The following is a 57,671-nucleotide window of genomic DNA, read 5'->3' as shown; positions in this document are numbered from 1 at the left end:
GGCGGAGATGGAGCGCGTCGGGATCCGCCCGGCGTCCGCGCATTCCGACGCCGTCGGACTCGTGCGCTCTGGCGTCGAGGCCGTCCGCGTCGACGCCGTCGATCCCGCCGATCGGATCCTCGCGAGTCGAAGCCTCGGCGTCGGCGAGGACCTCGGCGACTTCGCCTCGATCCCCGACCACGCGGTTCTTCTCACCGAGGCGTTCCGGGCCCTCGCCGCGCGCCCCGCCGCCGCTGGCGCATGACCGCGCGAGAGCATCACCTTCGTCCGTCGAGAGCATTACCTTCGTCCGCCGAGGGGATGCGGCTCCGGGCCGCCGAGCCCCCGGTCGAGGCGCGCGATCGCTCGGGTTCGTCGAGAAGAGCCGCGATGTGCCGGGGCGCGCGCCACCTCCCCCGTCTCCCGCGTCGCGGCCCGTTATGCTCGTCGATGTACATCAGCCGTTCGCTGCATCCGCGAACGGCCGGGTTCGGACGATGACGAGGACGTGACATGACGACTCAGGATCCCTTCTCCCCCGTGGAGAACCTCCCCGAGGCCGCCGAGCCGGACGCACCGTCCGACGCGCCGATCGTCTGGTCGACGAGCGCGCGCGTCCTCTTCGCCCTCCTCACGATTCTCGCCCTCGTCGGAGGGGCCATCGCAGGCCTCCTCGTCGTGGCGCACTATCCCACCCTCGCCTCGACCGCGCGCTACAGGACGTTCGGCATCCTCGCGCTCGCGCCGCCCGCGCTCGTCGTCCTCCTCTTCACTCTCTTCTACCGGGGGAAGCGCTCGTGATTCGCCGTCGGCGCCGTGAGAGGAGGACGCGACGATGTTCGAGGGCCTGATCTCCGCCCGGGTCTCCACTCTGTGGTTCCCCTTCACCAGCTGGCCCGACCAGGCGACCTTCACACCCGGAGCCGTACTCCTCGCCATGGGGCCGCAGGGCTCCCCGTCGCCGCAGCGGTGGCCCGCACCCGCGAGCATCGGTGACCGCCGCTTCACGCGCATTCGCGTCCCCAGGGAAACGACCCACTTCATCGCCCTCACCACCGCCGTCGACGTTGACGGCACGTGGCTCTCCGCCCAGTTCCTCCCGCCCGACGGCTCCGGCAATCCCGGACGGCATCCGCTGTGGCGGGTGTGGCCCCTCGAGGAATGGGCCGGACCCTCCGCATCGATCCGTCCGCCCCGTGGGACGATCTTCGCCGCCGATGGTCCGATCTCCTCGCTCTGCTCGGCTACGCCGACCCGACGAGGGCGCGCGGACCGCTGCCCGAGGATCTGCGCCCCAACCCCGACTGGTGGCTCATCGGCTCCGGCAACGCGAACGACCCCCGACTCGGCAGTCTGCGCCTCGAGAACACCCGGGGCCTCGACCATCTGCCCGGCTGGAGCGACTGGTGCAAGGAATGGGACGGCAATCCCTACGAACGGCCGACGGAGCACCTCGACCGCGATCAGAAGGGACTCGTCAGGGCCTCCACCCTGTGGGTTCTCGACGAGGACGGAACCCTCCTGCCCTTGAGATCCTCCTTGACGTCGCCGCAGGCCGACGCGCCAAGAGGACTCAACGACCCCCGCTACCGGGCCGCGGCCTCCATTCACCTCGCCGTCGCACGCGGCGCCACCACTCTGTGCGCGCATGCGCTCCGTCCTCGTGAATACTCGGCGTCGGCCGTCCTCGACCTCGATCCCGAACGCCCCGAGGAGAGGCGGGCGCCGATCAGCCGGCTGAAGGAGGAAGGCTGGGGCTCCGCCGATCGATTCGGCGACATCGATCTCCCGCGCTCCTCCGTCGACTCCGTCCACGCGACCGTCGTCGGCGTCGGCCCCTTCCACGGGGGCACGACGATCCCGCTTCCCTCCGGATCCGACCTCTCGGCCCTCTTCGAGCGGCCCGAACTCATTATCGAGGCGATGAGGACGCTCCGCCGGGTCGGCTGAGCGCCTCGCCTACTCCCCAGCGGCCGGCGCCGCGACGACCGTGAAAACCTGCTCGCCGATGACGGGCAACCCGTCGAGGAGCAGCACCGCGCGGTAGGTCCCCTCGGAGGCGGGCTGGGCGCCGCCCTCGGGGGCGGAGCAGCCGTTGGTGAAGACGAGGCCGTCCCAGTCGATCGTGCCGGTCCACGGCTCGTTCGGCGCGAGGAGGAGCGGCGTCGCCGTTTCATCGCGCGACTCGCACTGCGCCGAGTCGTAGACGGTCTGGTCTCCGGTGAGGATCTGAAGCGAGAGTCGGCCGAGGGCGGTCGAGCACGCGACCTTCGAGCGGTTCTCGATCGAGGTCTCGAGTTTCTCCCCGGCTCCGACGGTCGTCTGGACGGCGGTCGCCGAGTAGTCGAGTTCGGCCTCGGCGCAGCGCGGGATGGTCACGGTCGTGTCGTTGGAGACGATGCCGTCTTCGGTGACGACGTCTCCACGGCCGAGGACGAGTTCGCCCCTGCCCGACTGGACGGTCTCCGCCTTCGAGCTCGTCGTCGACTGCGGGGTTTCCGCGTTCGACGCGCCTCCCGCGAACAGGCCGATGAGGGCGAAGACGCCCCAGACGATGAGGGCGATGACGAGGAGGAGCCCGGTGCCGGTGATGATGCGCCTCGGCCAGAGGTTCGGCGCCTGGCGGGCGGGACGGCGCTGCGCGGAGCTCATGGGGTCTCCTCTCGGGGCGGGCGTTCGGTTCTCATTTCTGGTTCGCCGGGATCGTCTCCGGTCGGCCGCGCGAGCGGAGCGCGCGAGTCGGGCGGCGGCTCGGTCTATGCCGGGCTCGCGGTCGTACGGCCCGCGTCCGGCCCCTCCTCGGAGTCGTCGTCGACGATGCACCACCGTTCGACGATGTACCCGATGACGCACCAGGCGAGCCCCGCGGCGACGCCGAGTCCGGCGGCGAGGGCGTTCGACGCCATCTGCGCCGCGGCGACGCGCGAGAGACTCGCAACGAGGACGCCGAGGAGCGCGCCGACGACGACGGAGGCGACGAGCGCCGAGGCCCGCGCGGCCACCGCGATTCGCATCGCGATGAGCGGGGTCGCCCAGGTGCGCTGATGAGCCTTGAGGCGCTTGACGTGGAGGCCCGCCCAGTCGAGCAGCGCGGCGAGCACGATGAGGAGGACGGAGAGGAGCGGGGTGATCTGGAGGGGCGCCCCTCCGAATCCGACGACGACGAGTCCCGCGGCGCCGACGACGAGAGCGGCGACGATCCCGTAGACGAGGAGGCGCCGCTTCGACACGGGCCTCATCGGCGGTCCCGATCCTTGACGATGGGGATCGCGCCGGTCGAGGAGGGGCGGACGACGATCTTGCGGAGCAGGCCGGTGCGCGTGAGCTCGGAGTCCGGGATCGGTCCGCGCAGCGCGCCCTCCGGCAGGTGGGGGTCGACGATGGAGCGGCGGACGGGCGCGGTGTCGGCGGCGGCGCTCACCTGGGCGGCGCCGGGCTCGTCGACGATGCGGACGTCGGCGCGAGAGAAATCCCAGCTCGGCAGGCGTCTCGGCGAGCGCGAGACGGTGACGACCGGCTCCGCGAAGGGGTCGCGGGGGACCTCCGCGGTCGCGTCGGCGGCGGACTCGGCGGGGGCGTCCTCCGCCGTGTCGGTCGCCGGCGCCGGTTGGGGATCGACGAGGTCGGAGCCCTCGACCGGCTCCGGGGAGACGATCGGCGCGGCATCGGACGCGGCGCTCTCCTGGGGCCGCGCGGGGCGCTCGGCGACGACGGGGGGCTCGGGGGTCGAGTTCGCCGAGTCGGCCCTCGTCGGAGCCGACGACGCGTCGGGGACTGCGGGAGCTCCGGAGGCTCCCACGGTTTCGGGCGCGATCGGCTGGGGCGCCGACCAGCGCGCCCACAGCCGCCTCCACACGACATCGTCCTCATCGTCCTTCGGCGCGAGGCCGAGGCGCGACGCCTCGGGAACGAGATCGAGGCGCGAGGGCCCGTAGACGACGGGGGCGGCGGTGTCGTCCTCGGCCGGGCCGACCGCGAACACGTCCTCGTCGGAGACGGGGGCTTCGAAGCCCGCCGGAGTCTCGGTCTCGTCGCCGGTCCCGGTCTCCGCGAGCGCCTCCGAGGGCTCAGGCGCCGCTTCGGGCTCGTCGCCCGCGGCGAGGACGGCGTCGGACTCGGCGATGACGGAGTCCGGATCGAGAAGCCAGTCGTCGACGGCGTCGCGGATCCCCGCGGCGTCGGGCGCTTCCTCGAGGAGTCGCGCCACGGGCTCGCCGCTCAGCGTCGCCGCAGGATCGACCATCAGCCAGGGCGCGAGGACGAAGGCGCGCTCACGGGCGCGCGGATGCGGAAGAACGAGGTCGGGCTCGTCGAGCGCGATCCCGTCGTAGTCGACGACATCGACGTCGAGGGTGCGCGGGCCCCAGTGCTCGACGCGGACGCGGCCGGCCGCCGATTCGAGCTCGTGGGCGAGGTCGAGGACCCCGTGCGGATCGAGGCGCGTCGACGCGAGGACGACGGCGTTCCAGTAGTCGGACTGTGGGGACTGCCCATCGGCGAGGACGGGGGCGGTGCGCAGGATCGGGGAGACGTCGAGGACGTCGACGCGCGCGTCGTCGACGAGCGCCTCGACGGCCGCGGCGAGGATCGAGGGCGAATCGCCGATGTTCCCGCCGAGCGCGAGGAGGACGCGCACGGGCTCGAGCGGCTCGAGGGCCTCGTCCTTTCCGGCGCTCGCGCCCTCGTCGATCGACGACGCTTCGGGGGAATCGGCCGACGTCGCAGCGGCGGAGCCCTCCTCGATGAGGACGGGCAGCGGGCCGCATTCGCCGCGGCGGACCGTGACGGAGACGTCGGAGAAGGTCTGGGCGATCGGGGCCTTCGGCTTGTGGACCGTCACCTCGACGCCGCGAACGAGCTCGTGGGCGAGGACCGCGTCGGCGATGCGATGGCCGAGGGTCTCGATGAGGCGGACGGAGGGGCCGTTGAGGATCGCCGCGACCTCGTCGGCGATGACCGCGTAGGAGACCGTGTCGGCGATGTCGTCCGTGCGGGCGGCCTCAGAGGCGTCGACCCACAGTGCCAGGTCGACGACGAAGGGCTGGCGGGCGCGATGCTCCTCGGGGAGGACTCCGTGAACCCCGTTCGCGGCGAGACCCCGCAGCGCGATGACGTCGAGTCGACGGCTCATGCCCGGTCCCCACTTCCTCCGCGCGCGGCGCGCGCGTTCCTCGCGATCTCGTGGACCCTCACGGCCCACATGCCCTCGGCCGCGCACAGCGCGGTGATCTCGGCGGTCCGTTCGTCGCGATCGCCGCCGCGGGCGGCGACGAAGCGCTTCCGGGACGCGCCGATGAGGACAGGGTACCCGAGGGCGGCGAGCGCCCGAAGATTCCGGAGGATCTCCTCGCACTGCTCGTTCGTCAAGGAGAAGCCGAGGCCCGGGTCGACGATGATCGCCTCGGGGGCGACGCCGGCCGCGAGCGCCTCGCCGACCTGCGCCTCGAGTCGGGCGGTGAGCGCGCCGAGCAGGTCGTCCCCGTAGTCGAAGGACTCCCCCGGCATCCCCGGCAGCGCCCGGTAGTGCTGAACGACGTACGCGCAGCCGGAGTCGGCGACCGCGCGATTCATGTCGGGGTCCCAGCGCCCGCCGGACACGTCGTTGATGATCGCCGCCCCGGCGCGCGCGGCGCGTCGGGCCGTCGCCGCGTGGAGCGTGTCGACCGAGCAGACGATCCCCTCCGCCGACAGCTCGCGGACGACCTCGCCGATGCGGGCCCACTCCTCATCGGCGCCGATCCGGGTCGAACCCGGGCGCGTCGACTCCCCGCCGATGTCGACGAGGTCGGCGCCCTGCGCGACCATCTCGCGGGCGCGGGCGAGCGCGGCGTCGATCCCGTCCCACCTCCCCCCGTCGGAGAAGGAGTCGGGCGTGACGTTGAGGATCCCCATGACGAGCGTGCGGTCCTCCGGGAGACGCGCTCCGCCCGGCAGGACCGGTCGGGCGAGGCTCATCCCTATCTGCGCCCCCCGAGGACGAGGGCCATCATCTCGGCGCGGGTCGCGCCGTCGTTCATGATGCCGCGCAGCGCGGACGTGACGGTAGAGGACCCCGGCTTGGAGACGCCGCGCATCGACATGCACATGTGCTCGGCCTCGAGGACGACGATGACGCCCTGCGGGTCGAGGACCTCGTCGATCGCGTCGGCGATCTGCGCGGTGAGGCGCTCCTGGACCTGCGGGCGGCAGGCGTAGCCCTCGACGACGCGCGCGAGCTTCGACAATCCGGTGACGCGCCCGCCGCGCGGGATGTAGCCGACGTGCGCGCGGCCGTAGAACGGGAGGAGGTGGTGCTCGCACACCGAGTGGAAGACGATGTCGCGGACGAGGACGAGCTCGTCCGTCCCGGCCTGGAACTGCGTGCGCAGGTACTCGCGGGGGTCCTCGTCGAGACCCCGCAGCATCTCGCGCCACGCGCGCGCCATCCGATCGGGCGTGTCGCGCAGACCCTCGCGGTCGGGGTCCTCGCCGATCGCGACGAGGAGGTCGCGCGACGCCTTCTCCACTCCGGCCTCGTCGTAGTTCATCGGCCCTCCTCGGTCTCAGTCGCGCCGGACTCGGTCGGCGCCGCGGGCGCGAACGCCGACTCCGGCTCATCGCCCTCCGTCGTCGAGGAGGCGGCCCCGTCCTCGTCCGCGGGAATCCCGACGGGATCGCCGAGGCGCGCCCCGGGGATCGCGGCGTCGGCCCCGTAGTTCCACACCGGGCGCTCGTCCTGCTTGACGACGTCGGAGAAGATCTCGGCGAGCTGGGCCTCGTCGAGGGTCTCCTCCTCGAGGAGCCGCTCGGCGAGCCGGTCGAGGATCGCGCGGTTCTTCGTGAGGATCTCCCACGCCTCGCGCATCGCGGCGTCGAGGAGCAGGCGCACCTCGTCGTCGATGATCGACGCCATCTCGTCGGAGAATCCGCGCTGCTCGGCGCCCGAGCCGTGCCCGAAGGCCTCGGTGTCGGTCGTCCCGAGCTTGACGAGGCCCACGCGGTCGGACATGCCGTAGTCGGTCACCATCGCCCGCGCCGTCTTCGTCGCCTGCTGGATGTCGTTCGCCGGGCCCGTCGACGGGTCGCGGAACACGATCTCCTCGGCGACGCGCCCGCCCATCGAGTAGACGAGGTCGTCGAGCAGCTGGTTGCGGGTCTTGTTGTAGCGGTCCTCGGTCGGCATCACCATCGTGTAGCCGAGCGCGCGACCGCGCGGGAGGATCGTCACCTTCGTCACCGGGTCGGTGTAGCGCAGGGCCGCGGCGCAGAGGGCGTGCCCGCCCTCGTGATAGGCGGTGACGGCCTTGTCGTGGTCGTTCATCACGCGCGTGCGCTTCTGCGGGCCCGCGATGACGCGGTCGATCGCCTCGTCGATCGCGCGATTGTCGATGAGGTCGGCGTTCGAACGCGCGGTGAGGAGGGCGGCCTCGTTGAGGACGTTCGCGAGGTCGGCGCCGGTGAAGCCCGGCGTCCGCTTCGCGATCTGGCGGAGGTCGACGTCCGTCGTCATCGGCTTGCCCGACGCGTGAACCTTGAGGATCGCCTCGCGGCCCTTGAGGTCGGGCGCCTCGACGGCGATCTGCCGGTCGAAGCGGCCCGGGCGCAGGAGCGCCGGGTCGAGGATGTCGGGGCGGTTCGTCGCGGCGATGAGGATGATGTTCGCGCGCTCGTCGAAGCCGTCCATCTCGACGAGGAGCTGATTGAGGGTCTGCTCGCGCTCGTCGTTGCCGCCGCCGATTCCGGAGCCGCGGTGGCGGCCGACCGCGTCGATCTCGTCGACGAAGATGATCGCGGGCGCCGCCTTCTTCGCGCGGTCGAAGAGGTCGCGGACGCGGGAGGCGCCGACGCCGACGTAGAGCTCCATGAACTCCGAGCCGGAGATCGAGAAGAAGGGCGCATGGGCCTCGCCGGCGACCGCCTTCGCGAGGAGCGTCTTACCGGTTCCCGGAGGGCCGTAGAGGAGGACGCCGCGCGGGATGCGCGCGCCGACGCGGTGGAACTTGTCGGGGGACGCGAGGAACTCGCGGATCTCCTCGAGCTCCTCGACGGCCTCATCCTCGCCCGCGACGTCGGCGAAGGTGATGTCGGGGCGCTCCTGGTTGAACTCCTTGGCGCGCGACTGGGCGAAGCCGCCCATCATCCGCGAGCCGGACATCCTCGATATGAGGAACCAGAAGGCGCCGAACAGGAGGATCAGCGGGATCACCATCTGGAGGATCGAGGACAGCGCCGAGGCCTGCGGGCGCAGGGCGTTCCACCCGCGGGTCGGGTCGGCCTTCTCGACCGACGCGAGGATGTCGGCGGTCTGCTCGTAGGCGTAGGTGAAGTAGACGCTCTTGCCGAGGTTCGCCGTCCGATCGCCGAGCCCGGTCGACTCGTGCGTGTAGTCCTTCGCGAGGACGACGTTGACCTGCTGGGTCGACTCGTTGACGACGACCCTCTCGATCCCGGTGCCCTTGAGGATCTCGAGCCCCTCGGAGGTGTCGACCGCGCGGGGCTGGAACGTCTGCCAGACGAACCATCCGCCGATCATGAGAACGAGGAGGGGGGCGATGATCCAGGCCCAGTTGATCCGCTTCTTCTTCGAGCTGTCCGCCATGAATGTCCTTCGATCAGTGGGCGTAGACGTGGGGCGCGAGGGTCCCGACGAAGGGGAGGTTCCGGTACTTCTCCGCGTAGTCGAGGCCGTAGCCGACGACGAACTCGTCGGGGATCTCGAACCCGACGTAGGCGACGTCGACGTCGACCTTCGCGGCCGTCGGCTTGCGCAGGGCGGTGGCGATGCGGACCGAGTTCGCACCGCGGGAGAGGAGGTTCGTCTGGAGCCACGAGAGCGTGAGGCCCGAGTCGATGATGTCCTCGACGATGAGGACGTCGCGCCCGGTGACGTCCTGGTCGAGGTCCTTGAGGATGCGGACGACGCCGGAGGACTTCGTGCCGGACCCGTAGGAGGAGACGGCCATCCAGTCCATCTGGACCGGCGTGTGGATCTTCCGCGAGAGGTCGGCCATCACCATGACCGCGCCGCGCAGGACGCCGACGAGGAGGATCTCCTTGCCGAGGTAGTCCCTGTCGATCTCCTCGGCCATCTCGGTGAGGCGCTGATCGAGCTGTTCGGCGGTGACCAGGACGTCCTTGAGATCCTCGCCCATGTCGGTGGTGTCCACGCGATCCTCTTTCCGTCGGTGCGCCCCGTCCGGGGGGCGCCCATGCGGTCAAGCGTGCCACATCCGCGCCCGGGGCGGCGACGCGGGGCGGCCGAACTCACTGAGAGCGGAAATCCCGTTCCGAGGGGCGGTCGTCGGCGACGAGGACGGGGCGCCCGGCGCGATCGCGGAGGCGCCGGATCGCCGCGCCGGGAAGGGGGATCGGCCCCTGTCCGCGCCAGGCGACGAGGAGGGCGTCGAGGGCGTCGAGGTGGGCGCTCGACAGGTCCCCGGGGCGCGCGCCGGCTTCGAGGGCGAAGCGGCGCAGGACGCGCGCGCGCACGGCGATCGGCAGATCGACGAGGGCGTCGACGGCGAGCGCGGGAACGGGAGGATCGGGTCGGGGAGTCTCATCGGGGCGCTCGGCCCCCGAGCGCGTCGCATGCTCCGCAGTGGCCGAGCTGCGCGCCGGGTCCGAGGGCTTCACGACGTCCGGGAGCCCGGCCGGATCCGGGAGTTCCGCCGGATCCGGAGGTCCGTCCGGATCCGGGAATTCCGCGGAGACGCGAGCGCTCGACCACACCGCCTCCGCCCACTCGCCGAGGGCGTCGTCGTCGCGGGCCGCGAGCTCCGCGGTGCGCGCGAGCGCGGGCACGGGATCGGCGCCGAGCGCCCGCGCGAGGGCGGGGAGCGCCGCGGCGCGGACCGCGGCGCGGCGCAGTGCCGCCCCGTCGGACGCCCGCCACGGCCCGTCCGGCAGATTCGAGGGGTCGCGGACCGGGTCGAGTCCCGCCTGCCGGCAGGCCTCCTCCGTGTCGGCGCGCGCCAAGTCGAGGAGGGGCCGGATCCAGCGGACGCCGCCCTCGTCGACCGAATCGGGGCTCATCGCCCGCAGGGACGCCGCGCCCGACCCGCGCGCGAGTCGCAGGAGCACGGTCTCGGCCTGATCGTCGCGGGTGTGCCCGAGAAGGACCGGTCCGCCGACCTCGCGGGCGATCCTCACGAGGGCCTCGCGGCGCGCGTCGCGCGCCGCGCCCTCCGGCCCCCCGTCCCCACCGACCTCGACCCGTTCGACGAGGGCCTCGGCCCCCAGACTCCGCGCGAGCGCCGCGACCGAGCGGGCCTCGAGGGCGCTCTCCGGGCGCACGCCGTGATCGATCGTCGCCGTGACGACGCGCCGCCCCGACCTCGTCCCCAGATCGACGGCCGCGAGCGCGAGAGCGAGGGAATCGGCGCCGCCCGACAGGCCGACGACGACCGGCGCGCCCGCCGGGAGTCCGGCGAGAGCGCGGCGGACCGCGAGGGAGACGCGGGAGAGCGCGCCGCGGGGATTCGGCCCGACGAGGCGGGTCGCCCCGCTCGGCTCAGCCGGCACGCCTCGCCCAGGCGAGCGGGTCGGCGAGCTCCTCGCGGGTCGGGAGGGCGGACGCGTCGGAGAGAAGCGCCTCGAGCCGCCCGTCGCGGACGACGGCGGAGGCGAAAGGGCCGATGAGGCGATGATCCTCGAGGAGCGCGGCGGCCGACGGGTCGAGGAACGGCGAGAGACGGGCGACAACGCGGATGAGAGAGGAGTCCGGACCGTGGTGGCGGAGCCACTCGACGGACGAGAGATCGGCGGGCGTGAGCGAGCGCATGAGCGCGTCGACGAGCCCCTCGACGAGGAGCAAACGGCCGAGCAGGGCCTCCGGGCCCGCCGAGGCGCCGGCGAGGAAGGGCGCCCGCTCGAGCAGAACCCCCTGGAGCCCCGCGCGCAGCGCCACCCACTTGCACCAATCCCCCTGGTCGAGGGAGAAGCGGTGAGCGTCCGCGAGGACGTTCGGAGCGACGAGGACGCGCGACCGGGTCGACGGATCCCACGCGCCGGTCGTCGTCGCGCCGAGCACCCGCAGGACCGCGAGGCGCGCGCGGGCTCCGCTCAGCGAGTCGAGGGGCGCGGCCTCGTCCATCGCGCGCGCGACGATCCGCGAGAGCCCGTGACGGTCGACGACGAGAACCGGGGAGGCGGCGACGGCCTCGGCCTCGGGCAGGCCGGTGAGCGCGGCGAGCCGCGGCCCCGACCATGCGGCGGCCCGGCCCAGGCGCGCGACGACGCCCGCGGCGGACGAGGGCGAGGTCTGAGGGCCGGCGTAGCTGAGGGCGTTGAGCGCCCGGGCGATCCCGGCCGCTCCGATCGGGCGCGACATGGGGTCAGTCTACGTGGGCGTCTGTCCGGGCGCGGGCGGGCGGACCGCTCAGAGGTCCGCGAGGCCCGTGACGAAATCGTCGAGGTAGGGGCGCGTGAGGGCCGCGGCGTCATCGGGAACGGCATCGTTGCCGATCGCGTAGACGAGGAGGCGACCCGACGTCGTCTGGACGACGCCCACGAGCGAGGAGACGCTCGCGAGCGACCCGGTCTTCGCCTGAGCGTTCGCGAGGGCGGAGCCGTCGGTCATGCGGTTCGTCATCGTCCCGTCGAGGCCCGCCCACGGAAGCGAGCGGACGAGGTCGGCGACGTCGCCCTTCGAAGCGATCGCCGCGCGCAGCGCGCCCGTGAGGGTCGCGGGGGCGATCCGGTCGTTCGAGGACAGCCCCGAGCAGTCGCCGAGCGACATGTCGGTCGTCGCGACGCCCGCCTCCTCCAGAGTCGAGCGGATGACCGAGACCGAGCCGCCGAAGGAGGACTGCACGCCCTTCGCCTTCGCGGCGAGGCGGCAGTACTGGTCGGCGACCGTGTTGTCGGAGTGATGCAGCATCCACCGGATCTGCTCCCCCATCGTCGCCGACTTGACGGAGGCGATCGTCTCGGCGCCGTCGATCGGATCGGACTCCCCCGCGAGCGTCGTCGCCACCCCCGCGTTCGTCAGGGCGTTCGCGACGACCTGCGCGACATTCCTCGCCGGGTCGTCGACGAAGGCGTAGGCGTCCTCGGAGACCCGGCCGGCGTCGATCGCCATCGCGGACACCGCGCCCTCGTAATTCGCGACGCTCTGATCGGTCCACGCCTGGAGGCGGGCCTCCCCGTCGAAGGGGTTCTTCGCCCAGTGAAGGGTCGCGGAGGTCGTGCCCGCCGCCTTGAGGGACTCCGCGGCCTTCGCCGCGAGATCGGCGAGGCCGGCGCGCCCATCGACCGCGTCCGGATTCGACGCTCCCGCGCCCAGAAGGAGGTCACCGTCGGAGCCGAGGTAGAGATCCGAGCCCGACGCACTGATCGAGGTCTTCAGAGTCGTCGAAGCGTCGAGGACCGACAGGGCGGTGAAGGCGGTGAGGACCTTCGTCGTCGAGGCGGGCGTGTGAACGGTCGAGGCCGAGGCGTCGAGGAGCACTTCCCCGGTCTGCGCGTCGACGACCGAGCCCCAGGTCGTCCACTTGCCATCCGATGCGGCCTTCGCGACGGAGGACCACAAAGCCTGGACGTCCGAAGCGGAGACGGCGTCGCCGGCCGGCTTCGTCCCGGAGGCGAGCGACTGGGCGGACTCGGCGGGGAACGAGGGTGGGTCGGCGGCGACGGCCTTCTGCGAGGCCGTGAGGAAGCCCGGGACCACGTCGGCGATATCGGCGGCGGCGTATCCGGCGAGCCCCAGAGTCGCGGCGCAAGCGCATACAATCCCAATAGCAGTCCCGCGCCGCATGGATCTCCCTCCGAGGTTCTCGAGCTCCACCCACAGTAGCGGCACGGGAGACGAGCAGTGGACCCGACACCCGCGGGCCGCGGGCGAATGAAGGAGTACACGGTGGAATTCGACGTCACGATCGAGATCCCCAAGGGGAACAGGAACAAGTACGAGATCGACCACGAGACCGGCCGGATCCGCCTCGACCGCATGCTCTTCACGTCGACGCGCTACCCGGACGACTACGGCTTCATCGACGACACCCTCGGCGAGGACGGCGATCCGCTCGACGCCCTCGTCCTCCTCGAGGAGCCGACCTTCCCCGGCTGCGTGATCCGCTGCCGCGCGCTCGGCATGTTCCGCATGGCCGACGAGAAGGGCGGCGACGACAAGGTGCTGTGCGTGCCCGCCTCCGACCAGCGCGCCTCGTGGCGCACGGAGATCGAGGACGTCTCGGAGTTCCACCGCCTCGAGATCCAGCACTTCTTCGAGGTCTACAAGGACCTCGAGCCCGGCAAATCCGTCGAGGGCGCCCACTGGGTCGGCCGCGAGGAGGCCGAGGCGGAGATCCGCCGCTCCTACGAGCGCCTCAAGGAGGCCGAGGGCCAGCACTGAGTCGGCGCGACGGCCCGAGCGGCCCGCCGAAGTCCGACCCGACCAAACAAGCAGACCGGTCCGACGAATCGAACGGGCTAACCGAACGNCTCTCCAGAACCCCGCGCTCCTCGCGCGCTCCCCCCCTCCCTGGCCGCGGGGGGCGAGGGAGATGAAGAAGCGAGGGCGCGCCGCCCACGGACGACGCGCGCGCGAAACCGGAGGGCGGGGGCGGCGAACGGGCGGGGCCGGGGGGGGGGGGGGGGGGGGGCCGCCCCCCCCGGGGTCCCCCCCCCCCGCCGTTTCAGTTCACGCCGATCCGGAAGCCCGCCCCGCGAAGTCATGAACCGCATCCCCTCGGCGCGCGAAGGTAATGCTCTCGGTGAGGGGAGCGGGGAGGCGAGGGTGCGGGGGACGGGGGCGGGGTCGGCGAATCAGAGGCGGACGGCGTAGGGCATGATCCCACCGTAATAGCGCATGCCGGTAATTCTCACCGTCAATCCGGGCACGGGCGCCTCAATCATCGTGTCGCCCCCGAGATACATCGCGACGTGGTAGATACCACCCGGAGTTCCGTTGCTGCTCCAAAAGACGAGATCACCAGGTTCGACCGCGCCGAGAGGCACCTGCGTCCCCTCCCAATATTGCGCCCGAGAGGAATGGCTGAGGGATACGCCCGCTTGCGCCCAAGCGAGCATGACGAGGCCCGAGCAGTCGACGCCGCCGTAGGACTCGCCCGCCCAGACGTAGGGGACGCCGAGGAAGCTCTTCGCCGCGCTGATCGCCGTCGAGGCCCCGCCCGAGGACTCGGGGGCGCTCGGCGCCGGAGCCGGAGCGGGCGCCGGGGTCGCCTCCTCGCGCGTTTCGGAACGCGAGGCCTGCTCGGCCGCGGCGGCCTCGGCCGCCTCCGCCGCAGCCTCCTCGGCCGCCCGACGCTGCGCCTCCCGGGCGGCGGCCTCCGCCGCGGCCTTGGCCGCGGCTTCGGCGGCGGCCTGTCGGGCCGCCTCGATCGCGGCCTCACGCTGCTGGATGAGCTCGACCGTCGTGTTCTGCTTCTTCGCGAGCTCGGCGACGTAGGCCTCCTTCTGGGCCGCCGTCGTCTGCTGAAGGGCGAGTGCCGACTGGGCGGACGCCTTCGCGGCGTCGGTTCGGGTCTCCACCTCCTGAGCTGCGGTGGTCTGCGCAGCGACGGCCTCGTCCGCGGCCTTCTGCATGACGGTCGCGACCTGCTCGAGGGCGGCGACGCGCTGCATCTTGGCGTCCGCGGAATTCGAGAAGGTGGAGATCGACGCCTGCTTCGTCTCGACGGTTCGCAGACCGTCGGAGCCGAGGTAGGGGGCGAGCGAGTCGAGGGAGGCGGCGCCCTCGCGGTACGCGGTCTGGGCGACGGAGGCGATCTCCTTCTTGCCCTCCTCGAAGTCGGCCTTCGCCTTGTCGGCGTCCTTCTGGGCCTGGGTGGCCGTCGACTTCGCCTCGTCGAGCTTCATGTTCGCGGCGTTGAGCTCCTCGGCGGCGGCCTGAGCGGCCTGCATGGCGGCGTCGGCCTGCGCCGACACGGAGGCGAGACGCACCTCGATCTGAGCGACCGACATCTTCGCGGCCTGCTCCTCCGCCTGAGCGCGGGCGATATCCGCCTCGGAGGGGGAGGCCTGCGCGATCTGCGGGGCGAGGAGGGCCGCGCTCGCAACGAGCGCGACGAGGCCGGTGCGGACGCGGAGCCTCCGCTGGCGGCTCATCGATGTGGACACTGCTTCACCTGTCGTCGGGGACGCGGGGGACGCGCGCCTCGGCGACACGCCTTCTCGGCGAGAGTAGATCACCCGACTCCACCATTGCAACAGGTTTCACTCCAATCACCAGGATTCACAGGTATTCACATTCGTCACAGACTCGTCAAGCGGCGAGGCCGGACCCCCATTCCCCTTCTCCGGCGCACCGCCCCGACCTCGTCGATCCGCGTCGACGACCGAACGGCGGACACGCGTGTTACACGCGTCCGCCCTCCGGCCCTCCCCTCGCCGCCGCGGAGGGCCGGTCGTAGCGTTGGCGCCATGAGCTTCCGAATGCAGAGCTGACTGCGCGTCAGCCCCGCGCAGCGCCACCCGGCGCGCACGGCCGCCGTGCAGTCGCGATCCCCGACCCATGCGGGGAGACGCCGCCGGCGCACCGCCGAAGAAGCCTACCAGGCAGGGCCCTCCCCGCTCCTTCCCACTCTCAAGGAGCACCCCCATGACCCAGACCCACGCCGCCGACTGGAAGTTCGAGACGAAGCAGATCCACGCCGCCTGGGATCGCGACCCCGCGACCGGCGCGACCTCCCTCCCGATCTACGCGACCTCCTCCTACGCCTTCGCGAACGCCGACCAGGCCGCCGCCCGCTTCGCCCTCAACGAGCTCGGCCCCATTTACACCCGCCTCACCAACCCGACGACCGACGCCGTCGCCGCCCGCATCGCCGCCCTCGAGGGCGGGGTCGGCGGTCTCCTCGTCTCCTCCGGCCAGTCGGCCTCCGCCCTCGCGATCCTCGCGCTCGGCACCGCCGGATCGAACGTCGTCGCCTCCCCGTCCCTCTACGGCGGATCCGTCACCCTCCTCAAGACCACACTCGGGCGCCTCGGCATCGAGGCCCGCTTCGTCGCCGACCCGCGCGACCCCGAGCAGTGGCGCGCCCTCACCGACGAGAGGACCGTCGCCTTCTACGGCGAGACGATTCCCAACCCGCAGGGCGACATCTTCGACATCGAGCCCATCGCCCACGTCGCCCACGAGGTCGGGGTCCCCCTCGTCATCGACAACACCGTCGCCACCCCCTACCTCGTCCGCCCGATCGAGTGGGGCGCCGACATCGTCGTCCACTCGGCGACGAAGTACCTCGGCGGGCACGGCGCCGCCATCGCCGGCGTCGTCGTCGACTCCGGCAACTTCGACTTCACCGCCCAGCCCGAGCGCTTCCCCCTCTACAACACCCCCGACGACTCCTACCACGGCCTCGTCTTCGGCCGGGACTTCGGCAAGGACGGGGCGCTCGGCGCGAACCTCGCGTTCCTCCTGCGCATCCAGACCCTCGTCAACCGCGACCTCGGCGCCGTCACCTCCCCGTTCAACGCTTTCCTCATCGAGCAGGGCCTCCAGACACTCTCACTGCGCATCGAACGGCACGTCGACAACGCCCTCGCCGTCGCCCGCTACCTCGAAGCCCACCCACAGGTCGAGTCCGTCTCCTACGCCAGCCTCGAGTCCTCGCCCTACCACGCGCTCCAGCTCAAGTACGCGCCGCGAGGCGCCGGCGGCCTCCTCTCCTTCGTCATCTCGGGCGGCGTCGCCGCGGGCAAGGCCTTCGCCGACTCCCTCGAGCTCCTCCCGACGGTCGCGAATATCGGCGACGCGAAGTCCCTCGTCATCCACCCCGCCTCGACGACGCACTCGCAGCTCACGCCCGAAGAGCTCGTCGCCGCCGGCATCGAAGGCGGCACCGTCCGCCTCTCGATCGGCATCGAGCACATCGACGACATCCTCGCCGACCTCGAGATCGGGTTCGCCGCGGCGGCCGCCGCCTCCGCGAACTGACTCCGCGGGTCGGGCGCCGCCCCCCAAGGCCCCGGCGCCCGACCCGCCACCCCGAACAGGCGCGCCGCCCCGACCTCGTACGCAATCGACGACCGCCCCACTCCGACCGCTCACCCCCGGAAGGCGAGGACCATGGCACGCATCGACACCACCTTCCCCGCCCCCGTCTCCGGCGGATGGCACGAGGGCGACCCCGTCGCCGACCGCCGCTTCGCCGATCTCGGGGCGCTGCGGCTCGAGAACGGGGAGATCCTCCCCTCGGTGCGCCTCGCCTACGAGACCTGGGGCGAACTCGACGACGCCAAGTCGAACGCCGTCCTCATCCTTCACGCGCTCACCGGCGATGCCCACGTCGTCGGCGAGCCCGGCCCCGGTCAGCCGACGCCCGGTTGGTGGCCGCAGATCGTCGGACCCGGCCGGATCATCGACACCGACCGGTACTACGTCGTCGCCGCGAACGTCCTCGGCGGATGCCAGGGCTCGACCGGCCCCTGCTCGCCCGCGCCGGACGGGCGCCCCTGGGGCTCGCGCTTCCCCGTCGTCTCCACCCGCGACCAGGTCCTCGCGGAGGCGCGACTCGCCGACCTCCTCGGGATCGACGTGTGGAACCTCGTCATCGGCGCCTCCCTCGGCGGGCACCGCGCCATCGAATGGGCCGCGACCTACCCCGACCGGGTCGCCCGCCTCATCGTCGTCGCCTCCGGCGCGCAGACCACCGCCGAGCAGGCCGCCTGGGCGCACACGCAGATCCGCGCGATCGAGCTCGACCCCGCATGGCGCGGCGGCGACTATCACGCCTTCGACGAGGGTCCGGTCCGCGGCCTCGCCCTCGCCCGCCAGATCGCGCACACGACCTACCGCTCCCCCTCCGAGCTCGATACACGCTTCGGGCGCCTCCCCCAGCGCGAGGAGGACCCGCTCCACGGGGGGCGGCTCGCCGTCGAGTCCTACCTCGACTACCACGGGGAGAAGATCGTCCGCCGATTCGACGCCGGCTCCTACGTCGCCCTCACGCGCTCGATGCTCTCCCACGACGTCGGGCGCGACCGCGGCGGCCAGAAGGAGGCCCTCAAGAGAGTGAGGGCCCAGACCCTCGTCGTCGCCGTCGACTCCGACCGTCTCTTCTACCCCGAGCAGGTCTGGCAGATGGCCGACGGCATCCGCGGCGCCTACTACCGCGAGATCCACTCCGACCACGGGCACGACGGCTTCCTCATCGAGGGCGACCAGCTCACCGCCCTCCTCGACGAGTTCCTCAACCAGCGCATCCCCTCGCGCGCCTCGGTCTTCGCGCGCTGAGGGCGGGCGGCCGAGGAGGAGGACGGCCGCCCGGGTGCTGAGGGCGGCCCGCGCGCCGAGTGCGGCCGATCGCAGAGGCGCCCGCGCGCTGAAGGCGGGCGGGCCCTCCTCACCGCCGAGGAGCGTTCGACATCGACGAGCGCGGGGCCGCACCCCCCACTGCAAATCCGCACACAGTTTCGTCCCACGTCGAGGGTCACCCTCAAGGCCCTCGGAAGAAAGTGCAGATCAGAGCCCAGCGCGATCGGAGCCGAAGGAGAAACTGTGTGCGTTTCTGCGGGTCAGTCGTCTGCGCGCATCCCCTCGACGACGCAAGGTAATGCTCTCGATGGAGGGCGGGTAATGCCATCGGCGGTGGGCCGGTAATGCTCTCGGCGAGGGGCGGGGGGTTGACGGCTCTACGGTTCGATGGTTTACTAGTCATGTAATGAACCAGAGAGGAGGTTCCCGTGGAGTTCGACTCCGTCACCCCGATCTACATCCAGATCGCCGACGACATCCGCCACCAGATCCTCATCCGCGCCCTCGACGAGGGCGATCAGGTGATGTCGACGACCCAGTACGCGACGACGTACCGGATCAACCCCGCAACCGCCGCCAAGGCCTTCGCCCAGCTCGTCGACGACGGGCTCATCGTCAAGCGCCGCGGCGTCGGGATGTTCGTCGCCGAAGGCGCCCGAGCCCGACTGATCGCAGCATCCTCCGAAGGATTCCTCGACGCGTCCTTCGATCCCGCCGTCCGCGACGCCCTCGCCCTCGGCCTCGCCCCCGAGGCCCTCATCGACCGCATCCGCGCCCTCGCCGCCGAGGGCCACGAGAATCGGAAGGACCAGCGATGATCCGCATCGACTCGCTCACCCACGTCTACCCCCGCACGAAGGCGAAGGCGCTCGACGGAGTCTCCCTCGACATCGTTCCGGGCTCCATCACCGGCGTCATCGGACCGAACGGCTCGGGCAAGACGACCCTCTTCAAGACCCTCTCCGGACGCCTGGCCCCGACCTCGGGAACCGTCGAGATCGGCGGGACGGCGCTCGACGCGGAGGAGCTCGCCGCCCACGCCGCCTACTCGGGCGACGAGAAGGACCTCCAGGGCGTCTCGGTTCGCAGCGCGCTCCTCTACTCGAGGCTCCGGCCCACCTGGCAGGAGACGACCTTCGCACGGCTCGCCGAGCGCTTCTCCTTCCCCCTCAAGGGATCGCTCGGGCGCCGCTCCCAGGGAGAGCGGTCCCTCTTCGCGACCGGCCTCGCGCTCGCCTCGGGCGCGCCGCTCACCCTCCTCGACGAGCCCTTCGGCAACCTCGACGTCCCCACGCGCCTCGCCCTCGCCGAGGAGATCATCCGTGTGAGCACCGAATCCGAGGGCGCCCGGACGATCCTCGTCTCCAGCCACCTCGTCTCCGAACTCGAGACGCTCATCGAGCGCGTCGCCGTCCTCGACTCCGGGCGTCTTCTCACCGAGTCGTCCGTCGACGAGATGCGGTGCTCCGTTCGCGCCCTCGTCGGCGATCCAGCGTCGATCCGACGGATCCTCGACGCCGATCCCGCGGCCCGGATCCTCTCGGAGCGCCCCCTCGGGCGCCTCGCCGAGATCCGCGTCGCCACCCCCTCCCCCGCCTCCCTCGACGCCCTCGACCGGGCCGGCGTCGAGATCGCCGGACTGACCTTCCAGGACGCCTTCGCGTCCCTCATCGCCAAGGAGCACTGACATGACCACCGCATCGACGCGCCCCACGTCCTCCGCCCTTCGCCCGAGCACGTCCGCCCTCGTCCGCGCGGAGCTCGCGGACTCGCGCTACTTCTGGTTCGTCGCCTTCGGCGTGCCGCTCGCGAACGTCGTCCTGTCCTCGATCATCGTCCTGTTCCTCTCCGAACCGGTGTCGTGGCGCGACGTCGCGCAGAGCGTCCCCGCGAACTGGGAGCTCACATGGTTCCTCCTCATCCTCATTTCGAGCATCCTCGCCGGGACGAATTACACGATGCCGCCCGCCCTCGCGGGGGCGGGGCTCCGCCTCCAACGCGCGGCCGGCTGGATCGGCGACCTCGCCCGCATCGGAGCGGCGGCGCTCATCTGGCTCGCCTACTCGATGGTTATGGCGACGACCGATGATCCGCTGCTCGCGATCGTTCGCCCCCTCGTCGGCTCCGGCCCGGCGGCCTACGCTCTCGGCGCCGTCTACTTCGCGCTCTTCCTCGTAGGGGTCGCCGGGATCGGACGAGTCATCGGGCACGCATTCCGCGTCGGATCGACCATTCCCGGGCTCTCCTCGATCGCCGTCGTCGTCGCGCTCATCATCGGCGGCGCGGCCCTCGCCGGGCGCCTCTCGGTCGTGGTTCCGGCGGGCGCCTGGGTGACGCCCTTCGCGCTCGGCGCTCTGATCGTCGCCCTTCTCGCTCTCCCGCTCGCGTGGGTCCTCGAGGGACGCGGCCCGATCCGCATGGTCGGCTGATCGGACGACGGGCGTCCCAGCGGCACGGGCCGGCGGAGCGCACGACTTCGCGGAGCAGCACCGGTCCGGGCGCCGAGGAGCAGCACGCTCACTAGGGTGGGGGCATGAACGAGGAGAACTCCGAGCTCGTGCCCCCGCCGTCGTCCATCGGCGAGTCCGTCGGGGACTCCGCCACGTCCGCGAGCGCCCGCCCCGCGACCCCCTCCGGCCCCGGGGACGCCGCGCAGACCGAGGCGCGCCCCGACTACGACGTCATGGCCCCCTGGGGGCAGGCCGGCCCGCCTCCCGCCGACGCGTGGCGCGAGGACCTCCTCGGCCCCGGCTACGAGTCCCGCACGATCCCGCTCCTGCCCGACGACGAGGGCGAGGCCGTCGCCGTCCTCGTCCGCCATCTCCCCCACCGCGACCCGGACGCCTCGCCCGAGGCGAAGGCGTTCCCCCGCTCGGTCGCCCTCTACCTGCACGGTCGCAACGACTACTTCTTCCAGACCGAGCTCGCCCGGACGATGGCCGAATCGGGCGCCGCGTTCTACGCACTCGACCTGCGCAAATTCGGCCGCTCCCTGCGTCCCTGGCAGTCGATCGGCTACACGGACGACCTCTCGGTCTACGACGAGGAGATCGGCGAGGCCCTTGACCTCATCCGCGCCGAGCACGGCTCACTTCCGCTCGTCCTCCTCGGCCATTCGACGGGCGGACTCATCGCGGCGCTCTGGGCACACCGCCATCCGGGCGCCGCGGCCGCACTCATCCTCAACTCCGCGTGGCTCGAGATGCAGACGCTCGCGAATCTGCGTTCCGCGGTCGCCCCCGTCCTCTCGCGCATCGCCTCGCGCAACCCCCGCTGGGAGATCCCGACGGGCACCGGCCCGGACTTCTACGGCCGCTCGCTCGTCGGCGGCCGCGCGGGCTCCGGCCTTCCGCTCCCCTCCCGCCTCGAGGACGAGGCCGCGGCGGCGGACCCTGCGATCAGGGGATGGGATTACGCCCTCGAATGGAAGCGCCCCGAGTCCTACCCGGTGCCGGCGGCCTGGCTCGACGCGGTGTTGGCGGGCCACGAGGTCATCGAGAAGGACGTGCGCCTCTCCTGCCCGGTGCTCTCGATGATGTCGACCTCGTCCTACTTCGAGTCGGAGTGGTCGGAACGGGTCTTCACCTCGGACGTCGTCCTCGACGTCGAGGTGATCGCCGAGCGATCGCAGACTCTGTCCGACCTTGTGACGATCGCCCGTTTCCCGGGCAAGCACGACCTGTTCCTCTCGGATCCGGACGTGCGGGCGGACGTGCGCGACACGATGCGCCGGTGGATCGCGGCCTTCGTCCGTTAGACGCCGTCAGGCGCGGCCGTGGCGGCCGGCGGAGCGGCGCTGCGGAGCGGCCGAGTACTCGCGGATCATCTCGCGGTTGACCTCGTCGATCGATTCGGCGAGGCTCGGCCCGGCGAGGTCCGCGATCCGCAGATGCTCCCACGCGTCGGCGAGCGCGGGCGCGACTTCCTCGAGCGCGGTCGGCGTGGTCCAGGTTCCGGAGTCGGCGCGGATCGCGCCGTCCTTCCCGAGGACGAGGCCGAGGGGCGCGTCGCAATCGGGGTGGGAGACGAGGGGGACCTCGTCGCCGATGATCATCGCAAGCGTGACGAGCGACTGCTCGTCGCGGCCGAGGACGGGAACGCCCGCGGCGCGCGCGGCGGCGACCTCCTCGGACTCCCAGGGCCGATCGGACGCGAGCGAAGGCCGTTCGTCCTCCTGCGCGTCGGGTTGCGCGGCGGACGGCTCCTCGGGGGACGTCTCCGCGACAGCGGGGCCTTCGACGGGCGGTTCGACTCCCGGAGCAGCCGAGAGTGCGCCATCGGCGGACTCGGCGGGCTCGATGGTCGCCGCCGAGGCGGACGGCGCGTCGACAAGAGCGTCCTCATCGGCGGATGCGCCACCGGTCGAACCGTCGCCACCTGAACGGGCCGGTTCATCAGCGGGCTCAACGGAAGAGGGGGCCTCGACATCCCCGGCCGGTCGGGCGCCGGCCCCGCCCTCGTCGATCGAACGCGGTCGGGCGGAGAGCTCGGGCACCTGCCCGGACTGGCCGAGGAGGACCTGGGGGGCGTGGCCGTAGAGGCGAGGGCCGACGGCGAGGACCTCGAGGAAGGTCCGGCCGTTCGACATGCGGCGCATGCTCACCTCGTGGACCTCGACGCCGGAGGTCGCGAGGACGTCGAGCGCGGGCCGCACCTGCGGGTCGATCGAGCCGACGACCATGACGAGGCGCGGGCCGGCGCCGGGCGAGGGCGGCATCGAGTCGCGGAAGACGAGCCAACCGGCCTTGAAGGCGTCGATCCCGCCCTCGTACTCGCGCGCGAGGTCGGTCCACGAGAGGGAGGCCGTGTCGGCGAGGCGCGAGAGCGAGGAGATCAGCGTGTCGGAGTCGAGACGGGCGACGACCTCGACGGAGACGATCTGGCCGGTCGCGTCGAGGCTCGTGAGGCGGGGGGAGTCGGCGGCGTCCTTCGGCCCGCGCGAGACGTCGCGCCAGGTGATGGGGAAGAGCGGGCGGGAGACGATTTCGAGGACCTGGCCGCAGATCGCGTCGACGAGTTCGGGCGTGAGACCGCCGGAGACGGGCCGCCCGAACTGCGCGGGGATCAGCCGTCCGTCCTCGAACTCGAAAAGGGCCACCGGCCATCCTTCCCTTCATGCGCCGCAAACGCCCCTATTGTCCCACAGACCTCGGCGGTCGGCGCCTTCTCACGAGGGCGGATGCGGGGCGTTCGCCCGGCCGGGGCCGACCGGAGTTCAGGCGCGGTCGAGCGGCCCCTCGTCGACGCCGTCGCGGTCGGGTTCGAGGGCGGCGAGCGCCTCGGCCCACTGCGCGCCGGTCTCGATGGGCTCGCCGCGGGTCGAGAAGATCTCGAGGGTGAGCGACTCGTCGGCGTCGAGCAGCCCGTGGAGGAGCACCTGCGCGATGTGGCGGACGTCGACTCCGCGCTGCCCGGTGACGAGGTCGCCCTGGCGCAGGTCGGCGCGGACGTCGGCGGCGCCCTGGTAGCCGAACCAGCCGGGACGAACGATGACGTGGCGCAGACGCGAGCGGCGCAGGAGGATCTCGCCCTTCTTCTTCCATTCGAGGACGGACGCGAAGGCGCCGTTCGGGTCGCTCGTCCCCATCGAGGTCATGAGGGCGATCGGGGTCGCGCCGGGCAGTGCGGCGTCGATGACCGCGGCGACGGTCGCGTAGGCGGCCTCGGGGTCGTGGTCGCCGCCGTGGGTGAGGACGACCGCGTCGACGTCGCGAAGAGCGTCCGCGAGCGCGTCGGCGTCCGCGGGATCGAGGACGAGGGCGGGGCCGGAACCCCTATGGGCGGAGGCGGATCGGGCGGTGCGATAGGCGCCGACCGCCTCGATGCCGAGCGCGTCGGCCTCCCGAAGGACCGCGCGGCCGATCGTGCCGGACGCGCCGATGACGAGGATCCTGCTGAGTGCGACCACTGGGGTCTCCCTTCTTCCACGACGTTCTCCGGCGCTCTCGACGAAGCCCATAAGAGAACGCCGTTCTCTTGAGTTGGCGCTACACTAACAGAACAACGTTCCGCTACACAACGGGACGGATCCGGTGAAGAAAGGGGACGCCCATGGGCCACGACTTCCAGCGCGCGCGCACCGACGCCCAGCGCGAGGAGCGCCGCGCGTCGATCCTCGCCGCCGCCCGAGCGCTCCTCGCCTCGCACCGCTCCAAGGACATCAGCCTCTCGATGATCGCCGCCGAGACCGGCCTCGCGAAGTCCGCGCTCCTCCGCTACTACGGCTCGCGAGAGGCGATCCTCCTCGCGATCCTCCTCGACGACTTCTCCGACTGGAACCGCGATGCCGCCCGCGCCCTCGAGGATCTTCCCGCGAAGGACCCCGAGGCCCTCGACCTGGCCGCCCGCGCCCTCGCGACGTCCACGCTCTCTCGGCCCATCATGAGCGAGCTCCTCGCCGACGTCGCCTCCGTCCTCGAGCACAACGTCCCCGTCGAGGACGTCCTCGCGTTCAAGCTCGCGATCGAGGACGCCTCGGCCGACCTGCGCGCGGCTCTCGCGCGCCTCCTCGGGGATCCGTCCGCCGAGGAGCTCGGCGCCGCGATCATCGGGATCCATTCGATCCTCATCCACATCCACGTCATGGCCCACCCCGCCCCCGCGCTCGCCGAGGCCCGCAGGCTCGACCCGCGCGTCCCGCGTCTGCCGGCCCCTCCGGTCGATACCTGCGCGATGCTCCTTTCGGCGCTGCTGCGGGGTTTCGCGCACATGTGAGCCGGGACCTGAACGTCCCGTCCGCGCCCGCGGCTCGCGTGCCAGAATCGGGCCATGAGCGTTGAATTCGACCGCGTTCCCCCCGCGTCGCGCAGCCGCGTTCCCGTCGATCCGTCCCCCGTCAACGGGACGACGACGCTCCAGGCCGGCGCCCCGGCGGACCCCTTCACCGACCCGCGCCACCGCGCCCTCCTCGACGCGATCGCCGAAGCGATCGACGGCGACCTCGACGCGACGACCGGGACGCGCGCCCGCTATTCGACGGATGCGGGCCTCTACCGGATCCCGCCGCTCGCCATCGTCTTCCCGAAGACGACCGCCGACGTCCTCGCGATCCTGAGCCTCGCGCGCGAGCACGACGTCCCCGTGACGAACCGCGGCGGCGGCACCTCCTGCTCGGGCAACGCGATCGGCCCGGGCCTCGTCCTCGAATTCACGCGCCACATGAACCGCGTCCTCGACCTCGATCCCGAGGCGCGCACCGCCGTCGTCGAGCCCGGCTGCATCGAGGCGACCCTCCAGGCCGCGGCCGCCCCCTTCGGGCTGCGCTTCGGCCCCGACCCCTCGAGCCAGAACCGCGCGACGATCGCCGGCATGGTGGGGAACAACGCGTGCGGTCCGCACGCGACCGCCTGGGGGCGCACCGCCGACAACATCGTCGCCCTCGACTGCGTCGACGGGACGGGCCGCCGCTTCACCGCGACGCGCGAGCACGCCGCCGACATCCCCGAGGTCCCGGGGCTCGCCGCCCTCATCGACGCGCACCTCGGGATCATCCGCACCGAGCTCGGCACCTTCGGCCGACAGGTCTCCGGCTACTCGCTCGAGCACCTCGCCCCCGAGAAGCACCGCAACCTCGCAGCCATGCTCGTCGGCACCGAGGGCACGCTCGTCACGATCCTCTCCGTCACCGTTCGACTCGTCCCGATCCCGGCCTCGCCGGTCCTCGTCGCCCTCGGCTACCCCGACATGATTCGCGCCGCCGACGACGTCCCGACCCTCCTCGAGCACCGACCGCTCGCCGTCGAGGGGCTCGACTCGCGCCTCGTCGAGGTCGTCCGCCGTCACAACGGCCCCGGAGCCGTCCCCGAGCTGCCCGCTGGCGAGGGATGGATGATGGTCGAGGTCGGGGGCGACGACCTCGAGGACTCCCTCGCGAAGGCCCGAGCGCTCGCCGCGTCCGCCCACACCGACGCGGTCGCCGTCTACCCGCCGGACGCCGACGCGCAGCGCCTCTGGCGGATCCGCGCCGACGGCGCGGGCCTCGGCGGACGCACCCCCTACGACCCGGCGACCGGGAAGGGCAACGAGCAGGGCTGGCCCGGCTTCGAGGACGCGGCCGTCCCGCCGGCCAACCTCGGCGCCTACCTCCGGGACTTCACCGCCCTCATGGACGAGTTCGGGATCGACGGCCTCCTCTACGGCCACTTCGGCGACGGCTGCGTCCACGTGCGCCTCGACATGCCGCTCGACACCGACGAGGGCGTCGCCCATTCGCGCCGCTTCCTCGAGCGCGCGGCCGCCTGCTGCGCGTCCCACGGCGGGTCGGTCTCCGGCGAGCACGGCGACGGCCGCGCCCGCACCGAGCTCCTCCGCTATATGTATTCGCCCGCGATGCTCGACCTCTTCGCGCGCGTCAAGGCCCTCTTCGATCCGGCGAACCTCCTCAACCCCGGCGTCCTCACCTCCCCGATGGACGAGGCCGAGGCGGCGCTGCGCGCCGATGCGGTCGCGCGGGCGGGCGCGCCCGCCCGCGGGTCCGAGGTCGACGTCGTCGACCCGCAGCCCGGCGTCGACCTCGTCGATCACTTCCTCCGGAGGCCCGCCTCCCGGCGCCTGCCCGCCGACGGCGGCTTCTCCTTCCGCGAGGACCACGGGGACTTCGCGACGGCGATCCACCGGTGCACGGGCGTCGGCAAGTGCCGCGCAGGGATCTCGGGGACCTTCATGTGCCCGAGCTGGAAGGCGACGAAGGACGAGAAGGACGTCACCCGCGGACGCGCCCGCACCCTGCAGGACGCGGCGAACGGGCAGCTCATCGCCCGCATCGACTCGCCCGAGGTCCTCGAGGCGCTCGACCTGTGCCTCGCGTGCAAGGCGTGCTCCTCCGACTGCCCGGCCGGCGTCGACATGGCGAAGTACCGCTCGGAGACCCTCTTCCGCCGCTACCGCGGAAAGGCGCGCCCCCTCTCCCACTACACGCTCGGCTGGCTGCCGCGCTGGACGCGACTCACGGCGTCCGTGCCCGGACTCGCGAAGCTCGGCAACGCCGTCCTCGGCGTCGACGCGCTGCGCCGACTCGCCTTCTCGATCATCGGTCTCGACGCCCGGCGCCCGATGCCGCCGCTCCAGTCGGGGACCTTCTCCGCGTGGGCGCGGAGGAAGGGCCTGGCGGCAGCTCTGCCCTCCGCCCGCGCGGCGACGGCGCCCGTCCCCTCCCCCGGATCCGACGCACCGGCCCCGACCTCGTCGATCGCCCAGGGAACGACGACCCCGACGGACCCGAGCGGGCGGCGCTACGTCGTCGTGTGGGCGGACTCGTTCTCGCAGACCCTCGACGACACGGGCGCGCGCGCCGTCGTCGAACTCCTCGAGGCGAACGGCTTCGCCGTCATGGTCGCGCCCAACGTGTGCTGCGGGCTCACGTGGATCACGACCGGGCAGCTTTCAGGGGCGAAGAAGAAGCTCACCGGGCTGCTCGACGCGCTCGCGCCCTTCGCCGTCAACGGGATCCCGATCGTCGGCGTCGAGCCCTCGTGCACGGCGGTCCTGCGCGACGACCTCCTCGACCTCCTGCCCGAGGACCCGCGCTCGGCCGCGGTCTCGCGCGACACCGTCACCCTCGCCGAGCTGCTCGCGACCGTTCCGGACGAGGAGCTCGCGCTCCCCGACCTCTCCGGCGTCGAGGTCGTCGCTCAGCCGCACTGCCACCACTACTCGGTGATGGGCTGGGACGCGGATCAGGCGCTCCTCGAACGACTCGGCGCCAAGGTGACGCGACTGTCGGGGTGCTGCGGGCTCGCGGGGAACTTCGGCATGGAGAAGGGCCACTACGAGGTGTCGGTCGCGGTCGCCGAGCAGGCGCTCCTGCCCGCGCTGCGCGAACATTCGGACGCCGTCTACCTCGCCGACGGGTTCTCCTGCCGGACGCAGGCCGCGCAGCTCGCCGACCGAGGCGGAATGCACCTCGCGACCCTGCTGACGCGCGGGGCCTGAGAGGTCACTGCGCGAGGCGTGCTCCCACTGCTTGCTTCACTGGGGTTTTCGGCACGCTCCGTTCAGAAGAGGCGCTCGAAGCAAGCAGTGGGAGCACTGGCCCGCCGGAACTCGGGACCACGGAGCACGTAAGCCCGCGCGGGCACCCCCCGCCGCGGGTCTCACTCCCTCCCAAGCACGCGCTCGAGCAGGTGCTCGGCGAAGGGCCGGTCGGTCTTCAGCACCATTCGGTTCGTCGCGTCCTCGACGTCGCGCGCCCCGAGGCGGTAGCCCCGCAAGTCCGCGATCGTCTGACCGCGTCCCGGGCCGCGCGTGTCGTCAACGACGACGTCGACCCACGGCGAGTCGACGGGAGCAATCATCCCGACGGCGATCGCTGCGGCGAGCGGATCGTGAAGCGCGCAGCAGCGCCGCCCGAACTCCTCGACGTGGTAGTCGAAGTAGACCTCGTGCATCCGCGCGACCGCGCGAACGGTCGGGGAGTCGGAGGCGGCGAGGCGCGCGAGGTCGGCCTCCTCGAGAAGGTTCTCCATCGTGACGTCGAGACCGACGAGGGTGACCGGCCAGGTGGCCTCGAGGACGCGGGCCGCGGCCTCGGGATCGTGGATGATGTTCGCCTCGGCGACCGCGGTGACGTTGCCGGGGACGAGGGCGGCGCCGCCCATGACGGTCACCGCCTTGACGCGCGAGGGCAGCGAGGGATCGGCCGCGAGCGCGAGCGCGAGGTTCGTGAAGGGGCCGACGGCGAGGATCTCGAGGTCGCCCTCGTACTCGTGGGAGAGGCGGAGGATCATGTCGGCCGGGCTCTCGCCCGTCGCGGCGAGAGCGGTCGCGGGCAATTCGACGTTCCCGATCCCGTTCTCGCCGTGGACCCAGGTCGGGCGCCGACCGTACTCAGCGGCGAGATAGCGGTCCTCGCCCGCGGCGACGGGGATATCGGGGCGGCCGGCGAGGTCGAGGAAGCGCAAAACGTTCTCCGTCACCTGCGCCGCGTCGGTGTTCCCGCAGATCGTCCCGATGCCGACGAGGTCGACCTCCGGCGAGGCGAGGAGATAGAGGAGCGCCATCGCGTCGTCGACGCCGAGGTCGCAGTCGAAGTAGAGGGGACGCGGGGCGGTCATGGGAACTCCTTCGTCGGGCCGGTGTTGGGCGGCGGGCTGATTTCGGGCGTCGGGCTAATTTCGGGCGTCGGGCCGGTATTGCGCATCGGGCTGCTATCGGGCCGACCGAACGATACCGCGCCGACGCCGAACCCGGTCGCACCCACTGCGTGCGTCTCCGCGGGGATTCCGCTGACCGCAAGCGGAGAAGGGCCCTCATACAAGCAGCGGGAGCGCTCGAACCCCGCCTATCGCACCGAGCGCACGGGCAGGATCGCGAGCGAGCCGACGAGGACGAGCGCGCCGGAGGCGAGGTAGAGCCCCGGGTATCCGCCGAGGTGGGCGAGGGCGAAGGCGGCGAACAGCGGCGAGGCGATGTTCGCGAGCGCGACGGCGACGGTCATGATGCCGACGTCGCGGGCGCGCTTGCCGGCCACCGGGAGGACCGAGTTGACGAGCGCCTGGTCGACCGCGGTGAAGAGCCCCCACACGAGTCCGAGAACGATCGCGCCGACGACGGCCATCGGGAAGGTCGTCGCGATGGCCATGAGGACGCACGCGACGCCGATGCCGATCGCGGCGGCGAGGTAGAAGGACTTGCGTCGTCCGACATGGTCGGACCAGGTGCCGCCGACGATCGTCGAAACGATGACGAAGAGCGCGTAGACGCCGGTGAGGATGAGGACGCCCGTCTCCGGGTCGGCGACCTTGATGCGGTCGCGGAGGAAGTAGAGCAGGTAGAAGAGGGCGACGTAGTTCCCGAGGTTGATGGAGAAGCGCGCGACGAACACCCACGCGAAGTCGGAGTAGCCCTCGGCCGTGGACTCGTTGTCCCCGGCGAGGAGCATGTCGGTGCTCGATCCGCCGCCGACGAGCCCGCGCCTCCACGCGCCCGACGCGGCGAAGATCCCGACGAAAAGGACGACGGCTCCCGCGGAGACGAGGTACCCGAGTCTCACGCCCGCGAGCGCCGCGATGAGCGTGCCGCCGACGACACCGAGCGTGTACGTGGCACCCTGAACGCCGGAGACAAGGCCGAACTGGCGCTGCGGGACGGCGTCGGGCGGCAGGGAGAGAGTGGAGGATCCTGCGATCGCGAGGAAGACCTGGAAGACCGCCCAGGTCGCGAAGAGGAGCGCGTACGAGGGCGCGAACGCCTGGACGACGAGGCACGCCGCCGCGACCCCGTTGCCGATGAGGATCCATGGGAGGCGCTTGCCCCAGCGCGAGCGCGTCCGGTCGGAGAGGTACCCGCCGAGCAGGGACCCGACGACCTGGAAGATCCCGCCGACGGTCATGAGGAGCGCGAAGGCGGTCTCCTTGTCGCCCGGGCGGAAGGCGAGGACCTGGAGCGCGATGAGGACCTGGACGGGCCCGGCCCACGCGAGGTTCTGCCCGGTGTAGAGGAGTCCGTAGGGGATAAGCCAGTTCCGCCCGACCGGTTCGCGTCCGCCGGGCTCGACGCCGTCGCCTCCCGGCCGAGTCTCCGCCGGCGCTCCCACCGCCGAATTCCACTGTTCGCCGCAGCCTCCCGATCCGGTTGTCGCGCGCGTCGATCCTTCGCTCATGAGGGTCCCTCCGAGTCAGCGGCGCGCGAGCCCCTTCGCCCGCGCGCCGATCGATGGTTGCAGTGTACGCACCGATCAGAGGGCATTCGGGCCGTTCACGGGACGAGCTTCACGGCCTCCCCTCCCCCGCGCGCGGCTCCGCCCTCGTCAACGGATCGACGAGGGCGGAGGGGGACCCCCGACGGGCGGGGCATCGAAGCGCGGGACGGGCCTTAGAGCGTGAGGCCGAAGACCGGCACCCCGATGAGGAGGACCGCGGCGGTGATGAGGACGATGCCGGCGAGGTTGAGCCACAGGCCCGTCTTCGCCATGTCGCCGATCCTGATGTACCCCGAGCCGTAGGCGACCGCGTTCGGCGGCGTCGCGACGGGGAGCATGAAGGCGAAGGTCGCGGCGAGGGCGACGGGGACGACGAGGAGCATGACGTTCATCGGGTTGTCCGAGGTGATGCCGATGCCGGTCGCGACGCCGCCCATGATCGGGAGGAACGCCGCGGCGGTCGCCGTGTTCGAGGTGAGCTCGGTGAGGAAGATGACGAGCGTCGAGACCGCCGCGACGATGACGACGATCGGGAGGGCGCCGAGGCCCTTCGCCTGCTCGCCGATCCACAGGGAGAGCCCGAGCTTGGAGAACATCGCCGAGAGGGAAAGGCCGCCGCCGAAGAGGAGGAGGACGTCCCAGGGGAGCTCGTTCGCGGTCTTCCAGTCGAGGAGGCGCCTGCCCGACGTGAGGTCCGCGGGCACGAGGAACAGGATCGCCGCGGCGACCATCGCGATGAGCGAGTCGGAGATGTTGAGCTCGGAGCCGGTGACGTCGAGGACGATCGGGACGAACACCCACGCGAGGGCGGCGGCGACGAAGACGATCGCGACGAGGATCTCGCCTCGCGACATGCGACCGAGCTCCTTCCACTGCTCGCCGATGAGCTCGCGACCGCCGGGGATCTCGCCGATCTCCGGCTTGAAGAGGACGAAGGCGATGAGCCACCAGGCGAAGCCCATGAAGACGACCGCGAGCGGCGCGCCGACGAGCATCCACTGGCCGAAGCCGATGTTGATCCCGTAGTTCTCGGAGAGGGTCGCGACGAGGAGCGCGTTCGGCGGGGTGCCGATGATCGTCGCGACCGAGCCGATCGAGGCCGCGTAGGCGATGGAGAGCATGAGCCCGGAGGAGAACTTCTTCACCTTGTCGATGCCGCCGACGAGTCCGGCGACGAGGTTGAGGACGGAGAGGCCGATCGGGAGCATGACGACGGCGGTGGCGGTGTTCGACACCCACATCGAGACGAAGCCGGTCGCGATCATGAACCCGAGGATGAGGCGGCGCGGCTGGACGCCGACGAGGAGGACGACGCCGAGGGCGATGCGCCGGTGGAGGTTCCACTTCTGCATGGCGAGGGCGAGCATGAAGCCGCCCATGAAGAGGAAGATCGTGTCGGACGCGTAGGGCGCGGCGACCTCCTTGAAGGAGGCGACCTGGAACGCGGGGAAGATGACGAGCGGGAGCAGGGCGGTCGCGGCGAGCGGGATCGCCTCGGTCATCCACCAGGTCCCGAGGAGGACGGCGGCGAAGAAGACGACGCGCAGGCCGAGATCGGTGAAGGGGACGAACTCCTCCCCCTTGGCGGCGGCCGCGGCGCTCGCGACCTCGTTCACCTGGTCGACGCCGCTGGACGGGAAGAGGAAGAAGGCGAGGATGGCGAGGGCGAGGCCGGCGACGATACCGATCGCCTGGCGGCGCCACGCGGAGGGTTCGGGCGCCTTCTCCTTCGAGGCGCGCGGGACGGACGTGGATTCGTGCGTGATGGGAACGCTCAAAGCTGTACTCCTTCGGACAGGATGAGACGGTCCGCACACCATATGCGGGACTTCAGTCCCATGTCCAGCCCTCCGGGGTGGCGATGTCGAATCGTTATCGATCGCGGGAAAGGCACGCGCAGGTGGAGCGCTCACACCGCGCGAGCGACGATTTCACGAGGCCACGGGCCGTTTGAGCGGGATGATCGGGCAGCCGGCGCAGTGGATCCGCACTTCGTCCGAGTCCCCTCCCCCGCAGGCGCCGAGCCCCGAGGCGCACAGCGTCTCGGCCCGATCGAGGAGGCCCTGCCGCTGGAATTCGTCGACCATGACCTCCGCGAGCGCCGGATTCACCCCCGCCTCGGTCGCCGCGGCGTTCACCGTCGCCCCCCGACGCAGCGCGACGTAGAGGCGCTGGCGCGCCCCCGGGACGCCGCGGCTCGTGCCCTCCCCGCCCCGACGCGCGGCCGCGCCCTCGTCGATCGACGAGGACGGGGCGGGCAGCCGGAGGAAGGTCACAGGAAGAGCCTGCCGATCTGGAAGATCGCGACCGCCAGGATCCAGGCGGCGACGAGCTGGACGCCGACGGCCGCCGCGGTCATCCGTCCGCCGATCTGGCGCGCCTGCTCGGCGACCGTCGCGAGGCACGGCGTGTACGCGAGGACGAAGACCATGAACGCGAAGGCGGCGAGCGGCGCGGCGTCCCCGGCGGTCTTCGCGAACGTCGAGGTGATGAGCGCCGGGAGGTCGCCGAGGTCGGAGCCGCCGTCCTCCGCGTCGCCGCCCGCGGTCTTCGGATCGAGGTTGTACGAGGTGACGATCGAGGAGATCACGGTCTCCTTCGCGACGAAGCCCGTCATGAGCGCGCCCGTCATGTGCCAGTCGCCGAAGCCGGCGGGCTCGAAGGCGGGGACGATCGCCTGGGCGGTCGCGCCGTAGAGCGAGTCCTCCATCGGGAGGTTCTCGTCGGCGAAGGAGTAGCCGCCGGCGACCGGGATCGCCGACATGAACCAGACGACGAGCGTCATGAGGACGATGATCTTGCCCGCGCCCTTGACGAACGCCCAGGCGCGCATCCACGTGTTCTTCACCGTGACGAGGATCCGCGGCATCTGATAGGCCGGGAGGACGAGCATGAGCGGAGCGTCGGCGGCGTCCTTGTTGAGGAAGGGCTTGAGGACGAGGGCCGCGACGACGACGAGGACGAGGGAGAACACGTACATCGCGAAGATCACCGTGCCCGCATTGTCGGGGAAGAAGATCCTCGCGATCATGAGGTAGATCGTGAGGCGCGCGGCGCACGAGGTGTAGGGCGTGATGAGCGCGGTGATGAGTCGCTGGCGCGCGTTCGGGAGCGTCCGGATCGCGGCGAGCGACGGGAGGTTGCAGCCGAAGCCCATGATGAGCGGCATGATGACGCGCCCGTCGAGGCCGATCGCCCGCATGACGCGGTCGCCGAGGAACGCGGCCCTCGCCATGTAGCCGGAGTCCTCGAGGATCGAGATCATGAGGAAGATGACGAACATCAGCGGGAGGAACGAGGCGACGACGCCGAGCCCCGTGCAGATGCCGCCGACGAGGATCCCGTGGAGCCACGTGTGCTCCCACCCGAGGGCGCCCAGGCCCGCGTTGACGAGGTTCGCGAGCGAGACGGCGCCCGCGTCCTCCGAGGTGAAGAGCGAATCGAAGAAGTCCTGGACCGGACCGACCCATTCGCCGGCAACCTTGAAGAGGAGCCACATGAGGCCGAAGAAGACGGGGATCCCGACGACCGGATGGAGGAGGAGGCGGTCGATCTTGTCCGAGCGCGACATCCTCGCCTGATCGGCGCGGGCGCCGAAGGCGCCGGACTCGACGCCCTCGACCCAGGTGAAGAGGTCGTCGGCCTCGGCGAGGGCGTCCCTGCGCTTGACCGACGCGGCGACGGCGGCCGCGGAGGAGTCGGGTGCGGGCTCGCGCATCTGGCAGTCGTATCCACGACCGCACCCGCAGTCGCCGGCCGGATCGAGCAGGTCGGCGTTCGTCCGCGGGTCAGCGGCGCGCTCGGCGGCGCCTAGGGCGGCGGTCGGGTTGTAGCCGGGGGCCGAGGGGTCGGGCTCGATCCCCTGGACGCGCGGGCGGGTCCGCAGGGCGGCGCGCACCATGTCGTCGAGCCCCTCGACGCCCTTGTGCGAGCGCGGATCGATCGCCATCACCGGGATGCCGAGCGTCTTCGCCAGGGCCGCGACGTCGAGGGCCTCGCCCTCGTGGGCGGTGACGTCGGAGAGCGTCACGACCGCGGCGACCGGACGGCCCGTGCGGGCGACCTGGCCGAGGAGGTAGAGGGAGCGAGTGAGCGCCGTCGCGTCGAGGACGACGAGGGCGAGGTCGATGCTCCGACCGCGGGTCGGATCCGTGAAGGACCCGGGGGCTCCGGCGAGGGTGTCGACGACGACCTGCTCGTCGAGGGAGTTCGCGATGAGCGAGTAGGTGCCCGGAAGGTCGAGGACGCGCGCGCCGATCGACGCCCAGGCGCCGCTCATCACCTCGACGGTGGTGCCCGGCGCGTTGACGACGGCCTGGCGGGCGCCGGTGACAAGGTTGAAGAGCGTCGACTTCCCGACGTTGGGGTTGCCGACGAGGACGATCGTCGGGGCGACGGCGAGGCGGGCGGAGTGCTCGATCGGGCGCGGATCGGCGAGGGCGGTGGCGCCGGAGCGGAACGGGCCGGAGGAGGAGGGGACGGAGGGGGCGCACTTCGGGCAGCTCATGCGGCCACCTCCACGTCGATGCGCTTGGCCGACTTCGCGTCGACGGCGACGCGCGTGCCCGCGATGTTGAGGACGACCCCTCCGAAGGCGGCGCGGTTGGCGACGTAGAACTCCGTGCCCGGCCTCAGGCCAAGTTCCTGGAGGCGGAGCCGGAATGCGGGCTCGACGTCGATTCGGGTGAGTCTTCCCCGACTGTTCCTCGGGCACTTCGAAAGCAGCACGCAGGGGAGCCTACCCTAATGGGAACGAGAAAGCCCTTCGGACGAATCGCAGGATCCGCGCACGAATCCGGCCGCTCGTCACACCTCTTTCGCCGCCCACCCCGCCCCATTGGAGAACGCGATCCCGTCCCCGCGCACGACGACGTGCTCCCACCGGGTCGAGATCCCCCTCGTTCTCCCCCAGGCGTCCAAGCGAACAGCGTCGACGCAGCCCTCACCGGCGACAAGAAGGGCCGTCGAAAGGACCTCCGCCATGACTCCCGACGCGCAGATCACACTCGCCTGAAGAACGCCCGATTCGCTCGGCCGCCCCGTCCTCGGATCGAAAGTCTCATGAGCGAGCGCCTCCGGGAGCGACCGACCAGCGTCGAACGATACGGGCGCGTAGTCACCCGACGTCGACAGAGACGATGAGGAGGCGAGCTCGACGCTGCCCGCCCACTCGTTCTCCGCCGCGCCCGGCTCCCGCAGGCCGACCGTCCACGGTCTCCCGTCCCAACGACGCCCGAAAGCGGCGATGGACGATGTGCCGAGAGAGACGAGAACCCCTTCAGCCCCCACCTCCACGACCGCGTCGCGCACCGCGTCGGCAGTCGCCCCCTTCGCGATGGCGCCGAGGTCGAGCGCCGGCCCCCTCGACGGTACAATTCCCTCGTTCGCGGCCCGCACAAGACGCCAGCGAGCGGCCTCGTCGCGTTCCAGGAGCGCCGGATCGCACGAGCGAACCGCCCCGTCGATCTCCTCCTGGGAGGGGGCCGCGGGCACGCGCCCGTTCGCGAGGAAGGACCTTCGAGCGCCCTTGACGTCCCACAGTCGCACAGGCGCCCCCGCCAGCGGGGTGAAGGCCCCGCTGGTCGCCTCCGACAGCACAACGGAATCGAGGAGCAACGAATCCGTACGCGGATCGACTTCGCACCACCCCTCGCCGGAGTTGATCCGTGAGACGTCCGAGTCCGAGCGGAAGACGGACCACAGCGCTTCGCATTCGGCGACCAGTCGGCACGCTCTGCGCGTGATGCGCGAGAGATCCCCGCCTACTCCGATGAGGTCAACACGCGTGCCCATCGCGGGAAAGGACACTCGCCAGGAACGCGCGCCCCCGCCCTCGCCGACCTCGAATTCGACGAGCGGACGCTCCCCCACCGCTAGCGGTCCGTCCCGCCGAGGTCCTTGTCGAGATCCGTGTCCCCGAGGTGGGTCGACTCCTCCAGCCCCGGGATCTCCACGCCGTTCGCCGCCGAGTCGTCGACCCCCTGGGCCGCGGAGATCGCCCGGATCGCGGCCTGGATGAACTGGCGGTGCGCGACGGTCGCGCCCGACACGACATCGACCTTCGCGGGATCGTCCTTCTCGGTGAGCTCCTGCGAGTAGCGCGCAAAGGATTCGACGGCCCTCTGCGCCTTCTCGTAGTAGTCCTCGTTGAAGACCTCCCCGGAGGAGCTCTTCCCGTAGTCGGCGTCCTTGTCCGCTCCGTTCGCCTGGAGGGTCTCGTAGCTCGTGCTCGTGATGTCGCCGCCCTCGACCGTGATCGTGATGACCCCGATCGCCCCCTGATCGTCCGCGTTCGAACGGCCCTTCCACTCCCCGTCCTTCATCGGCACGCTCATGTCAACGCCCGGCGAGGAGGCGCATGCGGCGAGCATCATCGCGCCGAGTCCCACGATCCCGGCCCTCAGGGCCCCGCGCTTCGCGTTCATCGCAGATCCACCTTGCTCTTCCCCGTTCCCGACTCGGGCCCCTCGTCGTGCGCATCGAAATCGTGCCACGTCTCCTTGAAGATGCGCCCGTGATCGAGGGCGATCTCGCGCTGGCCCCGGCCGGCGACCAGGGCGTCGTGCGTGACGACCATGAGGGTCGTCCCCTCCTCGTGGAGTCGCCCGAACAGGTCGAGGACGATCCTCTCGTTCGTCTCATCGAGGTTGCCGGTCGGCTCATCGGCGAGGATGAGCTTCGGGTAGTTGATGAGCGCGCGCGCCACACACACCCTCTGCTGCTCGCCGCCGGAGAGCTGACGGGGCAAATGGGTGGCGCGATCGGCGAGGCCCACCCTGTCGAGGGCCTCCATCGCCTCCTTCTCATCGGGCATCGAGTGGTAGTACTGGGCGACCATGATGTTCTCCAGCGCAGTGAGATGCCCGATGAGGTGGAACTGCTGGAAGACGAGCCCGATCGTGGAGCGGCGGATCTCCGTGAGCTCGTCCCCCGTGAGATCCGAGATGTCCTGGCCGTCGAGACGGACCCGCCCCTTGGACGCGGTGTCCATGCACCCGACGATGTTCATCAGGGTCGTCTTGCCCGATCCGGAGGGCCCGACGATGGAGACCCATTCCCCGCGCCCGATGGTCAAGGAAACGTCGTCGAGCGCGTGGAGGTCGCCGTAGATCTTCGAGACCCCCTCCAGATCGAGGAGGGGCGTCGGCATCGTGTCGGTCATGGTTCTTCCTTCATTCTCCGCGTAGGACGAGGGCGGGGTCGACGGCGGCGGCTCGGCGCACCGGGGGCAGGCAGGCGAGGACGGCGACGGCCACGGATGCGAGGACCGTAATGAGAGCGATCAACGGAGGAAGGGCGATGCTCCGGTGGAACACGTTGTAGCTGATCCCCGAGGCGAGACCGTACCCGAGGACGACGCCGATCAGACCACCGATCAGACCGAGGAGCACGCCTTCGCCGATGAATTCGAGGGCGATGGAGCGCGAAGTCGCGCCCAGGGCCTTGCGCAGGCCGATCTCGTTGCGCCTCTCGGCGACGATGGCGACCATCGTCGTGGACACCCCGATCAGGGTGAGGACGAGGACGATGCCGGCGATGATGACGAGCAGGGAGCGCAGCATCGAGATGACGCCGGAGTCGGATTGCGCGAGGCGCTTGACGGCCTGCGCCGACACTCCGGGCACGGAGTCGTTGATGGCCGCGACGACGCTCTCCAGGACCGGGCCCTCGACAGCGATCGAGTACTCCGCGACCGTCGCGCGCGCCTCGACGCCGGTCAGGGCGGAGATCGCCTGCGAGGTCATGTACATGTAGGAGTCCTGCGTACCCCCGGTCTTGAGGACCCCGGATACGGTGAAGTCGACGCTCGTCTTCGCCTCGACCCCGCCGGACTGGGCGTGCTCGTCCGCCTCCTCGAGGCGGACGACGGAGATCCTCTTCCCGGCCGAAGCGCCGATCGTGTCCGCGATCTCCTCGCCGATCAGCACTTCGTCGGGTCCTTGCGGCCACTCCCCCTCGACGTACCAGTACGGGTTCATCGCGCGCACCGACTCCAGATCGGCTCCCGCGGCGACATAGGGCCGATCGTTGACGGTGACCGCCTCGTAGTCGAAGGCCGCCGAACCGACGAGGGCGCCCTTCGGCACGAACCCCGGGATCTTCTTGAGGGACTCACCGCTCATGGAATCGTTCCCCGAAACCGGGGAGACCACGAGGTTCGCTCCGTAGGAGCGGACCTCTCGGGCGAGCTGAGCGGGGACTTCCAGAGCAATGGTCGCCAGGCCCGACAGGGTCGTGGCACCGATGGCGACGGCCAGAACGGCGATGAGGACGCGAGAGCGCCTCCTCAGGATTGACGAGGAGACCATCCGCCAGAACATCGTGCGGCGCTTCATCTCTCTCACCTTCCGTGAAGGACTTCTGCGGCATTGAGCCGCAGAAGGTAGCGGATGGCCGGGATCGAGGCACTGAGGACGACGAGCAGGACGAGGAGCGACACGAGCACCAGGACGACCGGAGTGAAGGAGATCGAGGCGCCGAACACGATCTGCCCGATGACCTGCGCGAGTCCGATCCCGCCCCCGTAGCCGAGGGCCCCTCCGACGAGGCCGACCAGAGCGATCTCGCTGAGGTGCAGAGCGATGATCGAATGGTTCTTCGCTCCGATCGCCTTCATCAGACCGATCTCCCCGGAGCGCTCCATGACGTTCGCGGTGACGAGATTCGCGATGGCCAGCGCGGAGGCGACGAGGGCGAGGACGGTGACAAGGAGCATGAGGAGCTGAGTCTTCTCCAAAATGGTCCCTTCCGACTCGGCGACCTGCCGCACGGGCCTGGCCACGGAGTCGGTCATGACCTCTTCGATCTGGTAGGCGATGGAGGAGACGTAGGCGGTGCAGTACCAGGTCTCGCGCTCGGACACGGACAGGGACTCCGGGTTCTTCGCCGCCTTCCGCGCCAGGTCGTTATCCGGGGTCGTCAGGGCGGACACCTCGACCGAGCCGACGGCTCCGGGCTCTCCGAGAAGCTCCTGGGCGATGGCCAGGTTCGTGTAGACCCCGGAATCGGCCTCGTCGCCCGATTCGAAGATCCCGCGGATCGTCACCTCGACGGAGCGCCCGTCTCTGCTCAGGGTCACAGGATCGCCGATCGCAAGTCCGTGAGCCTCGGCGTAGCCTTCACCGACCATCGCGCCCTCCGGGTCCTCGTCTCCGATCCACTGCCCGGTGACCGTCCACCAGGCCCGCAACTTGTCGAGGCCGGTATTGAGCGTCTCTTCGGTCTCCAGGTCGAGGTGGTGATCGAACCAGGTTCCGGTGACCTCGACGGGCTCCCCCGAGGGGCCGACGGCGTCGACGGAGAGCAGCGGGGCGAAGTCGAGGATGTTGTACGTCCAGAAGATCGTCTTGATCCGGCCGAGCTCGTCCTCGCGGAGGAAGGACTGCGAGGGGGGCTGAGCGCCGTAGAGATCCTGGAGGACCGCCGCGCCTCGGGGCCTCACGACGATGTTCGCGCCGTAGGACTTCAATTCCTGATTGACCTTGTCCCCGACGTCGAACATCACCGAGAGCATCGACGTGGCCACGGCGGCGCCGAGGGCGACCGTCACAGCGATGAGGAGGTGTCGGTCGCCCCTGCGCGCCAGAGCCCCCGCCAGCATTCTCAGGAACATGCGATCAGATCCTCTCCCTCGTGGGGTCGGAGATGAGAAGGCTCATGCGAAGACGCTCGCATTCGCCTCGAGGACCGACAGCGGGACCGTCAGCGTCCCGTTGGAAACCTCGTACTCGATCGGGATGGGATTGCAGCCGCCCTTGAATCCGATCGTTGCGATGTTCATTGCGACTTCGCAGAGCTTGCAGATGATCTTCCCGTCCTTCTCGTAGTAGCCGGTCGGCCCACAGATCTCACAGGCATCGAGGCCGACGCCGAACGAGGCGCCTGCCTTCTGAATGACGATGAAGCGGACTTCGACCCCCGAAGACGTCGTGTACGCGTAGCGGTGGAGATGGCCGTCGGAGATGTCCGCGATGTTGATGACCGCGCGCTCCTCGACGACGGAGTAGGACTCCGGTTCGGAGAGTTCGACCTCGGCGGAGCCGACGACGACGCCGAGGGTGATCAGCAGCGCGCCGCACAGGTAGCCGCCCGCCGCCGCCCCGGCCATCGTCTTCCAGACGCGTGCGCGGGCGCGGTAGAGGCGCCCCTCGGCGGGGTTGGAGCCCTCTCGGGGCAAGGATCGTCCTTCGCGGACGACGAGGGCGGCGACGAGGAGGAGAACGCACATCGCGCCGATCGGGAAGACGGACTCGTGGTTGATGAGCCAGGAGAGCACGGTGAAAGCCTCGTTCGACATCGAAATAACCCTTTGCGCCTGAAGGATGCGCACGACGAGCATGATGTGAGTAAGGGCGAGGACGGTCACAACGAGGGCGGTCGGCCAGATCCTGCGTCGACCGAGGGAGACGATCTTCCAAGAGAGGGCGCCGAGGACGAAGGGGAGGAGCCAACCGAGAACGTAGCCGACGAGAGCGAGCATCGTACTCGTCGCGAAGACCTCGATTCCCCGGGGGAACATCATGACCACCTGAGCCATCGCCGTGGGCGCGGCGCGGAAGACGATGAGCGCCAGATAGGCGCTCATCGCGAGGAGAATGGCGGAATCGAGGCGCGCGGTCGGCGGGCGTCTCGCCCGAACGGCCAAGAGCGAGACGAAAGCGATCGCGAGAAGGACGGCGATGGGAAGCGTCCACAAGGCGACCGTTTGACGATTGACCGCGCGCGGCGCGAGGGTGTTGACGAGGGTGAGGACGAAGGCGGAGAAGAGCCCGGCGCCGATGCCGATGCCGATCGCCCATCTCCGAGCGGCTCTGCCGGATCTGCCGCGTTCGCACGCCGGCAACGCGCCAATGGCCGCTCCCGCGGCGAGGGCGGCGAGGAGCAGCGCGAGGCTCGCCTGGCTCATCTGTTCGATCATCGTTCATCCTCATTCTCGTCATCGCGGCGCGGAGGCGCCGGCGTCATCACGAGGGCACGACGACGGGCCGGAGTGCGCCTCCGGCCCGTCGTCACAGGGTCACCATTCGACAGCGGAGGGATCCCACTTCCAATCCTTGAACTCCGCGACGATCGGCTCGGTCCAGAACCGCCCCTTGACGCCCGTGGTCTCGTCGGTGTGGAGGAGCCAGCCGTTCTCCTCAGGGGAATGGACGATGAACTGAACCGTGTAGGTGCCGGCGTCGAGCTTCGGGAGGTTGAGGCCGTAGTGCGGGCCGTCGGAGGCGTTCATCGGCATGAAGGTCCCCTCGAGTACGGCGTTACCGTCGGCGCCGAGAATCTTGTAGTCGACCTTGAGGCCCGGGATGAAGTCGCCGACGCCGTAGCCGAGCTCGTTGCCTTCGACGGCGGAGATGTCGGCCTCGATGTGCATCGAGGAGTCCTTGGCGGGGGTCTGGACCTGGGGCTCCATGTCGACCGGCTGGAAGTAGACTCCGGAGATCTTCAGGGGGCCGGAGAAGACGTCGTCGCCGAGGGGGAATTCGTCGAAACCGGCGCCCTCGCCGGGCGCGGCGGCTTCGCTGGACTGAGCGGCCATTTCTGCGGGCTTCGCGGTCTGTCCGCTCTGGGAGGAGCATGCCGAGAGGCCGGTCATCAGGGCGACGGCCGCGACGGCCGCGCCGATGGTGCTGAGTGAGCGCTTCATGAATCAAACTCCATGTCGGTGTGGGATGGTTCGACGGTTCGTCACTTCTCGGGGAGCGCGCGGCGCATGCGGCGCCTCCCCCAGAGGTACAGGCCGACGATGATGATGAGAACCACTGCCTGTGCGGAGAGGTTCTCCACTCGGGGGTAGATCCCCAAGAGGTCGATGGTCGGGAGGCCGCTGAGGGGCGTCAGGGGCAGGACGTCTGCCTCCTGGAGCTCCTTGATGCCCGATCCGGTGAAGGTGACGGCCATGACCGCCAACAGGAGCGATGTGACCGCGAAGAAGGGGCGCAGTGGAATCCTCAGGGCGGCGAATTGGATGAGGAAGTAGACCACGGCGAGGATGGCGAGGCCGACGCCCATGCCGATCCACACGTATCCGACAGCCGCGCCCGCATGGGAGATGACCGGCACGTAGAAAAGGATCGTCTCTGCCCCCTCACGAAGGACCGCGAGGAATGCGATGGCGGCCAGGCCGAGGAGGGAGCCGTGGTTGAGAGAGGCGTCCGTCTGATCCTTGATGTAGCGGTCCCAGGCTTCGTTGGAGGACTTGGAGACCATCCAGTTCGAGACCCAGATGAGCATGGCGACCGCGAAGAGGGCGGCGACCCCTTCGAGGAGTTCCTGATTGGCGCCCGCGAGATTCGCGAACGCAGAGAAGAGGACGGCGAGGACCGCGGAGGCGACGAGGGCGAGGGCGACTCCAATCCATACGACCTTCGACTTGTCCTTGTGCCCGGCCTTGGCGAGATAGGCGAGGATCGCGGCGACGACGAGGATCGCCTCCATGCCCTCCCGGAGGATGACGAGGAGCGAGGGGAGGAAGCCCGACAGCCAGGGGCTCGTGGGGGCAGTCGCTTCGCCGACGTAGCCGTCGAGGGTGTTGGCGTCCTCGCGCAGGTAGTTCTTGAGATCGGCGATGTGCTGGGCGACGGCGGCGTCATCGCGATCACTCATCGCCTTCTTGACGAGGGAGAACTCCATCTCGACAGTGGAAACCCGATTCCCCGAGATGCGGGCCATGACCTGCTTCTCGAAACCAAGGGTCTCATAGCGCCGGTAGTAGGCGGTGTTCACCCCGTCCTTGCCCACCTCGATGTCTCCGCCCAGATAGGCCTTCTCGGCCTCATCGAGGATCTCACCCATCTCCTTCGCGACGCGCCCCCAGGCTCCTGGGCTGTAATCGCTCGAAGCGGCGGCCGCTCGAACACCGTCGAGGGTGTTGGCGTCCTCGCGCAGGTAGTTCTTGAGATCGGCGATGTGCTGGGCGACGGCGGCGTCATCGCGATCACTCATCGCCTTCTTGACGAGGGAGAACTCCATCTCGACGGTGGAAACCCGATTCCCCGAGATGCGGGCCATGACCTGCTTCTCGAAACCAAGGGTCTCATAGCGCCGGTAGTAGGCGGTGTTCACCCCGTCCTTGCCCGCCTCGATGTCTCCGCCCAGATAGGCCTTCTCGGCCTCATCGAGGATCTCACCCATCTCCTTCGCGACCGCGCCCCAGCCGGAGTCAGCGCCCTCGGCTCGTGCAGCGGCCGGCGCGAGGACCCCGATGAGAAGGGCGAGGATGAAGGGGGCGAGGAGGATCCAGGGGCGCCTCGTCAGTGCTGTCGTCGAGGATATCGATGCGCTCACCCGCGTTCCTCCAAAGTTCCGCTCGTCGGTGTTGTGTTGATAAGGGCGAACGGGAAGTTGACTCACCCGAAAGCGCCGACGTTAGCTTAGTCTAACCTCAATAAATTCAGAATAGCCTATGAAAGAGTTATCAAATTGAGATCTTCGCAGGCGGGAGCGCCTCGGCTCGGGGAGCCCCGACGCAGAGGACCCCACTGTCCATCGTCATCACACGATCGGCGAAACGGACCGCCTCGTCCTCGTGCGTCACCACGAGCACCGCCGCGCCCTCGTCCGCCGCCCGCCGGAGCATCCTCAGCACCACCTGGGCGTTCCCCGCATCCAGCCCCGCAGTCGGTTCGTCGGCGAGAACCGTCTCCGGTCGCATCACTAGCGCTCGCGCCACCGCCATCCGACGCAGTTCCCCTCCCGAAAGCTCATTGGGACGAGCATCGGCCAGAGCCACCAGATCAACGCCCTCCAGCAGCGCCTCCGCCCGCTCACGGATTCCCTCTCCCTCGACTCGTGACCGGATGATTGACGGGAGGAGAACGTTCTCCACCACCGATAGGCTGCGCAGCGCGGTATGCCCCTGAGGGATCACGCCGATCCTCTCGTTGCGCAGCGATGCGGCCTCGGCATCCGGAAGGGCGTAAAGATCCTCGCCGTCGATCAGGACGACTCCCTCCGTCGGCGCGAGGATCCCCGCCAACATCGACAACAGCGTGCTCTTACCACTTCCCGAACGCCCGCGAATCACCAGCAGCTCGCCGGGGACCAGGCGAAGATCCACGGGCTCGACCGCCGTAAACATCGCTCCTCCCCGCGCACGCGGGAAGTCCTTCCTCACGCCCTTCGTTTCAAGAGTCATGTCATTCCCCTTCCCTGAGGACGAGACCCGCGTCCATCGCGCCGATACGACGAATCGAGATCCACCCCGCGACCCCCGCTGCGGCCAGGGCGACGAGGAGCGCGGCGAGGGCGACGAGCGCCGACTCCAACGGCCCTGGCATGAGGAACCCGATGCCGAGCAGTTGACCGACCAGCACCCGGAAGGCCGAGAGCAGAACCCCCGACACGACGACGCCCGCGAGCGCACCGGTCAGATCGACAGACGCGGACTCTGCGAGGACGAGGAGCCTGAGCCGTGAACGACTCATTCCCATCGCCCTGAGGAGGGCGAACTCACGAGCCCGTTCATGAATCATCATCGTGAACACGAGGACGCTCATCCCCGATCCGACCGCCCATACGACCCCCACGAGCAGCGCGACCGCGCGCGACGTCCGCACGAGCGTCTCCGAGATCCCTGAGACCATGCTCTTCGCCGTCGAAACGGAGACCCCGTCCACGCTCTCACGGATCCGCTGGGCGACCGCCTCCGCATTCTCGCCGTCGGCGACGCGGACGAGGACCGACGACACGACGCTCCCCGGATCGGCGTCCCGATACTTGTTCAGCCCCTTCTCCAACGAGGCCGCCATGAGGCTCCTCCCCGTGTCGAAGTTCGCGTACACGGCATTGTCGAGGGTCGAGCCCGTCGGATCGAACTGACCGACGACTCTGAGAGTCCGACCGTAGATCTTGAAGGATCCGTCAACCGGTACGGCGACGTTCGCTCCCACGAGAACGTCCATCTCGCCGATCTCCACGCTGCCCGTCGTGTCGGCGATCCACGGTTGAATGGCGAAGTCCGTGTCCGGATCGAAGGCGATGACCTGATACCTCCCCGAGCAGCAGCTCGCCCTCGCGGATGCGAGAAAGATCTGGGGGGACGCCTTCTCCACGCCGGCGACCTCCCGGACCCGCGCAACGACCCCCGCATCCATGTAGAAATATCCCGGCTCGGCCTCGAGGAGGAAGGTCCGGGCGTCGAAGTCCCCACCGGCATCGCTCGGCGTGACGAGCACATCGGCTCCGAGACGCGCCTCCACCGTCGCCAGGCCTCCGCGGATCCCCTGCACGAGGACGGTTCCCCCGAAGACGGCCGAGGCCATGAGCGCCGCGAAGACGAACAGCGCGAAGGTGCGCATCGGACACGCGCGCAGATTGCGAAGGGGCAGCGCCCTCATCGAAAGCATGGTCCCGTCTCTTTCCTATGTCGTCAGCAGCATCGAGTCGTCCGCGGCGCGCAACAGCCTCGGAAGAGCGACCTTCGCTCCGAGCCAGGCGACGAGAAGGCTCATCGCGATCGCCGCTGCGGCGAGCGCGGCAAGGTTGCCCGGAGCGACGAGTTCGCCCTTCATGGGCGCGACGCCGATGAGGGCCGCCATCCCTGCCGCCACGAGCGCCCCGAGCAGAGCCCCCGAGGCGTGGACCAGGAGCGTCTCCCACAACAGGACGCGCTCGACGAGGACCCTCGAGGCCCCGAGGATCCTCCATACGTTCGCCTCGCGGCGCCTCTCGTTGAACAGGGCCGACTGGGCGACGACGAGCGCCCCGAGCAGGATCAGCCACGTCAGTGCCGCGGCCCCGGCGAGAATCGACGAATGCGCGGACATCGACGAGGCGGTTCCGGCGAGCGCCTCCTCCGAATGGACGGCCGTCACGCGTCGGACGTAGAGGTTGATCCAGTTCGTCACCGACTCCGCGTCCGAGCGCTCCTTGAGTCGCAGAAGCGCGACCGAGTAGTCCGCATGCGGGTCGACAGAGGCGAAGGACTCGTCACCCGCCGCGACCGCGGCCGAGATCACCCGCTCGAGGGAGTCAATCGGCACGAACACCGCCTTGTCCAACTCGGTGCCGGTCCTCTCGAGATGAGAGTCGACCGGCCACTCCTCGCCGAAGAGGGTCACAGCTCCCGCCTCCGACACCGCAGCATCGGCGCCCACCGCGACGGTCCCCTCCGGCACCGTGTGATCGGCCCCCTCGCGCAGCCAAGGCGCGACGACGAAGTCGGAGAGCGGATCAAAACCGATGATCCAGACGGGTTCTCCCCCACCGCTCGTGTCCGACAGGTAGAGCTGATAGGCGATGCGATCGATGTCCTCGTTGGAACTCAGACGCGACAGACTCGAGCGCTCCTTGTGGAAAAGGACGGGGCTGCCGACCATCTGGACGCAGGACTTGTCGAGCTGCAGGAAACCCGCCGAGGGGTAGACGACGACGTCCGCGCCCAATCTGTCTCGAGCGAGGGAGAGCTCCGCCCTCGTCGACTGCACGAGGAGCAGACCCGTCAGAGCGCAGGCGGCCTGCGCGAACACGAGTACCACGAGGATCATCGTCCGCAGCGGGTGCGCCCTCGCGCTCTTCAGCGGGAGGGCGCTCAGCGAAAGACGGCCGCGCCTCATCGGTCGGCGCCTCCCGCCCTCGTATCGAGCCACAGAGCCGGGCGAACCCCGTAGGTCGCATCGGCGGCGGCGCCAGACCCATGACGGACGCCCTCACGGTCGATGTACTGCGCCGTGAAGTCGTAGGTGCCCGGGGAGCGCAACCACCAGTCAGCGTACCCCTCTTCGTTAGCGGGCAAATCGTCGGCCACGACCGCCGCAGACAGGGCGGCCGAACCGAGGCTGGCGCGCTCAACGGCGTCGGAGATGTAGATCGAGGCCTCGGTCTCACTCAGTGCGAAGACCCGGTCCCTCGTCGTGGGACCCGCGGCGGTGCCGGTCGCGGACTGCGGGGTGTTGGGGATCTCGACCGTCGGAACGAGGCAGAGTTCCTTCTCGCTGAAGGCCGTTGCGAGGAAGTCCGAGTTCATCCATCTCCTGAGGTCGGAGTGCTCCCAGGTGACGGGCTCGAAGGGGACGCGATGGTAGGGGGCGGCGTCGAGGGAGTCGCGGCTGAGCAGCAGTAGTCTCTCATCGATCCTGTCGAGGACGATCCAGTGGATCGGCTCCGGCCCGTTCGCGGCATCGCCGTCCTGTTCAAAGGCGCCGAACTCGATGAGCTCCCCCTTCTTCACCGAACGATAGGGAAGAGCGGGGTCGGCTTCGATCATCGCGCGAAGGCGCTCGGCCGAGTCGGCATATCCGCCGAGGTGCGAATAGGCGTCGTAGGCGCCCTCGTGCTCACCGGCCTTCTCAAGGCGGAGGGCCTCCCGATAGGCGGCCCCCATCCGAAGGGAGTGGATCCAGAAGAGGGCGAGCACGAGGGCGAGCAGCGCGGCACCGACGACGATCACACACCGTTTCCCCCTCGTGAGAGAGGCGGGAAGCGCGATGGCACGCGCCCTCACCTCAGGCGACGACCTGCTTGCCGCGCTTCGCCGAGATGGTGAGCGCCCCGGCGCCGGACAGGGCGATAAGAACCGTCATCACCCTGGTGAAGGGCTGGAAGACGGTGTAGCAGCGCATATTCTTCATCATGCACATAGGGCAGATTCCGCCGGGGACGAAGAAGAGGACAACGCTCGCGATGACGGCGAGGAACTGAAGACCAATTCTCATGCCCTTGTTCTTCACGAAAGCGGCAGAACCGAAGAGGGCGACGAGGCCGACCCCTCCCGCAGCGACCGTGTTCTGACACTGGTGACAGTGCATCCAGGTGCCGTCCTCGCGGCGGTGACAGGCGGTGAAGACCGTCGTGACCCCAAGAGCGAGGAGGAGGCTCAAGGCTGCTGGGGCGACGGCGAGCGCCAGATTCTTCTTCGACACGGGTTCGCTCCTCTGTTCTTTGGCGGGCGCACATATCTGATGAGGTTGGACAGATATAGTTAAGGACACCCTTATCTAAATTGTCAATCCGCGCGCACGTCCGGACCACGGATCTCCGATCGTGAGACTCCGGAAGCCGGAAGCATCCCAGAGCGCCCGCCATGCGCGATAATCGAGCGGAAACAGACAGGAGGGCGACGCCGCCCGATCCCGCACGCCCCCGCCCGATCCCGCACGCCGATGCCGCCCCCGAGGAGTTCTCAGTCCTCGCAGCCGCCTTCACACCATCGACCACCGCAGTCGCAGGTTCGCTCCCCCTCTCGGCCCTCTTCGACCTCCTCCCGCTCGCCCTCTTCTTCGTCATGCTCGGAGTCTTCAAGATCGCGACGCACTGGCGCGCACTCGGCTCCCTCGCCGTCGCCCTCCTCATCGCGGCCTTCGGATTCAAGATGCCTCTCGGCCTCGCGGCCCTCGCCCCGACTCAGGGCCTCACCTTCGGCTTACTCGTCATCTGCTACATCGTCGTGGCGGCGGTCTGGCTCTATAACCTCCCCGCAGCCCTCAAGGCGACCGACCTCAAGATCCCCTGGCCCGGACTCGACGGCCGACTCCTCACCCCTGCCGGCGAAGTCTCGGGCGACACGGTCCTGTCGATCTCAACCCTCGCCTCGCCCGGGACCATGCTCATCCTCGCCTCCCTCGTCGTCACGATCGTCTACTCGGTGAATCCCTCCGGCGGACGCTTCCCCTTCAGCATGTCCAAGGGCATCGCGACCCTTGGACGCACGGTGATCGGGCTGCGCATGGCGATCCTCACGATCAGCGCCGTCATGGCGCTCGCCTACACGATGAACTTCTCCGGGCAGACCGTGGCCATCGGCACCGCACTGGCCGCGACCGGCACCACCTTCGCCTTCTTCGCCCCCGTACTCGGATGGATCGGCACCGCGGTCACGGGTTCAGCGACCTCCGCGGGAGCCCGTTTCGCCTCGCTCCATTCCGCGGTCGCCGCGCAGACGGGCCTCAGCCCCCAGCTCCTCCTCTCGGTCAACGAGATCGGCGGCGGCATCGGGAAGATCGTGAGCCCGCAGAACCTCGCCATCGCGGCGACCGCGGTGAAACGAGAGGGCCTGGAACCCGAGCTTCTGCGTCGCGCGGCCCCCTATTCGATCGGTCTGCTGCTCCTCCTGTCGATCATCACGACGCTCGCCTCCGTCGGAGTGCTCGGCTTCATCATCGCAGGCTGAATCACACCGCCCCCGCCGAGGGGATCACCCGGCGGGCGTGCGCAGCGCGCCCCTCTTCTGCGCCGATCGCGGGAACGCCCTCAGGTTGAGGAGGCATTCGCGCTCAAGCGAAGCCCTCGACGCCGAGCGGGTGCGCCCCGGGCCTTGGCCCGGGGCGCACCCGCTCTCTATGCGGCGTCAGAGTCGCCCGATCACATCGTGATCAGGCCTCCTGAGATTCGGCCAGCACCGCGGCGCGGCCGGCCTCAAGGCGGGCGACCGGGACGCGGAACGGCGAGCAGGACACGTAGTCGAGCCCGACCTCGTGGAAGAAGTGGATCGACGCGGGGTCGCCGCCGTGTTCGCCGCAGACGCCGAGCTTGATGTCCGGCTTCGTCGAGCGCGCCCGAGTGACGCCCTCGCGCACGACCATGCCGACGCCGTGGACGTCGATCGACTCGAACGGCGAGACGCCGAAGATGCCCGCCTCGATGTACTGCGGGAAGAAGACGCCCTCGACGTCGTCGCGCGAGAAGCCCCACACGGTCTGCGTGAGGTCGTTCGTGCCGAACGAGAAGAAGTCCGCCTCCTCGGCGAGATCCTCGGCCGTCATGGCGGCGCGGGGGAGCTCGATCATGGCGCCGATGGTGACGCCGGAGAGGTCGACGCCGTGCTCGGCCGCGACCTCGGCGATGATGCCCTCGCCCTCCTCGCGGATGAGCTGGAGCTCGCGGACGGAGCCGACGAGCGGAACCATGATCTCCGGCTTCGGATCCAAGCCCTTGGCGACGAGCTCGGCCGCCGCCTCGCAGAGCGCGCGCATCTGGAGGGCGAAGAGGCCGGGCAGGTAGATGCCGAGGCGAACGCCGCGCAGGCCGAGCATCGGGTTCTGCTCGTGGAAGCGACGAACCTCGACGAGCATGCGCTCATCGGCCGGATCGACGGTGCCGGTCGCCTTGGCAACCGCGACCTTGATCTCGAGCTCGCCGAGAGCCGGCATGAACTCGTGGAGCGGCGGGTCGATGAGGCGAACGGTCATCGACTTGCCGTCCATGACCTCGAGCATCTCGAGGAAGTCCTGCTTCTGGAGCTTCTCGAGCTCGGCGAAGGCCGCGAGGCGCTCCTCCGACTCGGGGGCCGAGAGGATCGCGCGCTCGACGAGCGGGCGGCGGGCGCCGAGGAACATGTGCTCGGTGCGGCACAGGCCGATGCCCTCCGCGCCGAACTCGATGGAGCGGCGCGAGTCGGTCGGGGTGTCGGCGTTCGCGCGAACGTGGAGGCGACGGACTGAATCGGCGTGCGTGAGGATCTTGTCGACGGCCTTGACGAGCTCCTGCGTGCCCTCGTCGTCGCCGGCCGCGATGAGGCCGGCCTCGAGGCCGTGGGAGAGGTAGGTCGTGACGGGCGAGTCGGTGACGGGGACGTCGCCGATGAAGATCTCGCCGGTCTGGCCGTCGATGGCGATCGTGTCGTCGGCGGTGAGGACGCGGCCGCCGATGGTGACGGTGCCGGCCTCGGCGTCGATCTCGAGTGCCTCGGCGCCGCAGACGCAGGTCTTGCCCATGCCGCGGGCCACGACGGCGGCGTGCGAGGTCTTGCCGCCGCGGGCGGTGAGGACGCCCTCGGCGACGACCATGCCGGGCAGGTCGTCGGGGTTGGTCTCGCGGCGGACGAGGACGCACTTGACGCCCTTGGCGGCGAGGTCCTCGGCCTGCGCGTTGTCGAAGGCGATCTTGCCGACGGCGGCGCCCGGGGAGGCCGCCATGCCGCGGGCGACGAGTTCCTTCGAGGCCTTCGCGTCGAACTGCGGGAACATCAGCTGGGTGAGCTGATCGCCGGTGACGCGAGTGAGGGCCTCGTCGCGCGTGATGAGCTTCTCCTCGACGAGCTGGGTCGCGATGCGGAAGGCCGCGGCCGCGGTGCGCTTGCCGACGCGGGTCTGGAGCATCCAGAGCTTGCCGCGCTCGATGGTGAACTCGATGTCGCACATGTCGCGGTAGTGCGTCTCGAGCTTGCGCATGATGCCGCGGAGCTGGTCGTAGGACGCCTTGTCGATCTTCTCGAGATCGGCGAGGGAGAGGGTGTTGCGGATGCCGGCGACGACGTCCTCGCCCTGAGCGTTCTCGAGGTAGTCGCCGTAGACGCCGGAGTGGCCCGAAGAGGGGTCGCGGGTGAAGCAGACGCCCGTGCCGGAGCCGTCGCCCATGTTGCCGAAGACCATCGTGCAGATGTTGACGGCGGTGCCGAGGTCGTGGGGGATGCGCTCGCGACGGCGGTAGATGCGCGCGCGCTCGGTGTTCCACGAACGGAAGACGGCCTCGATGGCCATGTCCATCTGGACGCGCGGATCCTGCGGGAAGTCCATGCCCTTCTGCTCGGACACGATGCGCTTGTAGGTGACGACGAGGCCCTTGAGGTCGTCGGCGGTGAGCTCGGTGTCGCCCTCCACGCCGCGCTCGGCCTTGAGGGAGTCGAGGGCATCGGAGAAGAGGTCGCCGTCGATGTCGAGAACGGTCTTGCCGAACATCTGGATGAGGCGGCGGTAGGAGTCCCACGCGAAGCGCTCGTTGCCGGACTTCTCGGCGAGGCCGAGGACCGACTCGTCGTTGAGGCCGATGTTGAGGACGGTCTCCATCATGCCGGGCATCGAGAACTTCGCGCCGGAGCGGACGGAGACGAGGAGAGGATCGGCGGCATCGCCGAGGTGACGGCCCATCGAGTCCTCGACGCGGCGAAGGGCCGTCGTCACCTCGGTGGCGAGGGATTCGGGGACGACCGAGTCCTTGAGGTAGGCGCGGCACGCCTCGGTCGTGATGGTGAATCCCGGGGGAACCGGCAGGCCGAGCTTGGTCATCTCGGCGAGGTTCGCGCCCTTGCCTCCGAGCAGGTCCTTCATGGACTTGTCGCCCTCGGAGAAGTCGTACACGTACTTGACCATCGAGGTCCTCAACTTCCGTTGTCGCGAATGGTGGTCCGCCTTCGGACCGCAAGCGGAAGGATATCAAGGAAGGGACCTAAGTCACCACACAGGCTGCTCATCTCACTTTTGACATTTGTTCTGAAAGGTTCGGCGCGCCCGCGCCCGCGGGCTCCGCCCTATCGCCGGACCAACGGTTCCCCTATAGTCGTGAGCAGCCGACTCCGTCGACGAAGGACACCCAATGACTACGACAGAGCTCAACACCGAAAAGCTCGCGCAGGCGTCGAAGACCCTCGAGGATTCGACTTCCGAGCAGGCGAGCCGATCCGTCACCGATGCGGCGACGATCAACGGGTACCAGTGCTCCTCGAAATGGGGGGCCGAGGACGGCCCCGCCTCGTTCCAGGGGCGCTACACGGACTACCTCCTCTACCTCGAGCACGAGCTCGGCGTCATGCGCGACCAGCTCGACGGATTCGTCCGGGCGACGCGATCCACCGCCGAGGCCTTCAAGGAGAACGAGGAGGACACGGCCGGCGCCGCGCGGAAGATGGAGGAGAACCTCACCGAGATCTCCTCGAACACCCGCGACGTCGAGACCGACACCCGAACGGAGGCGAGCTACAAGGAGAACGAGGGCGCCGAGGCGACCGCGTTCGAGGACGCTGCCGAGAAGGCGGAGGCGGCCCGACCCGCCGTCCCCGCCGGGCCCGGGTACGCCCGCGCTGGCGGATTCCCCGTCGCGGAGTGATCCGCGCACCACCCATCGCACGATCGCGACGAAGAAATCGGAGAATCACGCATGAGCGGCGAATACAAGCGCCTGGCTGCGGTCGACGGCCTCAGCACCGACGCCTACGGCGCGGAGAGCCTCTCGGACGGCATCCGCACCGCGATCACCGAGTGCAAGGAGGCGATCTCCGCCTTCGCCGACTCCGCCGGCATGTCCGGCGACCTCGACGCCGCGATCCGCCAGTGGATCGGCGAGTTCTCGCAGCGGCTCGCGACGATGAAGTCCGAATTCGAGGCGAACACCGCCCAGGAGCGCTCCGCACGCTCGGCGATGGCGACGGCCCGCTCCGGGTTCTCCCGCCTCGCGACCGACGCGATGATCGAGTCGGAGGCCCAGTCCATCGCCAACGGCCCCGACGTCGAGGTCGGCGGACAGACGGTGAGCGCCCGCGTCTACGCCGACGAGCTCAAGCGCCGCAGGTACGCCGAACGCGACCGCGCGGCCGGCACGATCCTCACGACGATGAACTCGGACGTCTCCTCCTGCGCCCAGTCCGTCACCTGGGGCGGGGAATGGAGGGAGGACACGACCCCCGATTCGGGGGCGGGCGCCGGATACACGGGCAGCCGGTCGGCGGGGTTCGCATCGACCGCATCGGCGGGAGCCGTCGTCTCCTCCGCCGCCGTCAACACCGCGCGCCTCGCCGGCGCGGGAGTCGGCGGTGCGGTCCTCTCGACGAAGAGCACCCAGAGCCTCACGCCCGGCGTCCCGGTGAACTGGACGCGGCCCGCTCCCGGAGCCGTCGGTTCGGCGTCGAACCCGATCACCGATCCCGCGCGCCTCGCGCGCATCGACCTCCTTCGCACGCCCGTCAATCAGCGGATGACGGCGGACGGCCCGGTCGGCGGTCACCTCCCGCCCTCGACGACGAATATCGACGATCCGCGCTGGCGCGCCTACACCGGCTACGCGCCGACGACCGCCTCGGGCGCCCAGCACGCCTCGGCGGCCGGCCTCGTCGGCGGGATGCTCGGACTCGGCGGGTCCGCCCTCGCGGCGCGCGGCCTCGGCGGCGCCTCGACCTTCATCACGGGCACCGCCTCGGGATCCGCGCTCGCCCCGTCCGTCGCCTCGACGGGTCTCCTGTCCGCCCGCGCGGCCACCGCGCCCGGCTCCGCCTCCGCCTCCGCCCTGTCCGGCTCGGCGCTCTCCGCGCGCGGCGCCGCGGGCGCGGCCCTCGGTTCGAACGTCCCGGCCTCCGCGGCGGGCACTGCCGCGGGCTCGGGCGCGCGCGGCCCGATGCTCTCGGGCGCGCAGGCGGGCGCCGCCTCGCAGGCCGCGTCGGGACGGGCGACGGCCCGCGGCGCCGGCGCGTACGGTCCGGCCGGAGCCTCCCGATCCGAGGATCGCAAGCGGCGCGGCCGATCGCGCATCGGCTACGAGGTCCTCAGGCTCAACGAGGACGAGGCCGCCGCCCCGATCGACCCGAGCCCGCTCGCCTCGGGCACCGCCTCCGACCTCGCGCCCCTCGATCGGGAGGAGTCCGACCAGTGGTGAGCGCACGGATCCGAGCCGTCGGAGCCCTCGGCGCCCTCGCCCTGCTCGGCGCCCTCGTCGTCCCCGCCGCGCGGGCCGACGACACGATCAGGACCCAGCCCTTCTCCGAGGTCCTCGGCATCCCCTACCTCCACGAGCACGGACTCACGGGCGAGGGCGTGACGATCGGGATCATCGACGGACGGATCGACACGAGCATCCCCGAACTCGCGGGCTCCGACATCACGGTGCACGACGTGTGCCCCGTCGAGAACTACGAGGACGAGTCGATCACCCACGGGTCCGCGATGACCGCCCTCATCGCCTCGAAGGACTACGGGGTCGCGCCGGGGGCCAAGATCCACTTCTACACGCGCATCGGCCTGGCGACCGAGCGGCCGACCGACGAGTGCGCCGGTCATCGCGGCCTGGGCTACGCGATCAATCAGGCGATCGACGACGGCGCGGACATCATCTCGATCTCCTTCGCCGGGTTCCGCGACGACGTCGAGTACGCGCTCGCGAGGGCCGAGATGAAGGGGATCCCCGTCGTCGTCGCGTCCGGCAACGAGTCCGTCCGCAACGCGAAGGACTCCCTCGGTTCGATGAACACGACGATCGGCGTCGGCTCGACGGACGGCGACGGAGTCCACGCCGACTTCTCCAACACGGGCGAGTCCGTGACGATCTCCGCACCCGGCTTCGCGACCGTCCGGAATCTCCCGGACAACGCGATCCGCGATATGCGGGGAACGTCCGTGTCGACGGCGCTCGTCTCCGGATTCCTCGCCGTCGCCATGCAGAAGTGGCCGGACGCGACCGGCGATCAGATCATCCGTCTCCTCCTCGAGACCGCGACGCGCGGCGACGACGAGGAGCGCGACGACGTCTACGGATACGGGCTCCTCTCCCCGCAGGGACTCATCACGACCGATCCGACGAAGTTCGAGGACGCCCATCCGCTCCTCGACAAGGGCGTCGCCGAATGGCTCCCGACGAAGGATCAACTGGCGGACTACTCCGACGGGCTCGTCGATCCGACCGTCATCGACGCGAACGACGCCGACTACGTCTACCGGGGGGACAACGACGCGATCCTCGCGAACTTCCCGGAGATCACGCGCCTCGGCACCTCTCCGCGCTACCACCGCTGACAGCTCCGCCCGACGGCGGCGCGGCTCCGGCCTCGTGAGGATCGACGAGGGCGGGACCGCGCGCCTGCGGGCGGGGGATGCGCGGGCCGGCCGCCCGTTCGAGGCGGCCCGCCGTCTCCCGCGCGCGACCGGCTACTCGGCGAGGAATCGGCGGAGAGTCTCCTGATCGCTCGTCACGTCGCCCGTGTCGAGGGTGAAGGTGTAGAGAAGGGTCGAGGCCGCCTCGTCGTCGACGCTGATCCTCCACGAGGAGTAGTAGGCGCACTTCTCGTCCTCGCAGAGGTCGATCGTCCGGTCGCCGACGCGCCAGTGCGTCGCGTACGACATCATTCCGGAGAGCTCCTTCTCCGAGGCGGCGACGGTCCCGTCCTTCGCGAGCTCGAGCGTGCGCGGAGTCCCCGGGTCGACGTCGAAGTAGGTGAGCTTCTGGCCGACGACGCCGCTCACGCGGGTCGCCTCCTCGACGATCGCCGTCTTCGCGTCCTCGGAATCGGCGGCCGCGACCTGCTTCTTGTAATCCTCCTTGAGGCCGTCGCCGATGTAGGCGAGCGCGTCGATCGCCTTCTCGTTCGGACCGCCGGCCGAGGCTCCGCCCCCTTCGTCCGAGCAGGCCGTGAGGGCGCCCGCGGCGAGGAGGACGAGGGCGAGGGCGCGCGTCGCGCGGGAAGCGAGGAGGGGCATGGCGAGTCCTTCGTCTCGAGGGGTCGTCGGTCGTGCGTCGGTCGGGTGCGCGAGGGGTCGCATCAGCGGATCCTGAATTCGATGGTCGTCGATTCGCCGACGTCGATGAGGTCCCCGTCGGCGAGGGGCAGCACGAGCATGGGCGCGGCCTCGTCGACCGAGCCGTCCGCGTGGCGCAGGAGCGTCCCGTTCGCCGATCCGAGGTCCATGAGCGACCAGGCGCCCGGAGCGGTCGCGATGACTGCGCAGTGGGAGCGGGAGATCTCATGGGCGGGGCTCAGGAGGCGCAGCGTCGTCGCCGCCGGACGACCGGTGAGCGCTCGGGCGTCGGGGTCGCGGCCGATAACGACGTCGCGGCTCGCCTCGACGGGGGCGCTCCCCCCGTGGACGAGGTAGCCGACGGGCTGTCGCGCTGCGCCGACGGGGACGCGGCGCATCACCGTCTCCTCGGCCCCCGCGGCGCTGCGGAGGCGCTCGAGCATCTCCGGCGTCATCGTCTCCTCGAGGGCCTCGGGGTTGATGGGCAGGGCCGCGGGTCCGCCGAGAGGGGTCGACGGCGCGGAAGCGGCGGTCTCGGGCGGCCGCGGCGCGTCCCGATCTGGCGTCGGCGCGGGCGCGTCGCCCTCCGCTCCGAGGAGGGGCGGGCCGGGCGGGGGGCGGAGCGGGTCCGGGGCGGGCCCTTCTACCACCCTGGCCGAGCAGGCCAATAGAGAGGGGTGAGAAACTTTGGACGGCCTACGATAGACAACCA

At 70.3% G+C, this 57,671-nt stretch carries 51 protein-coding genes (1 of these 51 running past the window's edge); 16 read left to right on the top strand and 35 right to left on the bottom strand.

The genetic code is table 11. The features are described from left to right. The 3 genes from DY157_RS10680 to DY157_RS10670 form a co-directional block, all read left to right on the top strand. On the top strand, positions 1 to 244 hold the final stretch of the coding sequence (locus DY157_RS10680) for a hypothetical protein (protein WP_115728625.1). Its footprint begins 956 nt before the window's first position; 244 of the gene's 1,200 nt are visible here — the last part of the coding sequence; the start codon falls outside the window, past its left edge; the stop codon is at positions 242 to 244. Positions 245 to 492: 248 nt separating this feature from the next. Beyond that, complete coding sequence (locus DY157_RS10675) at positions 493 to 780, top strand: hypothetical protein (RefSeq protein WP_115728624.1); 288 nt, start codon at positions 493 to 495, stop codon at positions 778 to 780. A gap of 360 nt (positions 781 to 1,140) precedes the next feature. Next, positions 1,141 to 1,929: a hypothetical protein gene (locus DY157_RS10670; protein WP_115728623.1), complete on the top strand. Its 789-nt coding sequence runs from the start codon at positions 1,141 to 1,143 to the stop codon at positions 1,927 to 1,929. Between the two features lie 9 nt (positions 1,930 to 1,938). Here DY157_RS10670 and DY157_RS10665 read toward each other — a convergent pair whose 3' ends face one another. From DY157_RS10665 to dacB, 10 genes are all read right to left on the bottom strand, one after another. After that, entirely contained in the window at positions 1,939 to 2,631 is a 693-nt protein-coding gene (locus DY157_RS10665; protein WP_115728622.1) for a hypothetical protein, read from the bottom strand. A 104-nt stretch (positions 2,632 to 2,735) separates the two neighbouring features. Continuing rightward, on the bottom strand, positions 2,736 to 3,218 hold the full coding sequence (locus DY157_RS10660; protein ID WP_115728621.1) for a DUF3180 family protein: 483 nt from the start codon (positions 3,216 to 3,218) through the stop codon (positions 2,736 to 2,738). Continuing rightward, positions 3,215 to 5,110, bottom strand: coding sequence for a 2-amino-4-hydroxy-6-hydroxymethyldihydropteridine diphosphokinase (gene folK, locus DY157_RS10655; RefSeq protein WP_115728620.1), 1,896 nt, complete (start codon positions 5,108 to 5,110; stop codon positions 3,215 to 3,217). The genes DY157_RS10660 and folK overlap by 4 nt, the downstream gene beginning before the upstream one ends. Continuing rightward, positions 5,107 to 5,934 (bottom strand): dihydropteroate synthase, encoded by an 828-nt coding sequence (folP, locus tag DY157_RS10650; protein ID WP_235827195.1) that lies wholly within the window; start codon positions 5,932 to 5,934, stop codon positions 5,107 to 5,109. The genes folK and folP overlap by 4 nt, the downstream gene beginning before the upstream one ends. 2 nt (positions 5,935 to 5,936) lie before the next feature. Then, entirely contained in the window at positions 5,937 to 6,506 is a 570-nt protein-coding gene (gene folE / locus DY157_RS10645) for a GTP cyclohydrolase I FolE (RefSeq protein ID WP_115728619.1), read from the bottom strand. Next, complete coding sequence (gene ftsH / locus DY157_RS10640; RefSeq protein WP_115728618.1) at positions 6,503 to 8,557, bottom strand: ATP-dependent zinc metalloprotease FtsH; 2,055 nt, start codon at positions 8,555 to 8,557, stop codon at positions 6,503 to 6,505. Before ftsH ends, folE begins: the two co-directional genes overlap by 4 nt. A gap of 13 nt (positions 8,558 to 8,570) precedes the next feature. Further along, complete coding sequence (gene hpt, locus DY157_RS10635) at positions 8,571 to 9,125, bottom strand: hypoxanthine phosphoribosyltransferase (protein ID WP_115728617.1); 555 nt, start codon at positions 9,123 to 9,125, stop codon at positions 8,571 to 8,573. Between the two features lie 97 nt (positions 9,126 to 9,222). Beyond that, entirely contained in the window at positions 9,223 to 10,479 is a 1,257-nt protein-coding gene (gene tilS / locus DY157_RS11835) for a tRNA lysidine(34) synthetase TilS (RefSeq protein WP_174232161.1), read from the bottom strand. Then, a complete protein-coding gene (locus tag DY157_RS10625) occupies positions 10,469 to 11,287 on the bottom strand; it encodes a zinc-dependent metalloprotease (protein WP_115728616.1) in 819 nt (272 codons plus the stop codon). Before DY157_RS10625 ends, tilS begins: the two co-directional genes overlap by 11 nt. Positions 11,288 to 11,335: 48 nt before the next feature. Beyond that, the gene (gene dacB / locus DY157_RS10620) at positions 11,336 to 12,712 is read right to left on the bottom strand and encodes a D-alanyl-D-alanine carboxypeptidase/D-alanyl-D-alanine endopeptidase (protein ID WP_115728615.1); all 1,377 of its coding nucleotides are present in this window, start codon (positions 12,710 to 12,712) and stop codon (positions 11,336 to 11,338) included. Positions 12,713 to 12,814: 102 nt separating this feature from the next. On the opposite strand from dacB, the gene DY157_RS10615 reads away from it, so the two are divergent. Then, on the top strand, positions 12,815 to 13,309 hold the full coding sequence (locus DY157_RS10615; RefSeq protein WP_115728691.1) for an inorganic diphosphatase: 495 nt from the start codon (positions 12,815 to 12,817) through the stop codon (positions 13,307 to 13,309). 413 nt (positions 13,310 to 13,722) lie between these two features. Here the strand turns inward: DY157_RS10615 and DY157_RS10610 are convergent, their stop codons facing one another. Next, on the bottom strand, positions 13,723 to 15,024 hold the full coding sequence (locus tag DY157_RS10610) for a C40 family peptidase (protein WP_115728614.1): 1,302 nt from the start codon (positions 15,022 to 15,024) through the stop codon (positions 13,723 to 13,725). A 493-nt stretch (positions 15,025 to 15,517) separates the two neighbouring features. Between DY157_RS10610 and DY157_RS10605 the strand changes: the two genes are divergently transcribed. The 6 genes from DY157_RS10605 to DY157_RS10580 all read left to right on the top strand — a co-directional run bounded on the left by DY157_RS10605 (position 15,518) and on the right by DY157_RS10580 (position 21,932). Then, the gene (locus DY157_RS10605; protein WP_115728613.1) at positions 15,518 to 16,855 is read left to right on the top strand and encodes an O-acetylhomoserine aminocarboxypropyltransferase/cysteine synthase family protein; all 1,338 of its coding nucleotides are present in this window, start codon (positions 15,518 to 15,520) and stop codon (positions 16,853 to 16,855) included. A 132-nt stretch (positions 16,856 to 16,987) separates the two neighbouring features. Further along, complete coding sequence (metX, locus tag DY157_RS10600; RefSeq protein WP_115728612.1) at positions 16,988 to 18,154, top strand: homoserine O-acetyltransferase MetX; 1,167 nt, start codon at positions 16,988 to 16,990, stop codon at positions 18,152 to 18,154. A 449-nt stretch (positions 18,155 to 18,603) separates the two neighbouring features. After that, on the top strand, positions 18,604 to 18,993 hold the full coding sequence (locus DY157_RS10595; RefSeq protein ID WP_115728611.1) for a GntR family transcriptional regulator: 390 nt from the start codon (positions 18,604 to 18,606) through the stop codon (positions 18,991 to 18,993). After that, on the top strand, positions 18,990 to 19,862 hold the full coding sequence (locus DY157_RS10590) for an ATP-binding cassette domain-containing protein (RefSeq protein ID WP_115728610.1): 873 nt from the start codon (positions 18,990 to 18,992) through the stop codon (positions 19,860 to 19,862). Before DY157_RS10595 ends, DY157_RS10590 begins: the two co-directional genes overlap by 4 nt. A gap of 1 nt (position 19,863) precedes the next feature. After that, complete coding sequence (locus tag DY157_RS10585; RefSeq protein ID WP_115728609.1) at positions 19,864 to 20,604, top strand: hypothetical protein; 741 nt, start codon at positions 19,864 to 19,866, stop codon at positions 20,602 to 20,604. 254 nt (positions 20,605 to 20,858) lie between these two features. Next, entirely contained in the window at positions 20,859 to 21,932 is a 1,074-nt protein-coding gene (locus tag DY157_RS10580; RefSeq protein WP_235827209.1) for an alpha/beta fold hydrolase, read from the top strand. A gap of 6 nt (positions 21,933 to 21,938) precedes the next feature. Here DY157_RS10580 and DY157_RS10575 read toward each other — a convergent pair whose 3' ends face one another. Together DY157_RS10575 and DY157_RS10570 are read right to left on the bottom strand one after the other, a co-directional pair. Next, positions 21,939 to 23,273: a hypothetical protein gene (locus DY157_RS10575; protein WP_115728607.1), complete on the bottom strand. Its 1,335-nt coding sequence runs from the start codon at positions 23,271 to 23,273 to the stop codon at positions 21,939 to 21,941. Between the two features lie 117 nt (positions 23,274 to 23,390). Then, positions 23,391 to 24,083, bottom strand: coding sequence for an SDR family oxidoreductase (locus DY157_RS10570; RefSeq protein WP_160159535.1), 693 nt, complete (start codon positions 24,081 to 24,083; stop codon positions 23,391 to 23,393). 143 nt (positions 24,084 to 24,226) lie between these two features. On the opposite strand from DY157_RS10570, the gene DY157_RS10565 reads away from it, so the two are divergent. Together DY157_RS10565 and DY157_RS10560 are read left to right on the top strand one after the other, a co-directional pair. Next, on the top strand, positions 24,227 to 24,889 hold the full coding sequence (locus tag DY157_RS10565) for a TetR family transcriptional regulator (protein ID WP_115728605.1): 663 nt from the start codon (positions 24,227 to 24,229) through the stop codon (positions 24,887 to 24,889). A gap of 54 nt (positions 24,890 to 24,943) precedes the next feature. Further along, entirely contained in the window at positions 24,944 to 28,105 is a 3,162-nt protein-coding gene (locus tag DY157_RS10560; protein ID WP_115728604.1) for an FAD-binding and (Fe-S)-binding domain-containing protein, read from the top strand. Positions 28,106 to 28,266: 161 nt separating this feature from the next. On the opposite strand, the gene DY157_RS10555 is transcribed toward DY157_RS10560, so the two are convergent. The 19 genes from DY157_RS10555 to DY157_RS10465 form a co-directional block, all read right to left on the bottom strand. Then, on the bottom strand, positions 28,267 to 29,226 hold the full coding sequence (locus tag DY157_RS10555; protein ID WP_115728603.1) for a nucleoside hydrolase: 960 nt from the start codon (positions 29,224 to 29,226) through the stop codon (positions 28,267 to 28,269). Between the two features lie 227 nt (positions 29,227 to 29,453). Then, on the bottom strand, positions 29,454 to 30,707 hold the full coding sequence (locus DY157_RS10550; protein ID WP_160159534.1) for an MFS transporter: 1,254 nt from the start codon (positions 30,705 to 30,707) through the stop codon (positions 29,454 to 29,456). A gap of 278 nt (positions 30,708 to 30,985) precedes the next feature. After that, entirely contained in the window at positions 30,986 to 32,590 is a 1,605-nt protein-coding gene (locus tag DY157_RS10545) for an SLC13 family permease (RefSeq protein WP_115728601.1), read from the bottom strand. A 153-nt stretch (positions 32,591 to 32,743) separates the two neighbouring features. Next, positions 32,744 to 33,088 (bottom strand): hypothetical protein, encoded by a 345-nt coding sequence (locus DY157_RS10540; RefSeq protein WP_235827194.1) that lies wholly within the window; start codon positions 33,086 to 33,088, stop codon positions 32,744 to 32,746. Further along, positions 33,085 to 35,319, bottom strand: coding sequence for a ferrous iron transport protein B (gene feoB / locus DY157_RS10535; protein WP_115728600.1), 2,235 nt, complete (start codon positions 35,317 to 35,319; stop codon positions 33,085 to 33,087). Before feoB ends, DY157_RS10540 begins: the two co-directional genes overlap by 4 nt. Beyond that, positions 35,316 to 35,540: a FeoA family protein gene (locus tag DY157_RS10530; RefSeq protein ID WP_115728599.1), complete on the bottom strand. Its 225-nt coding sequence runs from the start codon at positions 35,538 to 35,540 to the stop codon at positions 35,316 to 35,318. The genes feoB and DY157_RS10530 overlap by 4 nt, the downstream gene beginning before the upstream one ends. Positions 35,541 to 35,618: 78 nt before the next feature. Next, positions 35,619 to 36,605, bottom strand: a complete 987-nt coding sequence (locus DY157_RS10525; RefSeq protein WP_160159533.1) for an FAD:protein FMN transferase — start codon at positions 36,603 to 36,605, stop codon at positions 35,619 to 35,621. A gap of 80 nt (positions 36,606 to 36,685) precedes the next feature. After that, complete coding sequence (locus DY157_RS10520) at positions 36,686 to 37,237, bottom strand: FMN-binding protein (protein ID WP_115728597.1); 552 nt, start codon at positions 37,235 to 37,237, stop codon at positions 36,686 to 36,688. Continuing rightward, a complete protein-coding gene (locus DY157_RS10515; RefSeq protein ID WP_115728596.1) occupies positions 37,234 to 37,974 on the bottom strand; it encodes an ABC transporter ATP-binding protein in 741 nt (246 codons plus the stop codon). Before DY157_RS10515 ends, DY157_RS10520 begins: the two co-directional genes overlap by 4 nt. A gap of 10 nt (positions 37,975 to 37,984) precedes the next feature. Next, entirely contained in the window at positions 37,985 to 39,148 is a 1,164-nt protein-coding gene (locus DY157_RS10510; RefSeq protein ID WP_115728595.1) for an ABC transporter permease, read from the bottom strand. 5 nt (positions 39,149 to 39,153) lie between these two features. Next, a complete protein-coding gene (locus tag DY157_RS10505) occupies positions 39,154 to 40,425 on the bottom strand; it encodes an ABC transporter permease (RefSeq protein ID WP_174232160.1) in 1,272 nt (423 codons plus the stop codon). A 42-nt stretch (positions 40,426 to 40,467) separates the two neighbouring features. Then, complete coding sequence (locus DY157_RS10500) at positions 40,468 to 41,730, bottom strand: DUF2318 domain-containing protein (RefSeq protein ID WP_115728594.1); 1,263 nt, start codon at positions 41,728 to 41,730, stop codon at positions 40,468 to 40,470. Between the two features lie 99 nt (positions 41,731 to 41,829). Further along, on the bottom strand, positions 41,830 to 42,456 hold the full coding sequence (locus DY157_RS10495) for an iron transporter (RefSeq protein ID WP_115728593.1): 627 nt from the start codon (positions 42,454 to 42,456) through the stop codon (positions 41,830 to 41,832). 41 nt (positions 42,457 to 42,497) lie between these two features. Continuing rightward, a complete protein-coding gene (locus tag DY157_RS10490; protein ID WP_115728592.1) occupies positions 42,498 to 44,096 on the bottom strand; it encodes an FTR1 family iron permease in 1,599 nt (532 codons plus the stop codon). A 130-nt stretch (positions 44,097 to 44,226) separates the two neighbouring features. Beyond that, positions 44,227 to 44,946 (bottom strand): ABC transporter ATP-binding protein, encoded by a 720-nt coding sequence (locus tag DY157_RS10485; RefSeq protein ID WP_115728591.1) that lies wholly within the window; start codon positions 44,944 to 44,946, stop codon positions 44,227 to 44,229. 1 nt (position 44,947) lies between these two features. Beyond that, positions 44,948 to 46,147 carry an ABC transporter permease gene (locus tag DY157_RS10480; RefSeq protein WP_235827193.1) on the bottom strand — a complete coding sequence of 400 codons (1,200 nt, stop codon included), beginning with the start codon at positions 46,145 to 46,147 and terminating at the stop codon, positions 44,948 to 44,950. 24 nt (positions 46,148 to 46,171) lie between these two features. Then, the gene (locus DY157_RS10475; protein WP_115728589.1) at positions 46,172 to 47,365 is read right to left on the bottom strand and encodes an FtsX-like permease family protein; all 1,194 of its coding nucleotides are present in this window, start codon (positions 47,363 to 47,365) and stop codon (positions 46,172 to 46,174) included. Further along, the gene (locus tag DY157_RS10470; protein ID WP_235827192.1) at positions 47,362 to 48,198 is read right to left on the bottom strand and encodes a DUF6273 domain-containing protein; all 837 of its coding nucleotides are present in this window, start codon (positions 48,196 to 48,198) and stop codon (positions 47,362 to 47,364) included. Before DY157_RS10470 ends, DY157_RS10475 begins: the two co-directional genes overlap by 4 nt. Before the next feature lie 55 nt (positions 48,199 to 48,253). Then, positions 48,254 to 48,670 carry a DUF4418 family protein gene (locus DY157_RS10465; RefSeq protein WP_115728587.1) on the bottom strand — a complete coding sequence of 139 codons (417 nt, stop codon included), beginning with the start codon at positions 48,668 to 48,670 and terminating at the stop codon, positions 48,254 to 48,256. Positions 48,671 to 48,831: 161 nt separating this feature from the next. Here DY157_RS10465 and DY157_RS10460 point away from each other — a divergent pair, with 161 nt between their 5' ends. Beyond that, a complete protein-coding gene (locus DY157_RS10460) occupies positions 48,832 to 49,917 on the top strand; it encodes an L-lactate permease (RefSeq protein ID WP_115728586.1) in 1,086 nt (361 codons plus the stop codon). Positions 49,918 to 50,119: 202 nt separating this feature from the next. Here the strand turns inward: DY157_RS10460 and ppdK are convergent, their stop codons facing one another. Next, positions 50,120 to 52,834: a pyruvate, phosphate dikinase gene (ppdK, locus tag DY157_RS10455; protein WP_115728585.1), complete on the bottom strand. Its 2,715-nt coding sequence runs from the start codon at positions 52,832 to 52,834 to the stop codon at positions 50,120 to 50,122. A 223-nt stretch (positions 52,835 to 53,057) separates the two neighbouring features. Here ppdK and DY157_RS10450 point away from each other — a divergent pair, with 223 nt between their 5' ends. The 3 genes from DY157_RS10450 to DY157_RS10440 are packed head-to-tail and all read left to right on the top strand — an operon-like array spanning position 53,058 to position 56,239. Continuing rightward, complete coding sequence (locus tag DY157_RS10450; protein WP_115728584.1) at positions 53,058 to 53,567, top strand: hypothetical protein; 510 nt, start codon at positions 53,058 to 53,060, stop codon at positions 53,565 to 53,567. A gap of 51 nt (positions 53,568 to 53,618) precedes the next feature. After that, positions 53,619 to 55,106, top strand: coding sequence for a hypothetical protein (locus DY157_RS10445; protein WP_115728583.1), 1,488 nt, complete (start codon positions 53,619 to 53,621; stop codon positions 55,104 to 55,106). Further along, positions 55,103 to 56,239: a S8 family peptidase gene (locus DY157_RS10440; RefSeq protein WP_160159532.1), complete on the top strand. Its 1,137-nt coding sequence runs from the start codon at positions 55,103 to 55,105 to the stop codon at positions 56,237 to 56,239. Before DY157_RS10445 ends, DY157_RS10440 begins: the two co-directional genes overlap by 4 nt. Positions 56,240 to 56,371: 132 nt before the next feature. On the opposite strand, the gene DY157_RS10435 is transcribed toward DY157_RS10440, so the two are convergent. Together DY157_RS10435 and DY157_RS12010 are read right to left on the bottom strand one after the other, a co-directional pair. Beyond that, a complete protein-coding gene (locus DY157_RS10435; protein WP_115728581.1) occupies positions 56,372 to 56,920 on the bottom strand; it encodes a hypothetical protein in 549 nt (182 codons plus the stop codon). A gap of 62 nt (positions 56,921 to 56,982) precedes the next feature. After that, positions 56,983 to 57,609, bottom strand: coding sequence for an FHA domain-containing protein (locus DY157_RS12010; protein WP_407923477.1), 627 nt, complete (start codon positions 57,607 to 57,609; stop codon positions 56,983 to 56,985). Positions 57,610 to 57,671: the final 62 nt, after the last annotated feature.

Origin of the sequence: Actinomyces culturomici (assembly GCF_900499005.1) — a bacterium.
In the GTDB taxonomy this organism is placed as follows: Bacteria; Actinomycetota; Actinomycetes; order Actinomycetales; family Actinomycetaceae; genus Pauljensenia; species Pauljensenia culturomici.
This window is presented reverse-complemented; position numbering and strand designations above follow the sequence as displayed.

What these genes read in the sequence shown, in the direction of transcription:
- DY157_RS10585 (WP_115728609.1), top strand. Translation starts at nt 19,864, where the DNA reads ATGACCACCGCATCGACGCGCCCCACGTCCTCCGCCCTTCGCCCGAGC.
- ftsH (WP_115728618.1), bottom strand. Translation starts at nt 8,557, where the DNA reads ATGGCGGACAGCTCGAAGAAGAAGCGGATCAACTGGGCCTGGATCATC.
- DY157_RS10505 (WP_174232160.1), bottom strand. Translation starts at nt 40,425, where the DNA reads ATGTTCCTGAGAATGCTGGCGGGGGCTCTGGCGCGCAGGGGCGACCGA.
- folE (WP_115728619.1), bottom strand. Translation starts at nt 6,506, where the DNA reads ATGAACTACGACGAGGCCGGAGTGGAGAAGGCGTCGCGCGACCTCCTC.
- folP (WP_235827195.1), bottom strand. Translation starts at nt 5,934, where the DNA reads ATGAGCCTCGCCCGACCGGTCCTGCCGGGCGGAGCGCGTCTCCCGGAG.
- metX (WP_115728612.1), top strand. Translation starts at nt 16,988, where the DNA reads ATGGCACGCATCGACACCACCTTCCCCGCCCCCGTCTCCGGCGGATGG.
- DY157_RS10660 (WP_115728621.1), bottom strand. Translation starts at nt 3,218, where the DNA reads ATGAGGCCCGTGTCGAAGCGGCGCCTCCTCGTCTACGGGATCGTCGCC.
- DY157_RS10480 (WP_235827193.1), bottom strand. Translation starts at nt 46,147, where the DNA reads ATGAGGGCGCTGCCCCTTCGCAATCTGCGCGCGTGTCCGATGCGCACC.
- DY157_RS10560 (WP_115728604.1), top strand. Translation starts at nt 24,944, where the DNA reads ATGAGCGTTGAATTCGACCGCGTTCCCCCCGCGTCGCGCAGCCGCGTT.
- DY157_RS10460 (WP_115728586.1), top strand. Translation starts at nt 48,832, where the DNA reads ATGCGCGATAATCGAGCGGAAACAGACAGGAGGGCGACGCCGCCCGAT.
- DY157_RS10665 (WP_115728622.1), bottom strand. Translation starts at nt 2,631, where the DNA reads ATGAGCTCCGCGCAGCGCCGTCCCGCCCGCCAGGCGCCGAACCTCTGG.
- DY157_RS10495 (WP_115728593.1), bottom strand. Translation starts at nt 42,456, where the DNA reads ATGAAGCGCTCACTCAGCACCATCGGCGCGGCCGTCGCGGCCGTCGCC.
- DY157_RS10525 (WP_160159533.1), bottom strand. Translation starts at nt 36,605, where the DNA reads ATGGGCACGCGTGTTGACCTCATCGGAGTAGGCGGGGATCTCTCGCGC.
- DY157_RS10485 (WP_115728591.1), bottom strand. Translation starts at nt 44,946, where the DNA reads ATGACTCTTGAAACGAAGGGCGTGAGGAAGGACTTCCCGCGTGCGCGG.
- DY157_RS10625 (WP_115728616.1), bottom strand. Translation starts at nt 11,287, where the DNA reads ATGTCGCGCCCGATCGGAGCGGCCGGGATCGCCCGGGCGCTCAACGCC.
- DY157_RS10520 (WP_115728597.1), bottom strand. Translation starts at nt 37,237, where the DNA reads ATGAACGCGAAGCGCGGGGCCCTGAGGGCCGGGATCGTGGGACTCGGC.
- DY157_RS10500 (WP_115728594.1), bottom strand. Translation starts at nt 41,730, where the DNA reads ATGATCGAACAGATGAGCCAGGCGAGCCTCGCGCTGCTCCTCGCCGCC.
- DY157_RS10590 (WP_115728610.1), top strand. Translation starts at nt 18,990, where the DNA reads ATGATCCGCATCGACTCGCTCACCCACGTCTACCCCCGCACGAAGGCG.
- DY157_RS10610 (WP_115728614.1), bottom strand. Translation starts at nt 15,024, where the DNA reads ATGAGCCGCCAGCGGAGGCTCCGCGTCCGCACCGGCCTCGTCGCGCTC.
- ppdK (WP_115728585.1), bottom strand. Translation starts at nt 52,834, where the DNA reads ATGGTCAAGTACGTGTACGACTTCTCCGAGGGCGACAAGTCCATGAAG.
- DY157_RS10510 (WP_115728595.1), bottom strand. Translation starts at nt 39,148, where the DNA reads ATGAAGCGCCGCACGATGTTCTGGCGGATGGTCTCCTCGTCAATCCTG.
- DY157_RS10670 (WP_115728623.1), top strand. Translation starts at nt 1,141, where the DNA reads ATGGGCCGGACCCTCCGCATCGATCCGTCCGCCCCGTGGGACGATCTT.
- DY157_RS10580 (WP_235827209.1), top strand. Translation starts at nt 20,859, where the DNA reads ATGGCCCCCTGGGGGCAGGCCGGCCCGCCTCCCGCCGACGCGTGGCGC.
- feoB (WP_115728600.1), bottom strand. Translation starts at nt 35,319, where the DNA reads ATGAGCTGCCCGAAGTGCGCCCCCTCCGTCCCCTCCTCCTCCGGCCCG.
- DY157_RS10605 (WP_115728613.1), top strand. Translation starts at nt 15,518, where the DNA reads ATGACCCAGACCCACGCCGCCGACTGGAAGTTCGAGACGAAGCAGATC.
- DY157_RS10445 (WP_115728583.1), top strand. Translation starts at nt 53,619, where the DNA reads ATGAGCGGCGAATACAAGCGCCTGGCTGCGGTCGACGGCCTCAGCACC.
- DY157_RS10450 (WP_115728584.1), top strand. Translation starts at nt 53,058, where the DNA reads ATGACTACGACAGAGCTCAACACCGAAAAGCTCGCGCAGGCGTCGAAG.
- DY157_RS10675 (WP_115728624.1), top strand. Translation starts at nt 493, where the DNA reads ATGACGACTCAGGATCCCTTCTCCCCCGTGGAGAACCTCCCCGAGGCC.
- DY157_RS10515 (WP_115728596.1), bottom strand. Translation starts at nt 37,974, where the DNA reads ATGACCGACACGATGCCGACGCCCCTCCTCGATCTGGAGGGGGTCTCG.
- DY157_RS10565 (WP_115728605.1), top strand. Translation starts at nt 24,227, where the DNA reads ATGGGCCACGACTTCCAGCGCGCGCGCACCGACGCCCAGCGCGAGGAG.
- DY157_RS10435 (WP_115728581.1), bottom strand. Translation starts at nt 56,920, where the DNA reads ATGCCCCTCCTCGCTTCCCGCGCGACGCGCGCCCTCGCCCTCGTCCTC.
- DY157_RS10475 (WP_115728589.1), bottom strand. Translation starts at nt 47,365, where the DNA reads ATGAGGCGCGGCCGTCTTTCGCTGAGCGCCCTCCCGCTGAAGAGCGCG.
- DY157_RS10555 (WP_115728603.1), bottom strand. Translation starts at nt 29,226, where the DNA reads ATGACCGCCCCGCGTCCCCTCTACTTCGACTGCGACCTCGGCGTCGAC.
- dacB (WP_115728615.1), bottom strand. Translation starts at nt 12,712, where the DNA reads ATGCGGCGCGGGACTGCTATTGGGATTGTATGCGCTTGCGCCGCGACT.
- folK (WP_115728620.1), bottom strand. Translation starts at nt 5,110, where the DNA reads ATGAGCCGTCGACTCGACGTCATCGCGCTGCGGGGTCTCGCCGCGAAC.